The organism is Demequina maris, from assembly GCF_000971155.1.
Lineage (GTDB): Bacteria > Actinomycetota > Actinomycetes > Actinomycetales > Demequinaceae > Demequina > Demequina maris.
In genome coordinates this window covers 1-55688 of the sequence record NZ_BBLX01000005.1, presented here as the reverse complement: position 1 = coordinate 55688, position 55688 = coordinate 1, and the positions used below count along the sequence as shown (strand labels likewise).

General features: G+C 71.8%; 54 protein-coding genes and 4 tRNA genes (1 of these 58 running past the window's edge). 26 read left to right on the top strand and 32 right to left on the bottom strand.

Features of this window, described 5'->3' with window-relative positions:
• The 9 genes from rpoB to AOM02_RS07210 all read right to left on the bottom strand — a co-directional run.
• Nucleotides 1-1554, bottom strand: the beginning of a protein-coding gene (gene rpoB / locus AOM02_RS07250) for a DNA-directed RNA polymerase subunit beta (protein WP_062298264.1). Its footprint begins 1920 nt before the window's first position; the window shows 1554 of its 3474 coding nt (coding positions 1-1554); the start codon lies at nt 1552-1554; its stop codon lies off the left edge, out of view.
• A gap of 347 nt (nt 1555-1901) precedes the next feature.
• Nucleotides 1902-2288: a 50S ribosomal protein L7/L12 gene (gene rplL / locus AOM02_RS07245; protein ID WP_062298262.1), complete on the bottom strand. Its 387-nt coding sequence runs from the start codon at nt 2286-2288 to the stop codon at nt 1902-1904.
• Nucleotides 2289-2345: 57 nt separating this feature from the next.
• The gene (gene rplJ, locus AOM02_RS07240; RefSeq protein ID WP_062298260.1) at nt 2346-2867 is read right to left on the bottom strand and encodes a 50S ribosomal protein L10; all 522 of its coding nucleotides are present in this window, start codon (nt 2865-2867) and stop codon (nt 2346-2348) included.
• Nucleotides 2868-3341: 474 nt separating this feature from the next.
• Nucleotides 3342-4040, bottom strand: a complete 699-nt coding sequence (gene rplA / locus AOM02_RS07235) for a 50S ribosomal protein L1 (protein WP_062298257.1) — start codon at nt 4038-4040, stop codon at nt 3342-3344.
• Nucleotides 4041-4107: 67 nt separating this feature from the next.
• The gene (gene rplK, locus AOM02_RS07230) at nt 4108-4542 is read right to left on the bottom strand and encodes a 50S ribosomal protein L11 (protein WP_062298254.1); all 435 of its coding nucleotides are present in this window, start codon (nt 4540-4542) and stop codon (nt 4108-4110) included.
• Between the two features lie 60 nt (nt 4543-4602).
• Nucleotides 4603-5322 (bottom strand): transcription termination/antitermination protein NusG, encoded by a 720-nt coding sequence (gene nusG / locus AOM02_RS07225; protein WP_082099487.1) that lies wholly within the window; start codon nt 5320-5322, stop codon nt 4603-4605.
• 23 nt (nt 5323-5345) lie between these two features.
• A complete protein-coding gene (secE, locus tag AOM02_RS07220; protein ID WP_062298252.1) occupies nt 5346-5603 on the bottom strand; it encodes a preprotein translocase subunit SecE in 258 nt (85 codons plus the stop codon).
• Nucleotides 5604-5652: 49 nt separating this feature from the next.
• Nucleotides 5653-5725: transfer RNA gene (locus tag AOM02_RS07215), tRNA-Trp, on the bottom strand.
• Nucleotides 5726-6122: 397 nt separating this feature from the next.
• On the bottom strand, nt 6123-7013 hold the full coding sequence (locus AOM02_RS07210; protein ID WP_062298250.1) for a putative endonuclease domain-containing protein: 891 nt from the start codon (nt 7011-7013) through the stop codon (nt 6123-6125).
• 179 nt (nt 7014-7192) lie between these two features.
• Between AOM02_RS07210 and AOM02_RS07205 the strand changes: the two genes are divergently transcribed.
• The 12 genes from AOM02_RS07205 to AOM02_RS07150 all read left to right on the top strand — a co-directional run bounded on the left by AOM02_RS07205 (nt 7193) and on the right by AOM02_RS07150 (nt 18964).
• The gene (locus tag AOM02_RS07205) at nt 7193-7606 is read left to right on the top strand and encodes an SHOCT domain-containing protein (protein ID WP_062298248.1); all 414 of its coding nucleotides are present in this window, start codon (nt 7193-7195) and stop codon (nt 7604-7606) included.
• A 52-nt stretch (nt 7607-7658) separates the two neighbouring features.
• On the top strand, nt 7659-8861 hold the full coding sequence (locus AOM02_RS07200) for a pyridoxal phosphate-dependent aminotransferase (RefSeq protein WP_439645394.1): 1203 nt from the start codon (nt 7659-7661) through the stop codon (nt 8859-8861).
• Nucleotides 8862-8968: 107 nt separating this feature from the next.
• Nucleotides 8969-9844 carry an ABC transporter ATP-binding protein gene (locus AOM02_RS07195; protein ID WP_062298244.1) on the top strand — a complete coding sequence of 292 codons (876 nt, stop codon included), beginning with the start codon at nt 8969-8971 and terminating at the stop codon, nt 9842-9844.
• The gene (locus tag AOM02_RS07190; RefSeq protein WP_062298241.1) at nt 9841-10659 is read left to right on the top strand and encodes an ABC transporter permease; all 819 of its coding nucleotides are present in this window, start codon (nt 9841-9843) and stop codon (nt 10657-10659) included. Before AOM02_RS07195 ends, AOM02_RS07190 begins: the two co-directional genes overlap by 4 nt.
• 59 nt (nt 10660-10718) lie before the next feature.
• Complete coding sequence (locus AOM02_RS07185) at nt 10719-10973, top strand: hypothetical protein (RefSeq protein ID WP_062298238.1); 255 nt, start codon at nt 10719-10721, stop codon at nt 10971-10973.
• A 35-nt stretch (nt 10974-11008) separates the two neighbouring features.
• Nucleotides 11009-11539 (top strand): hypothetical protein, encoded by a 531-nt coding sequence (locus AOM02_RS07180; RefSeq protein ID WP_062298236.1) that lies wholly within the window; start codon nt 11009-11011, stop codon nt 11537-11539.
• A 29-nt stretch (nt 11540-11568) separates the two neighbouring features.
• Nucleotides 11569-12972, top strand: coding sequence for a sensor histidine kinase (locus AOM02_RS07175; RefSeq protein WP_062298234.1), 1404 nt, complete (start codon nt 11569-11571; stop codon nt 12970-12972).
• A complete protein-coding gene (locus tag AOM02_RS07170) occupies nt 12972-13625 on the top strand; it encodes a response regulator transcription factor (RefSeq protein ID WP_369344502.1) in 654 nt (217 codons plus the stop codon). Before AOM02_RS07175 ends, AOM02_RS07170 begins: the two co-directional genes overlap by 1 nt.
• A 56-nt stretch (nt 13626-13681) precedes the next feature.
• Nucleotides 13682-14917: a sensor histidine kinase gene (locus AOM02_RS07165; RefSeq protein ID WP_156156137.1), complete on the top strand. Its 1236-nt coding sequence runs from the start codon at nt 13682-13684 to the stop codon at nt 14915-14917.
• Complete coding sequence (locus tag AOM02_RS07160) at nt 14914-15582, top strand: response regulator transcription factor (protein WP_062298228.1); 669 nt, start codon at nt 14914-14916, stop codon at nt 15580-15582. The genes AOM02_RS07165 and AOM02_RS07160 overlap by 4 nt, the downstream gene beginning before the upstream one ends.
• Before the next feature lie 104 nt (nt 15583-15686).
• Nucleotides 15687-16430 carry an ABC transporter ATP-binding protein gene (locus AOM02_RS07155; protein ID WP_172655905.1) on the top strand — a complete coding sequence of 248 codons (744 nt, stop codon included), beginning with the start codon at nt 15687-15689 and terminating at the stop codon, nt 16428-16430.
• Nucleotides 16430-18964, top strand: coding sequence for an ABC transporter permease (locus AOM02_RS07150; protein ID WP_062298226.1), 2535 nt, complete (start codon nt 16430-16432; stop codon nt 18962-18964). Before AOM02_RS07155 ends, AOM02_RS07150 begins: the two co-directional genes overlap by 1 nt.
• Nucleotides 18965-19152: 188 nt before the next feature.
• Here the strand turns inward: AOM02_RS07150 and AOM02_RS07145 are convergent, their stop codons facing one another.
• The 3 genes from AOM02_RS07145 to AOM02_RS07135 form a co-directional block, all read right to left on the bottom strand.
• Nucleotides 19153-20199, bottom strand: coding sequence for a UDP-N-acetylmuramate dehydrogenase (locus AOM02_RS07145; protein ID WP_062298224.1), 1047 nt, complete (start codon nt 20197-20199; stop codon nt 19153-19155).
• A complete protein-coding gene (locus AOM02_RS07140) occupies nt 20196-21443 on the bottom strand; it encodes an MFS transporter (RefSeq protein WP_062298221.1) in 1248 nt (415 codons plus the stop codon). Before AOM02_RS07140 ends, AOM02_RS07145 begins: the two co-directional genes overlap by 4 nt.
• A 73-nt stretch (nt 21444-21516) precedes the next feature.
• Nucleotides 21517-22866, bottom strand: a complete 1350-nt coding sequence (locus AOM02_RS07135) for an MFS transporter (RefSeq protein WP_062298219.1) — start codon at nt 22864-22866, stop codon at nt 21517-21519.
• 96 nt (nt 22867-22962) lie between these two features.
• Here AOM02_RS07135 and AOM02_RS07130 point away from each other — a divergent pair, with 96 nt between their 5' ends.
• The gene (locus AOM02_RS07130; RefSeq protein WP_228372720.1) at nt 22963-24027 is read left to right on the top strand and encodes a LacI family DNA-binding transcriptional regulator; all 1065 of its coding nucleotides are present in this window, start codon (nt 22963-22965) and stop codon (nt 24025-24027) included.
• Between the two features lie 190 nt (nt 24028-24217).
• Here the strand turns inward: AOM02_RS07130 and AOM02_RS07125 are convergent, their stop codons facing one another.
• The 6 genes from AOM02_RS07125 to AOM02_RS07100 all read right to left on the bottom strand — a co-directional run bounded on the left by AOM02_RS07125 (nt 24218) and on the right by AOM02_RS07100 (nt 29799).
• Nucleotides 24218-25681 (bottom strand): NCS2 family permease, encoded by a 1464-nt coding sequence (locus tag AOM02_RS07125; protein WP_062298214.1) that lies wholly within the window; start codon nt 25679-25681, stop codon nt 24218-24220.
• A gap of 178 nt (nt 25682-25859) precedes the next feature.
• Nucleotides 25860-26291, bottom strand: coding sequence for a MaoC/PaaZ C-terminal domain-containing protein (locus tag AOM02_RS07120; RefSeq protein WP_062298212.1), 432 nt, complete (start codon nt 26289-26291; stop codon nt 25860-25862).
• A complete protein-coding gene (locus AOM02_RS07115) occupies nt 26291-26737 on the bottom strand; it encodes an FAS1-like dehydratase domain-containing protein (RefSeq protein ID WP_062298210.1) in 447 nt (148 codons plus the stop codon). The genes AOM02_RS07120 and AOM02_RS07115 overlap by 1 nt, the downstream gene beginning before the upstream one ends.
• A gap of 43 nt (nt 26738-26780) precedes the next feature.
• A complete protein-coding gene (locus tag AOM02_RS07110; protein ID WP_062298208.1) occupies nt 26781-27815 on the bottom strand; it encodes an endonuclease/exonuclease/phosphatase family protein in 1035 nt (344 codons plus the stop codon).
• Between the two features lie 41 nt (nt 27816-27856).
• Nucleotides 27857-28828, bottom strand: a complete 972-nt coding sequence (locus AOM02_RS07105; RefSeq protein WP_156156136.1) for an endonuclease/exonuclease/phosphatase family protein — start codon at nt 28826-28828, stop codon at nt 27857-27859.
• Between the two features lie 107 nt (nt 28829-28935).
• On the bottom strand, nt 28936-29799 hold the full coding sequence (locus AOM02_RS07100; protein ID WP_062298203.1) for an alpha/beta hydrolase: 864 nt from the start codon (nt 29797-29799) through the stop codon (nt 28936-28938).
• A gap of 145 nt (nt 29800-29944) precedes the next feature.
• Here AOM02_RS07100 and AOM02_RS07095 point away from each other — a divergent pair, with 145 nt between their 5' ends.
• The gene (locus tag AOM02_RS07095; RefSeq protein WP_062298670.1) at nt 29945-30511 is read left to right on the top strand and encodes a TetR/AcrR family transcriptional regulator; all 567 of its coding nucleotides are present in this window, start codon (nt 29945-29947) and stop codon (nt 30509-30511) included.
• 102 nt (nt 30512-30613) lie between these two features.
• Here AOM02_RS07095 and rpmG read toward each other — a convergent pair whose 3' ends face one another.
• From rpmG to AOM02_RS07080, 3 genes are all read right to left on the bottom strand, one after another.
• On the bottom strand, nt 30614-30778 hold the full coding sequence (rpmG, locus tag AOM02_RS07090) for a 50S ribosomal protein L33 (protein ID WP_042213233.1): 165 nt from the start codon (nt 30776-30778) through the stop codon (nt 30614-30616).
• A gap of 67 nt (nt 30779-30845) precedes the next feature.
• A tRNA-Met gene (locus AOM02_RS07085) sits at nt 30846-30919 on the bottom strand.
• A gap of 45 nt (nt 30920-30964) precedes the next feature.
• Nucleotides 30965-31040 (bottom strand) — tRNA-Thr (locus AOM02_RS07080).
• 105 nt (nt 31041-31145) lie between these two features.
• Here AOM02_RS07080 and AOM02_RS07075 point away from each other — a divergent pair.
• Both AOM02_RS07075 and AOM02_RS07070 read left to right on the top strand, forming a co-directional pair.
• A complete protein-coding gene (locus tag AOM02_RS07075) occupies nt 31146-32405 on the top strand; it encodes a winged helix-turn-helix domain-containing protein (protein ID WP_062298201.1) in 1260 nt (419 codons plus the stop codon).
• Nucleotides 32406-32523: 118 nt separating this feature from the next.
• Entirely contained in the window at nt 32524-33906 is a 1383-nt protein-coding gene (locus AOM02_RS07070) for an aspartate aminotransferase family protein (protein WP_062298198.1), read from the top strand.
• A 189-nt stretch (nt 33907-34095) separates the two neighbouring features.
• On the opposite strand, the gene AOM02_RS07065 is transcribed toward AOM02_RS07070, so the two are convergent.
• The 4 genes from AOM02_RS07065 to AOM02_RS07050 are packed head-to-tail and all read right to left on the bottom strand — an operon-like array spanning nt 34096 to nt 38101.
• The gene (locus tag AOM02_RS07065; protein ID WP_228372719.1) at nt 34096-34920 is read right to left on the bottom strand and encodes an ABC transporter permease; all 825 of its coding nucleotides are present in this window, start codon (nt 34918-34920) and stop codon (nt 34096-34098) included.
• Complete coding sequence (locus tag AOM02_RS14285) at nt 34917-35780, bottom strand: ABC transporter permease (protein ID WP_062298196.1); 864 nt, start codon at nt 35778-35780, stop codon at nt 34917-34919. The genes AOM02_RS07065 and AOM02_RS14285 overlap by 4 nt, the downstream gene beginning before the upstream one ends.
• 1 nt (nt 35781) lies before the next feature.
• Nucleotides 35782-36930, bottom strand: coding sequence for an ABC transporter ATP-binding protein (locus tag AOM02_RS07055; RefSeq protein ID WP_062298194.1), 1149 nt, complete (start codon nt 36928-36930; stop codon nt 35782-35784).
• Nucleotides 36917-38101, bottom strand: coding sequence for a polyamine ABC transporter substrate-binding protein (locus AOM02_RS07050; protein ID WP_228373796.1), 1185 nt, complete (start codon nt 38099-38101; stop codon nt 36917-36919). The genes AOM02_RS07055 and AOM02_RS07050 overlap by 14 nt, the downstream gene beginning before the upstream one ends.
• Before the next feature lie 210 nt (nt 38102-38311).
• Here AOM02_RS07050 and AOM02_RS07045 point away from each other — a divergent pair, with 210 nt between their 5' ends.
• The 5 genes from AOM02_RS07045 to AOM02_RS07030 all read left to right on the top strand — a co-directional run bounded on the left by AOM02_RS07045 (nt 38312) and on the right by AOM02_RS07030 (nt 42934).
• Nucleotides 38312-39766, top strand: a complete 1455-nt coding sequence (locus AOM02_RS07045; protein ID WP_082104943.1) for an NAD(P)/FAD-dependent oxidoreductase — start codon at nt 38312-38314, stop codon at nt 39764-39766.
• 173 nt (nt 39767-39939) lie between these two features.
• Nucleotides 39940-41394 (top strand): sugar porter family MFS transporter, encoded by a 1455-nt coding sequence (locus AOM02_RS07040; protein WP_062298667.1) that lies wholly within the window; start codon nt 39940-39942, stop codon nt 41392-41394.
• 125 nt (nt 41395-41519) lie between these two features.
• Complete coding sequence (locus tag AOM02_RS07035) at nt 41520-41879, top strand: hypothetical protein (protein ID WP_156156135.1); 360 nt, start codon at nt 41520-41522, stop codon at nt 41877-41879.
• Nucleotides 41876-42022, top strand: coding sequence for a hypothetical protein (locus AOM02_RS14280; protein WP_156156134.1), 147 nt, complete (start codon nt 41876-41878; stop codon nt 42020-42022). The genes AOM02_RS07035 and AOM02_RS14280 overlap by 4 nt, the downstream gene beginning before the upstream one ends.
• Before the next feature lie 30 nt (nt 42023-42052).
• Nucleotides 42053-42934, top strand: coding sequence for a hyaluronate lyase N-terminal domain-containing protein (locus tag AOM02_RS07030; protein WP_062298187.1), 882 nt, complete (start codon nt 42053-42055; stop codon nt 42932-42934).
• A gap of 59 nt (nt 42935-42993) precedes the next feature.
• On the opposite strand, the gene AOM02_RS07025 is transcribed toward AOM02_RS07030, so the two are convergent.
• A tRNA-Tyr gene (locus AOM02_RS07025) sits at nt 42994-43075 on the bottom strand.
• A 122-nt stretch (nt 43076-43197) separates the two neighbouring features.
• Between AOM02_RS07025 and AOM02_RS07020 the strand changes: the two genes are divergently transcribed.
• Nucleotides 43198-43689, top strand: coding sequence for a YajQ family cyclic di-GMP-binding protein (locus AOM02_RS07020; protein WP_062298185.1), 492 nt, complete (start codon nt 43198-43200; stop codon nt 43687-43689).
• Here the strand turns inward: AOM02_RS07020 and AOM02_RS07015 are convergent.
• Nucleotides 43686-44045, bottom strand: coding sequence for a DUF4440 domain-containing protein (locus tag AOM02_RS07015; RefSeq protein ID WP_062298182.1), 360 nt, complete (start codon nt 44043-44045; stop codon nt 43686-43688). The genes AOM02_RS07020 and AOM02_RS07015 overlap by 4 nt on opposite strands.
• A gap of 108 nt (nt 44046-44153) precedes the next feature.
• On the opposite strand from AOM02_RS07015, the gene AOM02_RS07010 reads away from it, so the two are divergent.
• Nucleotides 44154-44798, top strand: a complete 645-nt coding sequence (locus tag AOM02_RS07010; protein ID WP_062298179.1) for a dihydrofolate reductase family protein — start codon at nt 44154-44156, stop codon at nt 44796-44798.
• Nucleotides 44799-44805: 7 nt separating this feature from the next.
• Here AOM02_RS07010 and AOM02_RS07005 read toward each other — a convergent pair whose 3' ends face one another.
• The 5 genes from AOM02_RS07005 to AOM02_RS06985 all read right to left on the bottom strand — a co-directional run bounded on the left by AOM02_RS07005 (nt 44806) and on the right by AOM02_RS06985 (nt 50656).
• Nucleotides 44806-45360, bottom strand: coding sequence for an isochorismatase family protein (locus AOM02_RS07005; protein WP_062298177.1), 555 nt, complete (start codon nt 45358-45360; stop codon nt 44806-44808).
• Between the two features lie 50 nt (nt 45361-45410).
• On the bottom strand, nt 45411-46289 hold the full coding sequence (gene htpX, locus AOM02_RS07000) for a zinc metalloprotease HtpX (RefSeq protein WP_062298175.1): 879 nt from the start codon (nt 46287-46289) through the stop codon (nt 45411-45413).
• Between the two features lie 230 nt (nt 46290-46519).
• Nucleotides 46520-47914 (bottom strand): FAD-dependent oxidoreductase, encoded by a 1395-nt coding sequence (locus AOM02_RS06995; protein ID WP_062298172.1) that lies wholly within the window; start codon nt 47912-47914, stop codon nt 46520-46522.
• A 202-nt stretch (nt 47915-48116) separates the two neighbouring features.
• Complete coding sequence (locus AOM02_RS06990; protein WP_176564454.1) at nt 48117-48764, bottom strand: DUF4125 family protein; 648 nt, start codon at nt 48762-48764, stop codon at nt 48117-48119.
• Complete coding sequence (locus tag AOM02_RS06985) at nt 48746-50656, bottom strand: DUF4037 domain-containing protein (RefSeq protein WP_062298167.1); 1911 nt, start codon at nt 50654-50656, stop codon at nt 48746-48748. Before AOM02_RS06985 ends, AOM02_RS06990 begins: the two co-directional genes overlap by 19 nt.
• Nucleotides 50657-51047: 391 nt before the next feature.
• Here AOM02_RS06985 and AOM02_RS06980 point away from each other — a divergent pair, with 391 nt between their 5' ends.
• The 3 genes from AOM02_RS06980 to AOM02_RS06970 form a co-directional block, all read left to right on the top strand.
• Nucleotides 51048-52835 (top strand): nitrite/sulfite reductase, encoded by a 1788-nt coding sequence (locus AOM02_RS06980; protein WP_304524065.1) that lies wholly within the window; start codon nt 51048-51050, stop codon nt 52833-52835.
• The gene (locus AOM02_RS06975) at nt 52832-53560 is read left to right on the top strand and encodes a phosphoadenylyl-sulfate reductase (protein WP_082104942.1); all 729 of its coding nucleotides are present in this window, start codon (nt 52832-52834) and stop codon (nt 53558-53560) included. The genes AOM02_RS06980 and AOM02_RS06975 overlap by 4 nt, the downstream gene beginning before the upstream one ends.
• A gap of 211 nt (nt 53561-53771) precedes the next feature.
• Nucleotides 53772-55688, top strand: a 1917-nt coding sequence (locus AOM02_RS06970; protein ID WP_156156133.1) for a glycosyltransferase family 2 protein, incomplete at its 3' end; no start/stop codon positions are given.

The window sequence follows — 55688 nt, the reverse complement described above, 5'->3', positions numbered from 1 at the left end:
CTCGTCGTCGGCGGTCAGGTAGTCGACCTGGTCCGTCACGACACCCTTGACGACCTTGCGGTACGGGGTCTCGACGAAGCCCAGCGGGTTGATGCGGCCGAACGACGCGAGCGAGCCGATGAGGCCGATGTTCGGACCCTCAGGGGTCTCGATCGGGCACATGCGGCCGTAGTGCGAGGCGTGGACGTCGCGGACCTCCATGCCGGCGCGGTCGCGCGAGAGGCCGCCCGGGCCGAGCGCCGACAGGCGGCGCTTGTGGGTCAGGCCCGCGAGCGGGTTGTTCTGGTCCATGAACTGCGACAGCTGCGACGTGCCGAAGAACTCGCGGATCGCGGCGACGACCGGACGCGTGTTGATGAGCGTCTGGGGCGTGATCGCCTCGACGTCCTGCGTGGTCATGCGCTCGCGGACCACGCGCTCCATGCGCGACAGGCCGGTGCGGATCTGGTTCTGGATGAGCTCGCCCACGGCGCGGATACGACGGTTGCCGAAGTGGTCGATGTCGTCGGTCTCGACGCGCACATCGCCCTCGGCGCCCGGGATCGTCGCCATGCCGGCGTGCGCGGCGGCGATGTACTTGATGGTCGCGACGATGTCGTCGAGACCCAGCACCGAGTCGCCGAGCTGCTTGGTGAGGCCGAGCTTCTTGTCGAGCTTGAAGCGGCCCACCTTGGCGAGGTCGTAGCGCTTGGGGTTGAAGTAGAAGTTGTCGAGCAGGTTCTGGCCCGCCTCGACGGTCGGCGGCTCGCCCGGACGCAGCTTGCGGTAGAGGTCGACGAGCGCCTCCTCGTGGCCGTGGACGGTGTCCTTGGCGAGGGTCTCGAGGACGGCCGGGAAGTCGGCGAACTCCTCGGCGATCTGCTCCTCGGACATGCCGAGGGCCTTGAGGAAGAGCGTGACGGGCTGCTTGCGCTTGCGGTCGACGCGCACGCCGACGGCGTCGCGCTTGTCGATCTCGAACTCGAGCCACGCGCCGCGCGACGGGATCACCTTGGCGGTGAAGATGTCCTTGTCGGACGTCTTGTCGGGGGTGCGCTCGAAGTAGACGCCGGGAGAGCGGACGAGCTGCGACACGACGACGCGCTCGGTGCCGTTGACGATGAAGGTGCCCTGGCTGCTCATGAGCGGGAAGTCACCCATGAAGACGGTCTGGGACTTGATCTCACCGGTGGTGTTGTTCATGAACTCCGCGGTGACGAAGAGCTGCGCGGAGTAGGTGAAGTCCTTCTCCTTGCACTCCTCCGGCGTGTACCGGGGCTCCTCGAAGTAGGGGTCCGAGAAGGACAGGGACATGGTCTGTCCGAAGTCCTCGATCGGAGAGATCTCCTCGAAGATCTCCTGGAGGCCTGCCACCTCCGGGACGTCGTTCCGGCCGTTCTCCTTCGCGGCGGCCACACGGGCCTGCCACGCGGTGTTGCCCAGGAGCCAGTCGAAGCTCTCGGTCTGGAGACCGATCAGGTTCGGGACCTCGATGGGGTCCTGGATCTGGGCGAAGGAGATACGGCGCGATGCGGAACGGTTGGAGATGGCGGAATCGGTGCGCGAGGCAGCCAAGGGTGGTTCCTTCCCTTTATGATCGTGCGTGACCACGATGCCTAGCCGCGGCTCCACCGGATCCTGGGGCGAAACCCGCTACAAGCGGACGCACGCCAGGTAGGCATATGAGGGCAGGGCGATAGACAGCGCAAGTCGTCAGACTACAGGCGGGCGCAAGGTTTGTCCAGTCCGCTGCGCCCTGCGCCAGCCGACACGCCGCACGTTCCCGAATTGCGACCCGGGACGATGCGCGGGCGCGCGAGGGGCCCCTCGCCGACGCATCGTCCCCCGCCGAGTACGGCAGAACGGGGCCGGGCCCTTGCGGACCCGACCCCGTTCAGAAGTGCGGCTATGCCGAAGCGAGCTTACTTGAGCTCGACGGTGGCGCCGGCGGCCTCGAGCTGAGCCTTGGCCTTCTCGGCGTCGTCCTTCTTCGCGCCCTCGAGGATGGCCTTGGGGGCCTCGTCCACGAGCGCCTTGGCCTCACCGAGGCCGAGCGACGTGAGCGCGCGCACCTCCTTGATGACCTGGATCTTCTTGTCGCCGACCGCGGCGAGGATGACGTCGAACTCGTCCTTCTCCTCGACCTCGGCAGCGGCCTCGCCGCCGGCGGCGGGGGCAGCGGCAACGGCGACCGGAGCGGCGGCGGTGACCTCGAAGGTCTCCTCGAACGCCTTCACGAACTCCGAGAGCTCGATGAGCGAGAGCTCCTTGAACTGCTCGATGAGCTCCTCGGTGGTGAGCTTAGCCATGATGACTTCCTTCTCTCTTGCCTGCGTGAAGCAGATGTGTGTAGTGGGGTGCGGCCCTTAGGCCGCGTCTTCCTGCTTCGCACGCAGGGCGTCGACGGCGCGCGCTGCCTGAGCAAGCGGTGCCTGGAACAGGTATGCAGCACCAAAGAGCGACGCCTTCATGGCGCCGGCAGCCTTGGCGAGCAGAACCTCGCGGGACTCGAGGTCCGCCAGCTTCTTGACCTCATCAGCAGAGATCACCTTGCCCTCGAGAACGCCGCCCTTGATGACGAGCTTGTCGTTCTCCTTGGCAAAAGCCTTGAGACCCTTCGCAGCCTCGACCGGGTCACCGGTCACGAATGCGATGGCCGTGGGGCCGGTCAGAAGGTCGTCGAGACCCTCGATGCCGGCGTCCTTGGCCGCGAGCGCCGTCAGAGTGTTCTTCGCGACCTTGTAGGTCGCGGCGCCGCGGATCTCACCGCGCAGCTTCGCGAGCTGCGGGACGGAGAGGCCGCGGTACTCGGTGATCAGCACCGCCGAGGAGGCACGGAACTGGTCCGCGATCTCCGCAACAGCGTTCACCTTGTCTGGCGTCGCCATGTTTGTCCTTCCTTCGGATGACCGCCCGTCCCATCCCCCACATGAGAAAGGCCCCGCGCAGGCGGGGCCGGGGGCCTGGTCCGCAAACAGAAAGGGCGGCCCGTGGGCCGCCCAGACGTTCGCGCACTCGGCGCTGTCAGCTTCACCTGCGCTGGACCCCGCATGAGCGGGACTTCGGCCGAACCCGGAAGAACCGGGCCCGACGACCGGCGGTCTTGGGCTCGTCCATAGTACGCGACCCGCGCATCGTCCGCAAATCGTTCCGGCGGGACGATGCGGGGAGGCCTCGAGGCGGGCCGTCGCCCGCGCAGCGTCCCCCCGGGAAAGCGAGAGGGCCCGGCTCCCCTTGAGGGGAGCCGGGCCGGTGGGCCGCGCTTGGGACGCTGTGGCGTCGCGTGGGCGGCCCTTCTCCGCGGCCCGACCGGGATCGCCGGTCGGGCTGCCAGAGAGTCTGTTGCCAGCTGGGGCGGGGTGTTACGCCTCGGCCTTCGCGAGCGCGTCGACCGGGATGCCCGGGCCCTGCGTCGCGGAGATGGCGGCCTTGATGATGTAACGACCCTTCGAGGCCGACGGCTTGGCGCGGAGCACCTCGTCGATGACGGCCTGGTAGTTCTCGAGCAGCTTCGCGTCGCCGAACGACGCCTTGCCCAGCACGGTGTGCAGGTTGGCGTGCTTGTCGACGCGGAACTCGATCTTTCCGCCCTTGATGTCGGACACGGCCTTGGCCACGTCCATCGTCACGGTGCCCGTCTTGGGGTTCGGCATGAGGCCGCGGGGGCCGAGCACGCGGCCCAGGCGACCCACCTTGCCCATGAGGTCGGGGGTGGCGACGACGGCGTCGAAGTCCGCGCGACCCTCCGCGACCTCGGTGATGAGCTCGTCACCACCGACGATGTCGGCGCCCGCCTCGCGGGCGGCCTCTGCCTTGTCACCGTTGGCGAAGACCAGGACCCTGGCGGTCTTGCCGGTGCCGTTCGGCAGGATGACGGTGGAACGGACCATCTGGTCCGCGTGACGGGGGTCGACGCCGAGCTTGAACACGACGTCGATGGTCGAGTCGGTGTTCTTCGAGGACGTCTTCTGCGCGAGGCGGAGGGCCTCGAGCGGCGTGTACAGCTGGCTGCGGTCGACGAGCTGGGCTGCGTCGCGGTAAGCCTTGGAGCGCTTGGTCATCTGCGATCTTCCTTTGCAGTTCGTGGTTGCGGGCCAGCGCGGCCCTCCCACTGGGGTGGTGTGGTCCTTAGGAGACCGTGATGCCCATGGAGCGGGCGGTGCCGGCGATGATCTTCGCGGCGGCGTCGATGTCGTTGGCGTTGAGGTCGGCCATCTTGGCCTCGGCGATCTCACGCACCTGGGCCTCGGTCAGGTTGCCGACCTTGGCGGTGTGCGGGGTGCCCGAGCCCTTGGCGACGCCGGCAGCCTTCTTGATGAGCTCGGCGGCCGGAGGGGTCTTGAGCACGAACGTGAACGAGCGGTCCTCGTACACCGTGATCTCGACGGGCACGACGTTGCCACGCTGCGACTCGGTCGCGGCGTTGTACGCCTTGCAGAACTCCATGATGTTGACGCCGTGCTGACCGAGCGCCGGACCGACCGGCGGGGCAGGGTTGGCGGCGCCGGCCTGGATCTGAAGCTTGATCAGCCCAGTGACCTTCTTCTTCTTCGCGGGTGCCATGTTGAGGGTCCTTATCTTGTTGCCTGTGCGGCTTGGCGGCCGCAGGTTCGCTGTCGCGAACTAGATCTTGGTGACCTGCGTGAACGACAGCTCGACCGGGGTCTCCCGGCCGAAGATGGAGACGAGCACGTGGAGCTTCTGGGACTCAGCCGAGATCTCCGAGATCGTGCCCGGGAGGGTCGCGAACGGGCCGTCGATGACGGTGACCGACTCGCCGACCTCGAACTCGACCTCGACGGGCGCCTGCTGCGTGGCGGTCTCCTCGGCGGCGGCCGCCTCGGCCACCTCCTTGGGCGCCAGCATCGAGTACACCTCGTCGATGGTGAGCGGGACGGGGTTGTGGGCGTGGCCGACGAAGCCGGTGACGCCCGGGGTGTTGCGCACGGCGCCCCAGGACTCGTCCGTGAGGTACATGCGCACCAGGACGTATCCGGGCATCCGGACGCGGGTGACGAGCTTGCGCTGGCCGCCCTTGATCTCGGCGACCTCCTCCATCGTCACCTCGACCTGGAAGATGTAGTCCTCCATGTGGAGGCTCTCGATGCGGTGCTCGATCGCCTGCTTCACGCGCTTCTCGTGGCCCGAGTAGCTGTGGACGACGTACCAGTCACCCTCGAGGGTGCGCAGCTTCGCCTTGAACTCGGCGACCGGGTCGGCCGGCGGCGCGTCGATGGGGGTCTCGTCGACGGGCGCCTCGGCGGGCGCGTCGACATCCACCGTCTCCTCGGCGAGGGTCGCCTCGTCCACGGACACGGTCTCGTCAGTCTTGTCGTCGCTCATCACTCACTCCCCTAGTAGCGGCCTCAGCCGCCGAACACCTTCGCCGAGATCCAGCCGAACACGAGGTCCAGCGCGAACACCAGGATCATCATGACGGCCACGAAGCCGAGAACGATCCAGATGTAGCGGATCAGCTCCTGGCGCGTGGGGGTGACCACACGTCGCAGCTCGGAGATGACCTGGCGCACGAACAGCGCGATGCGTCCGAAGATGTTGAGACCCTCGCGCGACTCGTGCCGCGGGTCCTTCTCTCCGGAATCCGTCACGGCAGATTCGCTCACCGAAAAGTCCTTCTCTCTGGATTGCGCTCACGGGAGATCCCCGCGTACGCAGGGCAGGAGGGACTCGAACCCACAACCGCCGGTTTTGGAGACCGGTGCGCTACCAATTGCGCCACTGCCCTTCGGGGGTCTTCACCCCCGCGGCGCTCGATCCCGTCCGGTGATCCCCGCCTCGAGGGCGCGGACCAGCCTGACGAACGTCAATCGCCGACGTCACATGTTACGCGGTTCGAGCCGGGAAGTCGAACCCGTGCCCGTGGGCCGGCCTCGTCGCCGCCCGCCATGTGCGCTCGGACAGCCTAGCGCCCCTCAGGATGCGCCCCGACCACCGGTCGCTCCAACCCGGATCGCGGGCCGATGCGCGATCCACCCGCAAACCGGGTCACGGCGACCCGAAACGCGGGTCGATCAGCGATCGACCCGCGTTCGAGGACCTGCGGCTCTCCCGATCCCATGCGTGGCGCCGCGCCCACCACGACCTGGATCGCGGGTCGATGCGCGATCCACCCGCAAACCGCGTCACAGCGACCCGAAACGCGGGCGAGGTGGCGATCCGCCCGCTTTCCGAGCCGCCTGCACCCGCTGGCCAAGCGCACCGAGGATGCCTCGTACCTCGCGCGCCAGCTCGCCTCGACGCGCGCGCTCGATCTCAGCCGCGGTGAACCGCGCTGTCGGCACCCCGCCCCTGAGCATCGTGCGGTCGCGCCGGCGATCGCGTGTGAACGCGTCATCTCCGTCGTGATAGCCGCGCCCGTCGATCTCCAACGCGAGCACGCCCTCCACCATCAGGTCCACCCGGCCGACACCATCCACGTACACCTGCGGGACCGCACGCAGCCCACCCTCGACCAGGTCGATCCGCGCCAGCGTCTCCTGAGCCGATTCGGCGCGCGGATCGCAGTGCTCGAGCAGCCAGGAGCGCCGCCGACCGCCGGTGGCCGTCCAGCTCGCAAGATCGCCGCCCTTGACCAGGCCCGCCCGCAGTGCGGCGTCGAGCATGACGAGATGGGCGCGTTCGCCCACGCAACGACCCGCGTGGTCGAGCGCCGCCGCGACCGGCATGGGAGCGAGCGAGCGCCCGACCTCGCTCGCGAAGTGGACCCGCAGCGCCCCGCGCGCCCGGGGCCCGTGACCGCGCGTCGAGGTGGCGACGTGGGTCAGGCGGGGACGTCCCATCACGGGAAGCCCCGCCTGCGCGACCGCGGACACGCACGTCAGCCGGGCTCGTGCGGACGCTGCCGCGAGCGCGGCCGGCGTCAAGGCGGGCAACGCCAGGACGCCATGTGCGGGCGCGATGAGCTCGCCGCCCGCGAGCGCACGATCGATCGCATGGCGGCTCACTCCGGCAGCGACCGCGTCAGCCCGTCTCATCACGTCGCCGTTGACCGTCACGAGGCTGACCGGATCCATGAGGCGAGCGTGCGCGCGGACCAGACTGGGGTCGCAGAACTCCCTCGCAGATGGGGAGAATCAGGGCGCCTCGCGACCCCGTGGACATCATCCGGGGCATCTCGCGCATCCGGACGCGTCCGGGCATAGCGTGAGAATCGACCGGGCGGCATGGCGCCGCCGGCGAGAGGGGCATCGTCATGGACTTCTTCGCGAACTTCCTCAACATCCTCTGGTGGTCGCTGTGGCTCACCATCTGGATCCTGTTCATCTTCCTGATCATCAAGTTCGTCATCGACGCGTGGCGCGACGAGGAGCTCGGCGTCGGCGGCAAGATCCTGTGGACGCTGCTCCTGATCCTGCTGCCGATGCTCGGGGCGCTCATCTACCTCCTTGCGCGGGGTCGGGGCATGGCGGAGCGCGACATGGCCGCGGCGCGGGACTACCGCGCGGAGGAGGTCGACTACACACGCAGCCTCATGTACGACGACGCCGACATCGAGACGCTCACCCGCCAGCCGTCCACCGAGATCGCGCGCGCGAAGGAGCTGCTGGACTCCGGAGCGATCACCCCGGAGGAATTCGAGAGGCTGAAGGCGCGCGCCCTCGCCTAGGCGGGACGCGGGCGGGCCGCCGCGCGCCACGCGAGGTGGAACAATGACCCCCATGAAGCCCGCCCGCCGCGTCTCTGCCCGCCTCGGCGCCATCGCGCCGTCCGCCACCCTCGCCGTCGACTCGAAGGCGAAGGCGCTGAAGGCCGCCGGCCGCCCCGTCATCGGGTTCGGCGCCGGCGAGCCCGACTTCCCGACACCGGAGTTCATCGTGGACGCCGCCGCGGCGGCCGTGCACGACCCCAAGAACCACCGCTACACGCCCGCGACGGGCCTGCCCGAGCTCAAGAAGGCCATCGCCGCGAAGACGCTGCGCGACTCCGGCTACGAGGTCGACCCCGCCAACGTCGTGGTGACCAACGGCGGCAAGCAGGCCGTGTTCCAGGCCTTCGCCAGCATCGTCGACCCGGGCGACGAGGTCCTCCTCCCCGCGCCGTACTGGACCACCTACCCCGAGGCGATCTCGCTCGCCGGCGGCACCCCGGTCGAGGTCTTCGCCGGCGCCGACCAGGGCTACCTCGTCACGGTCGAGCAGCTCGAGGCCGCCCGCACCGACAAGACCAAGGCGCTGCTGTTCTGCAGCCCCTCGAACCCGACCGGCGCGGTCTACTCCCCCGAGCAGACCAAGGCGATCGGCGAGTGGGCCGTCGAGCACGGCATCTGGGTGATCACCGACGAGATCTACGAGCACCTCCTCTACGACGACGCGGTCTTCACCCCGATCGTCCGCGCGGTGCCCGAGCTCGCCGACCAGTGCATCGTCGTCAACGGCGTCGCCAAGACCTACGCCATGACCGGCTGGCGCGTGGGATGGATGATCGCGCCCGCCGACGTCACCAAGGCGGCCTCCAACTTCCAGAGCCACCTCACGAGCAACGTCGCGAACGTCAGCCAGCGTGCCGCGATCGCGGCCCTCGAGGGCGGCCTCGAGGAGGTCCACGAGATGCGCGAGGCCTTCGACCGCCGCCGCCGCACGATGGTCGACATGCTCCGCGCGATCGACGGCGTCGTGTGCCCCACCCCGAAGGGCGCGTTCTACGCGTACCCGTCGGTCGAGGGCCTCATCGGCCGCACCGTCGGCGGCGTCGAGATCACGTCGTCCGCGGACCTCGCCACCGTGATCCTCGAGCAGGCCGAGGTGGCCGTGGTGCCCGGCGAGGCCTTCGGCCCGTCCGGCTTCCTGCGCCTCAGCTACGCGCTCGGCGACGACGACCTCGTCGAGGGCGTCACCCGCATCCAGAGGCTGCTCGCGCAATAGGCGCACCCGAGAAGCGACCGGAAGGCCCGCATCGTCCCCGCGGACGATGCGGGCCTTCCGTCGTCCGGACGAGGCACCAGCGACGATGCGTGGCTAGGCTCGACGGCATGACCGAACCGGCCATCTCCATCGCGGGGCTGCACAAGCACTACGGCGACCTGCACGCCGTCGACGGCATCGACCTCGAGATCCCGACGGGCGAGGTGTTCGCGCTGCTGGGCCCGAACGGCGCGGGCAAGTCCACCACCGTCGAGATCCTCGAGGGCTTCCGCAAGCGCACGGCGGGCGACGTCACCGTGCTCGGCGCGGACCCGCAGCACGCGCCCCGGCACTGGCGCACCCGCGTGGGCGTGATGCTCCAGGGCACGTCCGAGCACGGCGCCCTCACGGCCGCCGAATCGCTGCGCTACGCCGCGAGCCTCTACCCCGACCCCCGCGACGTCGACGAGACGCTCGACGCCGTGGGCCTCACCGAGAAGGCCGGCGCCAAGCCCGCGACCCTGTCGGGCGGCCAGCGCCGCCGCCTCGACGTCGCGCTCGCGGTGATCGGCCGGCCCGAGCTGGTGTTCCTCGACGAGCCCACCACGGGATTCGACCCCGAGGCGCGCCGCCAGTTCTGGACCCTCATCGACGGGCTGCGGGGCGACGGCACCACGATCCTGCTCACCACGCACTACCTCGACGAGGCCGACCACCTGGCCGACCGCATCGGCATCATCGCCGCGGGCCGCATGGTCGCGCTCGACACCCCCGCCGGCCTCCGCTCGCGCGCGTCCGCCGCGCGCGTGACCTGGACCGAGGGAGGCACGCGGCGCGTGGAGGAGACCGCGACGCCCACCGCGCTGCTGCGCGACCTGCTCGCGCGCCACGACGGCGAGATCGCGGGGCTCGAGGTGGTCCATCCGTCCCTCGAGGACGTCTACCTCCAGCTCATCGACGACGCCGCGAGCGCCGCCCGCGAGACCGAGGAGGCCCAGGCATGACCGCCGTCACCGCATCGTCCGCGCCCACGTGGACCTCGATGACCCGCAGCCGGCTCGTGGTCGAGCTCAAGGAGTTCCTGCGCAGCCGCGAGCAGATGGTCTTCATCTTCTTCTTCCCGATGATGCTGCTGGTGCTGTTCGGCTCGGTGTTCGGCGGGCAGGAGATCGCCCCCGGCGTGACCTTCGCGGCGTACTTCCTGCCCGGCATGGTCGCCTCCGGCATCCTCAACACCGGCTTCCAGTCGCTCGCGATGTCGATCGCGATCGATCGCGACGAGGACGTGCTCAAGCGCGTCCACGGCACGCCGCTGCCGCCCACCGCGTTCTTCGCGGCGAAGGTCGCGCAGGTGCTCATCGTCTCGGTGGTCCAGGTCGCCGCGCTCGTCGCGATCGGCGTCGTGATGTACGACGCGACGCTGCCGTCCGGCTCCGGCTGGTGGACGTTCACGTGGGTGTTCCTGCTCGGCACCGCCGCGTCCACGACCCTCGGCATCGCGATGTCCTCGCTGCTGCGCAACGCGAAGGCGGGCTCGGCGATCATCACGCCGATCGTGCTGTTCCTGCAGTTCACGTCGGGCGTCTTCCTCGTCTACACGCAGATCCCCACGTTCCTCCAGCACGTCGCGGCGATCTTCCCGCTCAAGTGGCTCGCGCAGGGCATGCGCTCGGTGTTCCTCCCGGAGAGCTTCGAGTCCGCCGAGGTCAACGGCTCGTGGCAGCACCCCGCGACCGCGATCGTGCTGACGATCTGGGTGATCGTGGGGCTCGTGCTCGCGGTGCGCACGTTCCGCTGGACGCGCCACGACGACAACTGACAGCCGCCCCTGAGCGGGCTCTCGGCGGGCTCCCAGGGTCCGGGACGCATGCTGACGTCATGAAGCACACCGCCACCCGCCTCGCCGTGACGTTCCTCGCCGCCGGCTCGCTCCTCGTGGGCGCCGCGTCCGCCGCGGGGGCGACCCCGCGCGCCTCCCTCGGCGCGGAGGACGATGCGCCGGCCAGCACGCCCGCCGACCGCGACGATCCGCCGCACTCGCTGCGCCCGCCCGTCGACCTGCCCGCGGTGATGCCCACGCAGGACGTCACGGTGCGCAAGGGCCGCGACGACGAGGACGAGCCGGCCGTCTGAGAGGACTCTCAGAGGCCGCGGACGATCCTGGGGTCATGAACACCTCAGCAGCACGATTCGCGGCCACCATCGCGGCCTCGTCCGCGATCCTCATCGGCGTGGGCGTCGGCGCCACCGCCATCGCCCGCTCCTCCTCCGACGCGGACCCCGACCCCACCGTGGGCGACGCGGTCGTCGTCGAGAGCAGCTCCTCCTCCACCCCCGAGACGTCCTCGTCCTCGTCCTCCTCCCCCGACTCGCGCGACGACTCGGGCGGCTCGAGCGGATCCGGCAGGTCGTCGGACGACGTCCTCGCGACGGTGCCCCACAGCCCGTCGGTCGACGACCTCGACGACGACCACGACGACGATCACGAGGGCGGCGTGGACGACGACGACGTCGCGCTGCCGCCGGGCGACACCCGCCTCGGCACCGCGCCCCGCTCGGGCGACGACGACTCCTCGGACGACGCGGAGCACGCCGAGCGCTCCGACGACCGCTCCTCGACCGACGACGGCTCTGACGACGCGCACGACGACTCGGACGACGACTCCGGGACGCACGAGACCGAGCACGACGACGACTGATCCCGGTAGCGTGGCGCCGGAAGGTGACGATGAACTCACGGTCCCGGCAGTCGCGCGGCCGCGCGGGCTCCGTGCGCGCCCGCGTGGTGATCTACCTGGTCTCCCTCAGCGCCGTCTCGCTCGCGGTCGCCGGCACCACCGCCTTCCTGATCGAGCGCGACGTGGTCGAGCGCACCGTCACCGACGAGCTGGCGGCGCAGGCCGACGACTACCTCCGGTGGATCGCGGAGAACGACCCCACCGGGATCGACACGCTCATGCGCGACGCCGTCGCCCGCTTCACCGGCACCACCGACGAGGGCGCCGTGGCCATCGTCGACGGGCGGGCCCGCTACGCCCCCGCAAGCGACACCCGGCTGCGGCTCGAGGACGATGCGGCGCTGCTCGACGCCCTCTGGACCGACACCACGACCGCGGTCGAGGTCCGGCGGATCGACACCCCCGTCACGTCGTACGCCACCGCCGCGATCCCGTTCCTCGACTCGACCGGCGCGCGCGTCGCGGTCTTCGCCGTCGCGATCGACGAGGGCGCCCGCCTGGGCGACCTGCGCGCGACCTTCACGGTGTACGCGATCGTCGCGGTGCTCGCCGTCGCCGCGGTCGGGATCGTCGGCTTCCTCACGGTCGGTCGCCTCATGGAGCCCATCCGCCTGCTCGACCGCACCGCACGCCGCATCGGCGAGTCCGACCTCACCGACCGCGTGCCGATCGTCGGGGACGACGACCTCGCACGCCTGTCGCAGACCGTCAACGCCATGCTCGACCGCCTCGAGGGCGCCTTCGCCGACCAGCGGCGCCTGCTGGACGATGCGTCGCACGAGCTCCGCACCCCGCTCACGGTGATCCGGGCGCGCCTCGAGCTGCTCGAGCCGCGCGACCCCGAGCAGGTCGAGGCCACCCGGGACGAGCTCCTCGACGTGGCCGCCGACATGTCGCGGCTCGTCGAGGACCTCGTGACCCTCGCGAAGGCCGACCGCCCGGAGTTCCTCCGGCTCGGTTCCGCCGACATCGGCGACCTCACCGACGCCGCCGCGACGCGGATGGCGGCGCTCGGCGACCGCGGGTGGCGCGTCGAGGCGCGTGCCGAGGGGACGGCTGTGGTCGACGCCCAGCGCCTCACCCAGGCATGGCTCCAGCTGGCGGCGAACGCGGTGAAGTTCTCCGCGGACGGGTCCGAGGTCCGCCTCGCGAGCGTGCACGACGGCGCCGACCTCGTGCTGCGCGTCTCCGACGAGGGACGCGGCATCCCGCCCGAGCACGTGGCCCGCATCCGCGAGCGCTTCGTGCGCCTCGACCCCGATGCGGAGGGGCTCGGGCTCGGTCTGCCCATCGTCGGCGCGATCGCCCAGGCGCACGGCGGCACCCTCGAGGTCGAGTCGATGCCCGGGCGCGGCTCGACGTTCGCGATCCGCGTGCCGTGGACGGAGGCCTGATGCGCGTGCTGCTGGTGGAGGACGAGCAGCGCCTCGTGGCGACGCTGCGCGACGGGCTGCGCACCGCCGGCATCGACATGGACCACGCCCGCACCGGCCGCGAGGGTCTCGCCGCCGCGCTCGACGGCGACCACGACCTCATGATCCTCGACATCGGGCTGCCCGACCAGGAGGGCTTCACGGTGCTGCGACGCCTCCGCGCGGCGGGCTCGGACCTGCCGGTCATCATCCTCACCGCGCGCACCTCCGCCGAGGACACCGTCCGCGGGCTCGAGCGGGGCGCGGACGACTACATGCCCAAGCCGTTCTCGTTCGACGAGCTCCTCGCCCGGATCCGGCTGCGCGCCCGTGCCCGCGAGGCCGCGCCCGAGGACCCGACCGTGCGGGTGGGCCGGTGCGCGCTCGACCCCGTCGCCCGGAGCCTCACCTGCGACGGGGAGCCCGTAGCGCTGAGCCCGCGCGAGCTCCAGCTCGCGCAGCTGCTGATGGAGCACGCGGACCGGGTCGTCACCCGCGCCGAGGCGCTCGACGCGGTGTGGGGATCCGCGTCGCGGGACAACGTCCTCGACGTGTACGTGCGCTACCTGCGCACCCGCCTCGGCGCGGACGCGATCGAGACCGTGCGCGGCGTCGGCTACCGCTTCCACGGGTGACGGCGGTCGTCCTCGCGGACGATGCCGCGGCCGCCCTCGCGCCCTACGCTGGCCGGATGGACGTCAAACCGCCTCGTTGGGGCGATGTCGCGATCGCGGTGTCGCTCCTGGTGCTCGGCCTCATCGGCGTCGGCATCAGCGCGGACTACGGGATCGGCGCGCGCGAGCCCGACACGTGGGGCTACGCGCTGCTCGTGCTCCAGGTGGCGCCGCTCGCGTGGCGCCAGCGCTACCCGCGCATCGTCGTGTGGGCCGTGCTCGTCCCCTGGATCGCGAGCGTGGGGCTCGGCTATCCCGACACCGCCGCGTCGCTCGCGATCTACCTCGCGCTCTACGGCATCGCCGCCTACACGCCGCGCCGCCAGGCGCTCGCCCACGGCGGCGCGGTGCTCGCCCTCATGCTCGTGTGGACCACGACCGGCCTGGTGGTCACCGACTACGTGGACTGGACCTCGCTCGTCGCCGTGAGCCTCGCGGTCGTGGTGCCGATGATGGTCGGCTTCGTCGACTACCGCCGCCGCGAGCGCCTCACCGAGCTCGAGCTCGCGCAGGACCGCCGCGAGCAGGCGCAGCGGGTGATCGCCGCGGATGCCGTGCGCGCCGAGCGGGCCCGCATCGCGCGCGAGCTGCACGACGTCGTCGCCCACGAGATCACGGTGATGACGCTCCAGGCGGAGGGCGCGCGGCGCCTCGCCCGCGACGCCGACCCGCGCGTGACGCAGGCGCTCGAGACGATCGCCACCTCGGGCCGGACGGGGCTGACCGAGATGCAGCGCATGATCGGCGTCCTCCGCGCGACCGAGCAGGACGCCGTCGACACCGCGGACCGCGACCGTGCCGCCGCGGAGCTCGAGCCCATGCCGTCGCTCGCCGCGATCCCCGGGCTCGCGCAGCAGGTCGAGGACGCGGGCCTGCCCGTGGAGCTCAGCATCTCCGGCACCGCTCACGTGCCCGCGGGCGTCGAGCTGAGCGCCTACCGGGTGGTCCAGGAGTCGCTGACCAACGCGATGAAGCACGCGGGCCCCGGCGCGCGAGCGCTCGTCAGCGTCGAGCGGCAGGCCAGCGAGGTCACCGTGCTGGTCGAGGACGACGGTCGCGGCGTGATCTCCGACGCGGCCCGCCAGAGCGGCGGCCACGGCCTGCGCGGCATGGCCGAGCGGGTCCACGCGCTCGGCGGCACCCTCGAGTACGGTCCTCGATCAGGAGGCGGCTTCCGCGTGCGCGCGGTGCTGCCGTCCGGCGACGACCAGGTGGGCAACCGGCCCGCGAGCGCGACGAAGGGCGGACGATGATCCGGGTGGCCCTGGTGGACGACCAGGCGATGGTCCGCGTGGGCCTGCGCATGATCCTCGAGTCCGAGGACGACATCACGGTGGTCGCCGAGGCGACGTCGGGCGTCGAGGCGGCGCGCATCGTCGCCGAGCACTCCCCCGACGTGGTCCTCATGGACGTCCGCATGCCCGGCATGGACGGCCTCACCGCGACCCGCGAGGTCCTCGCCGCGCACCCCGGCACGCGCATCGTCATCCTCACGACCTTCGACGACGACGAGTACGTCTACGAGGCCCTCCGCGCGGGCGCCTCGGGATTCCTCCTCAAGAGCGTCGACGGCGACGCCCTCGTCGCCGCGGTCAGGGTGGTCGCGGCCGGCGAGGCGCTGCTCGCGCCCGAGGTGACGCGGCGCGTGATCGAGCAGTTCGCCCGCACCTCGCCGGGCACCGTCGAGGACGCCGACCCGCCCGCGGACGCGGTCGGCGACCTGTCCGACCGGGAGGTCGAGGTCCTCCGGCTCATGGCACGCGGCCTGTCGAACCAGGAGATCGCCGCCGAGCTGTTCGTGTCCGCCACCACCGTCAAGACGCACGTCAGCCACATCCTCACCAAGCTCGGGGTGCGCGACCGCGTGCAGGCCGTGGTCGAGGCGTACGACTCCGGCATCGTCCTGCCCCGGCCCTAGCAGGGTCATCCCTGAGACGGACCCCGACAAACCGTCCTCGAGGACGATGCCGTGGGCGCGCCCGCCGCGCCAGACTGACCGAGGCATCGACTTCGGGAGGAACCATGACCACCACCAGCACCGTGACGATCGCCGCGTCCATGCGCGGCGGCACCAAGGACTACGGCTCGGGCGACGCGGCGGTCCGCGCCCTCGACGGGCTCGACGTCGACATCGCGCAGTCCGAGTTCACCGCGATCATGGGGCCGTCCGGCTCCGGCAAGTCCACCCTGCTCCACACCCTCGCGGGTCTCGACCGGCTCACCGCGGGCGAGTCGTGGATCGGCGAGCAGCAGATCACCGGCCTGTCCGAGGACAAGATCACGCAGGTCCGCCGCGACAAGATCGGCTTCGTCTTCCAGGCCTTCAACCTCATCCCGTCGCTCAGCGCGCGCGAGAACATCACCCTGCCGCTCGATATCGCGGGCCGCGACGTCGACCCGCAGTGGTTCGAGGAGATCATCGCGATCCTCGGCCTCGGCGACCGCCTCACGCACCTGCCCGCCGAGCTCTCGGGCGGCCAGCAGCAGCGCGTCGCGGTGGCCCGCGCGCTCGTCGCCCGTCCCGAGCTGATCTTCGCGGACGAGCCGTCCGGCAACCTCGACTCGCGCTCGGGCGCGGAGCTGCTCGGCTTCATGCGCCGCGCGGTCAAGGAGTTCGGCCAGACCATCGTGATGGTCACGCACGACCCGACCGCCGCGTCCTACTCGGACCGCGTGCTGTTCCTCGCGGACGGCCGCATCGTGGACGAGATGCGCGAGCCCACCGCGGACCGCGTGCTCGACCGCATGAAGCAGATGGGGCACTGATGTTCCGGCTCGCAGTCAAGTCCGTCAAGCACAACCCCAAGAGGCTGGTGCTCACGGCGGTCGCGGTCGCGCTCGGCGTGGCGCTCGCGGCCACCACGTTCACCCTCACGAACGCGCTCTCGAGCGGCTTCACCAAGCTGTTCGAGGAGATCTACGCGGGCACCGACGTGATCGTCGAGGCCGACCCCGACGCCGACCCGGCCGACGAGGACCCGTTCGCCGCGACCGAGTCGCTGTTCTCCCACGCCGACGTCGAGGACGTCGCCGCGGTCGACGGCGTCGCCTCCGCGTGGGGCGGCCGCCAGGTCATGGGCAGCGTCCTCGCCGCCGACTTCGAGCCCACCAACGACGTGATGGCCGGCGGCGGCCCGCCGAGCCAGCTGTTCAACTGGGCCGGCGACCCGCGCGTCGATCAGGCGACCCTGGTCGAGGGCGACGGTCCCACCGCGGACGACGAGATCGTGCTCGACCTCGACGCGGCACCACGCCTGGGCTACGCCATCGGCGACACGGTGTCCGTCGCGACCGAGGCCGGCGTCGAGGAGTTCACCCTCGTGGGCCTCGTGCGCTTCGGCGAGTCCAACTCGCTCCAGGGGGCGACGCTCGGCTACATGACCGACGCGCGTTCCGCGGCGATCAACGGCGACGACGGCTACGAGCAGGTCAGCGTGATCGTCGAGGACGGCGCCGACCAGGACGCCGTCGCCGAGGCGATCGGCGCGATCCTGCCGCCCGACACCCGCGCGATCACCGGCGAGGCGAAGGCGGCCGAGCAGACCGAGCAGTTCGACGAGCTGCTCCAGTACATCGACATCTTCGCGATCGCGTTCGCGCTCATCGCGCTGTTCGTCGGCGCGTACATCATCGTCAACACGTTCCGCATCATCGTCACGCAGCGCACCCGCGAGTTCGGGCTGCTGCGCGCGATCGGCGTCTCCGGTCGCCAGCTCCGCACGATGATCCTGCTCGAGGCGCTCGTCGTCGCGGTCGTCTCGTCGACCATCGGCATCGCGCTCGGCTACCTCGGCGCGCTGGGCCTGTCCACGCTCGTCGAGGCCTTCTCGGGCGACATCTTCGGCACGGTCACGTTGCCGATCGACGCGGTCCTGTGGGGCTACGGCCTCGGCGCGCTCGTGACGATCATCGCCGCGATCATGCCCGCGATCCACGCCTCGACCATCTCCCCGATGGAGGCGCTGCGCGAGTCCGCGACGGAGTCCAAGAAGCCGCTGCGCCTGCGCAACGTCGTCGGCGGCGCCCTCACCCTGCTGGGCGTGCTCGCGATCGTCGCGGGCCTCTACCTGGGCATCGAGAAGCCGTACATCCCGGTGGGCGCCGGCGCGATGATCCTCATCATCGGCGTGACGCTGCTCGCGGCGCAGGTGCTCGTGCCGCTCGCGTACGGCCTCAAGGCGACGCTCACCCGGGTGTTCCGGGTGGACGGCAAGCTCGCGGCGAACAACATCCACCGTGAGCCGCGCCGCAGCGCCAACACCGCGGCGGCGCTGATGATCGGCGTGATGCTGCTCGCGCTCGTCGCGACCTTCACGGAGTCGATGAAGTCGCTCGTCACCGAGCAGTTCAAGGGCAACAGCGCGGACTTCTTCGTGTTCACGTCGCAGGGCGCGATCCCCGAGGGCGCGATCGAGGTCATCGAGGGCGAGGACGGCGTCGCGTACGTCACCTCCACCGGCCTCGGCACGGTCCTCGTCGACGGCGCCACCACGAACGTCGGCGTGATCGACCCCGAGACCGCGGACCTCGCGTTCGACTACAACAACGAGCCCGACTTCGACCAGATGGACGGCGGCGCCTTCATCGACCCGTCGATGGTCGAGGCCGGCTTCGAGGTCGGCGACGACATCACGGTCGAGGGCCCCGAGGGCTCGGCGACCCTCACCATCACGGGCAAGTACCTCAACGAGGGCGACGCGCAGGTGTGGGTGGACGAGGACACCGGCCACGAGCTGCTCGGCGACTACCCCATCGCGCAGTCCATGGTCGTGCTCGACGAGGGCGTGGACGCCACCGCGGCGCAGGACCAGATCCTGGAGGCGCTCGCCGTCGACTACCCGCTCGTGGTGCTCCAGTCGCCCGGGGAGTTCGAGCAGCTCGCGAACCAGTTCATCGACCTGCTGCTCGGGATCATCTCCGCGATGCTCGGCGCGGCGCTCATCATCGCGCTGCTCGGCGTGGCCAACACGCTGCTGCTGTCGGTGACGGAGCGCACCCGCGAGATCGGGCTGCTGCGGGCGGTCGGCGTGCGACGCCGGTCGATCCGCCGCATGATCCGCATCGAGTCCATGGTGATGGCCGTGTTCGGCACGGTCCTCGGCATGATCCTCGGCGTGGGCCTCGGCGCGGCGCTCGTGCGGGCGCTCGAGGACTTCGGCTTCACCACCATCACGATCCCGTGGGTGTGGCTGCTGATCTACACGATCGCCGCCGCGCTGGCCGGCGTGCTGGCCGCCGTGTGGCCCGCGCGACGGGCGGCGAAGCTCGACATCCTGCAGGCCATCGCGTTCGACGGCTGAGCGCGGAGGGACGATGCGACGGGCCCCGGGGACCAGCTCCCCGGGGCCCGTCCGCGTCCCCGCCCCCTCCCGACAGTGCCAACGGAATCCATCGCGACACGCCGGTCGACCGGCCTCGCATCCGCGCGACACGCGGGCGGACCGGGGCCGGCTCCGTTCGGAGTGTCGGGGACGGGCGGGTGGGAGCGCTAGATCTCGAGGCCGACCGCGACCGGCTCCGGCACCAGGGAGATCCCGAAGCGCTCCCGCACCCCGTCGCGCACCGCGCGGGCGAGCGCGACGATGTCCGCGGCGGTCGCGTCGCCGCGGTTGGTGAGCGCGAGCGTGTGCTTGGTCGATAGCGACGCTGGCGCGTCGGGCGCGACCGCGAAGCCCTTGGAGAAGCCGGCGTGCTCGATGAGCCACGCGGCCGACGTCTTCACCAGGCCGTCCGCGGCCGGGTAGCGCGGCGCCCCCGCGGGGACCGCATCGTCCGGCACGATCGGGTTGGTGAAGAAGGACCCGGCGCTCCACGTGTCGTGGTCGGCGGGGTCCAGCACCATGCCCTTCGCGGACCGCAGCGCCAGCACGGCCTCGCGCACCTCGGTGATGGGCACGCGCGCGCCGAGCTCGACGTCGAGCGCCGTCGCGAGCTGCTGGTAGCGCACCGGCGCGGACAGGCTCGCCATCCGGGTGTGGAACGTGACGTCGAGGACCACGTAGCGCGGGGTGGGGCCCCACGGGCCGTGCGTCATGCTGCGCTTGAGCATGGAGTCGCGGTAGCCGAACTCCGCCTTGACGAGCGGCAGCGTCCTCACGGAGCCCGCCTCACGGTCCCACGTGCGGATCACCGCGACGAGGTCCTTGACCTCGGCCCCGTACGCGCCCACGTTCTGCATCGGCGTGGCGCCCGTCGAGCCCGGGATGCCCGACAGCGCCTCGAAGCCGCTCCACTCCGACTCGACGGCCTGCGCGACCAGCCGGTCCCAGCGCGTGCCCGCGGTCGCGGTGATCGACAGCCCGCCGCACGCGCCGTCGTTCACGAGCGACACGTCCTCCCGCGCATCGCGCACCACGACACCGTCGAAGCCCTCGTCCGCGACGAGCAGGTTCGAACCGCCTCCGACCACGAGCAGCGGGGTCCCGTCGGCGTCCGCGGCGCGCACCGCGTCGATGAGGGCCGCCTCGCTGTCCGCCTCGATGAGCTCGCGCGCCGGGCCGCCGACGCGCAGGGTCGTGAGGGAGGCGAGATTCATGGCCCCAGGGTATCCGCGCCGGCGTCCTCCTCCCGCAGGGCCTCGGGGGCGGCCTCGAGGGGGCGCGCCGCGGGCGCGAGCACGATCATCGCGACCGCCGCGACCACCGCGACGAGCAGCGCCTTGCGCAGCTCGATGTGCTCCGCGATGAGGCCGGTCACCTGCGGCATGGTGAGGCCCGCGATCGTGCCGAAGGCCGCGACGGCGGCGACGCGGGCGGTCGCGTGGGTGCGGTCGTCGGCGGCGGCGGAGATCGCGAGCGGGTAGCCCATGGACACGCCGGCGCCCCACACGAGCATGGCAAGGGGCACGCCCCAGAAGGCCGGCGTGAACGCGAAGATGAGGGAGCCGACGGCGACCAGCACCCCGCACGTGCGCAGCACGGCGACGCGGCCGAGGCGGTCGACGACGCTCGTGCCCATGATGCGGACGCTGCTCTGCGCCACCACGAGGAACGCGTAGAAGCCCGCCGCGAGCGCCTCGGTGCGGCCGAAGTCGTCGACGATCGCCAGCGGCACCCAGTTGGCCGCGCCCATCTCGACGGTGAACGCGCAGAACAGGATGAACCCCAGCGCCAGCGTGCGCCGCTCGCGCGCCGCGACCTTGAGGGTCACGAACATCCCGTCCCTGCTCTCGACGGTCTCGGGCGCGGGCGGGCGGCCGTCGAGGATCGCGGTGCCGGCGAGCGCGAGGTACACGGCACCCACGACCGTGACGTTGACCGCGTAGTGGACGCCGACCGCGACCCCCGCGTGCGAGTACAGCGCGCCGAGCCCCACGCCGGCGAGGACCGCGAGCGAGAACGCGGCGTGGAACTGGGACAGGATGGAGCGCCCGACGTGGCGCTCGATCGTCGCGGCCTCCGCGTTGGAGAGCGCGTTGACGGTCTCGAACGCGCCCAGCGCGAAGAACAGCGCGACGGCGAAGCCGAGCGGCGTCCCCAGGTGCGCCGCGAGCCCCATCGCGCAGAACGAGAGCATGGTCGCGACCGAGGCGACGCGGATCAGCGCGAGCGAGCCGATCCGGGCGACGAGCCCGCCGAGGACGGAGAACGCGACGAGCCCGCCGACGGAGCCGACGATGAACAGCGCCGCGAGCCCGGCCGGCGTGACGCCGAGCGCATCGCGCACGCTCGGCACGCGCGACACGTACGTGCCGAGCATGAGGCCCATGCCCACGAAGAACACGAGGACGGCGATCCTCGCGGCGCGCACACGGCGCGCGTCGACCTGCGGTGGCTCCATGCGGCTCCCCCTCCGCATCGTCCCCCAGCGTCCGGGACCTACACGACGCTAGCAGGCATGTCGCCTGGAGTCATCAGGAGCGGGGCGGCTCCGGAGCGGTGGGCGCACCCTCCTCGGGAAGCGCCTGGACCGGCTCGACGCCGTCGGCGAGGATCGCGGCGGCCGCGTCGCGCTCGACCTCGGCCTCCATCGCGGCGGCCCGCTCGCGGCGCTCGAGGGCGCGACGGGAGCGGAACAGCGGCCCGGCCGCGCGCACCGCGCGTGCCAGGGCGAAGGACAGGACGGCCGCCGCGACCACGACGAGCAGCGCGACGCGCAGCTCCACGACGTCGCCGAGGTGGCCGATGACCTGCGGCATGACGAGGCCGGCGATCGTGGAGAACGAGGACACGGCGGCGACGCGGGCGGCGGCGCGGCGAGGGTCGTCGGACGCGGCCGAGAAGCCGATGGGGACCCCCAGGGCGGCGCCGAGGCCCCACAGCAACATCGCGGCGGGCACGAGCCACAGCGCGGGCGCGAAGGCGAACATCGTGACGCCGGCCGCGACGAGCACCGCGGACACCCGCAGCGACACCACGCGCCCGAGCCTCCCGATGATGGGGGCGCCCCACCAGCGCACCGTCACCATGGCGACGACGAACAGCCAGTACAGGAGGTCGCCCACGGCCTCCGGCTGGTCGAAGGCCTCGACGACGGCGAGCGAGGCCCACTGCGACGCGGCGCCCTCGACCGTCGCGGCGGAGAAGACGATGAGCCCGATGAGCACGACGCGGCGGTCACGGTACTCGTCGCGCGCGGCGGCGAACGGGCCGCCCAGGCCGGGCCGCGCCTCGTCCGGACGCGGGGAGCCGTCGAGGACGGCGGCCGGCAGCACCGCGAGCCGCGCGACGGTGAGCGCGAGCCCGACGCCGACGAAGTGCCACACCGGCGAGATGCCGAGGTGCGAGATCCAGGCGCCGAGCGCGAGCCCCATCGCGAGGCCGACCGAGAACGAGGCGTGGAACTGGGGCATGACCGCCCGCCCCATGGCACGCTCGACCTCCGCCGCCTCGGCGTTCATGCTCACGTTGGTGAAGGCGAAGCCGAACGAGACCAGGAAGTACGCGGCCGCGAACAGCGGCTGCGACCCCCATGCGGTCGCCGCGCCGAGCAGCGAGAAGGCGAGCAGGTGGCCCCACGCCCACCACGCGAGGAGCGCGCGCGTGCCGAAGCGGGCGACGGACCAGCCCGTGACGAGCAGCGCGCACAGGGCGCCGAGCGCGCCGAACAGCAGCAGCCGCGCGAGCTCGCCCGTGGAGACGTCGAGCAGCCGCGTGATGGTCGGGTAGCGCGACACGAGGGTCGCCATGAAGACGCCCATGATCCAGAAGATCGCGAGCACGCCTCGGCGGGCGGAGGCGATCCGGGCGGCGTCGTGGGTCATGGCTCCCTCGGGTGGGCGTCGGGGTGGACGTGCGGGTGCGCCCGGCGCGGGCGCGCGGCGCTACCCTGGGGTCTGACCGAGCCGAGGGGGAGCCGCGTGACGCGCACACGCCGACCGACGATGGCCGACGTCGCCGCGAGGGCGGGCGTATCGCTGTCCACTGTATCCCTGACGTACTCGGGCGCCGGACCGCTGTCCGCGGAGACCCGGGCGAAGGTCGAGCGCGCGGCCGAGGAGCTCGGCTACGCGGGCCCGGCGCCGCACGCGCGGGCGCTGCGGTCGGGGCGCACCGGCGTGGTGGGGCTCGTCATCCATGAGCGTCTCCAGCTGTCCTTCCGCGACCCGCTGATGCTGCGCATCATGGACGGCCTCGTGGGCGACCTCGGCCAGATGGGCCTGGGCGTGCTGCTCATCCCCACCCCCACCGGGGAGCCGGGCGAGCGCAGCCTGCTCGAGACCGCCGCTATGGACGCCGCCGTGCTGCTGCGCGTGCGCGACCACGACGACGAGCCCGCGATCGATATCCTCCGCCGCCGCGGGCTGCCGATGGTGGTGATGGAGGGCGAGGCGCCTGCCGGGGCGGGCGTGCTCGAGATCGACGACCGGGCCGCGACCGCGGCCCTCATCCGCCACCTGGTCGAGCTGGGCCACGAGCGCATCGGCACCATCACGCTGCCCGCCGGCCTCGACGGCGAGACGCGCGTGATCGGGCTCGACGAGGCGCTGTCCAAGACCGCCTGGACGCCCGTGCACCGCCGCCTCGAGGCCTTCGCCGACGCCGGCGTCGAGCCGTGCGTCGTGGTCGAGGCGCGCGCATCGATCGTCGCGGAGGGCATCGCGGCCGCGCACCTCGCGCTGGCCGCCGAGCCGCGCCCGACCGCGCTCGTGTGCCAGTCCGACCTGCTCGCCGGCGGGGCGATCCTCGCGGCGCGCGAGCTCGAGATCGCGGTGCCGCAGCAGCTGTCCGTCACCGGCTTCGACGGGCTCGAGCTGCCCTGGATCGCGCCGCACGAGCTCACGACGCAGGTGCAGGACGCGGAGGCCAAGGGCCACGCGCTCGCGGCCGAGGTCAAGGCCCTCCTCGCGGGCCAGTCGCCCGAGCCGGTGGTCATGCCGCTCGAGCTGCGCATCGGCTCGACCACCGCGCCCGCGCCGCGCTGAGCGGCTCGTGCTCCGGGCCCACGCGCCCGCCATCGCCGCACCCCGAGGTCGCACCGATCCGCGCAACGTCCTGCCGGCGTGCGCGAAAGCACCCCGATGTCGGTCCGATCCGCGATCGATGCGACGTCCGGACGCCGCACGGCCCCGGCCCTCGCGAGGAGGACCGGGGCCGCGACGGACGATGCGGGGGTCAGCCCAGCAGGTTGAGGATGGGGCCCATCGCGAAGTAGATCGCGAAGGCCGCCGCGGTGCCCCACATCAGCGGGTGCACCTTGCGCGCCGCGCCGGTCGCGACCTGGAGCACCACGAACGAGATGAAGCCCGCGCCGATGCCGACCGAGATCGAGTAGCCGAACGGCATGAGGATGAACGTGAGGAACGCGGGGATGGCGATCCGGTAGTCCTTCCAGTCGATGCCGGCGACCTGCGACACCATGAGGAAGCCGACGACCACGAGGACCGGCGTCGCCGCCTCGAACGGCACCATGGCGTACAGCGGCGTGAGGAACGTCGACAGCAGGAACGCGATACCCGTCACCACCGAGGCGAGGCCCGTGCGGGCACCGTCACCCACGCCGGACGCGGACTCGATGTAGGACGTGTTCGAGGAGACCGAGCCGAAGCCGCCCGCGGCCGCGCCGATCGAGTCGACGAGCAGGATCTGCTGCGAGCGCTCCGGGTTGCCCTCCTCGTCGTTGAGGCCCGCCTCCGCACCCACGGCGGTCATGGTGCCCATGGTGTCGAAGAAGTCCGCCATCAGCAGCGAGAACACGAGGAGCAGCGCGGTGAGCACGGGCAGCGTGGTGAAGCCGCCGAAGAGGTCGACCTGGCCCACGAGCGAGAAGTCCGGCACGGAGGCGATCGATGCGGGGATCTCGGGGACGACGAGCGCCCAGTCGTTCGCGACGGCCGGGTCGGCGCCGAGCTTGACGACGCCCTGGATCAGCATCGCGAGCGCGGTCGCGACGGCGATCGAGATGAGGAGCGCGCCGCGCACCTTGCGCACCATGAGGATGACCGCGGTGAGCAGGCCGACGACGAAGACGAGCATCGGCCACGACGCGATGTAGCCGCCGATGCCGAACTCCGTGGGCGTGGCGCCGCTCGCGGGGATGCGCACCATGCCGGCATCGAACAGGCCGATGAACGCGAGGAAGAGGCCGATGCCGACCGCGATGGCCTGCTTGAGGAAGGCCGGGACGGCCGCGAACACGGCCTTCCGGAAGCCGCTCAGCACGAGCAGCGTGATGACGAGGCCCTCGATGACCACGAAGCCCATGGCCTCGGGCCAGCTCATGCCCTCGCGCGCCGCGATGCCGTACGCGACGAACGCGTTGAGGCCCAGGCCCGCGGCGAGCGCGAGCGGGAAGCGCGCCCACACGCCCATGGCGATGGACAGCAGGCCGGCGACGAGCGCGGTGGCCGCTGCGACCAGGGCGAGGTTCGGCTCGCTTCCGCCGCCCAGGTAGGTGCCGGTGCCGTCCGCGACGGTGCCGATGATGATGGGGTTCAGCACGACGATGTACGCCATCGTGAAGAACGTGGTGAGACCGCCGCGGATCTCCTGGCCGATGGTCGAGCCACGCTTGGTGATCTCGAAGTAGAAGTCGATGCGACCGACGGGACCGGTCCGCTCCTGGGTGGTGGCGCTCATGCGTCCTCTTTCACGCAGGGGAGAGCGCGCGTCATCGACGCTCTCCCGGGGATGGTGCGATCCCGGGGGAGCGACGCTAAAGCCGCATGCGCCATGGACGCGCGACCGGATCTCGCGCGGTCACCCTACCGGGTCGCGGACCCCCTCGATGACACCTCGTGTCACGCGGTGACGCGGTTCACGTGCAGGAGACGACCGCCTGCGCCTTCCCGAGCACCTTCTGGCCGTCGTGCTCGACGGTGACGTCGATGCGGGCAGTGCGCGTCTCGGCGTCCAGGGCGCCCACCTTCGCGGTGAACGACACGGCGGCCTCGCCGATCGCGGGCACCGGGACGGGGCGCGTGAAGCGCGTCTGCAGGTCGACGACGTTGCCCGGGCCGGCCCACTCCTCGACCACCGAGGCGGCGGTGCCCATGGTGAGCATGCCGTGCGCGATGACGCCGGGCAGCCCGACGGACTCCGCGACCACCTCGTTGTAGTGGATCGGGTTGAAGTCGCCCGAGGCGCCCGCGTAGCGCACGAGGCTGTCGCGCGTGAGCTCGACGGCGCGCTCGGCGACCACCTCGCCCACCTCGAGCGCGTCGAACGCGGGTCCGTTCTCGCTGCTCATCAGGCCTCCTCGCGCACCGCGAGGGTGCTCGTCACGGTGGACACGGGCGCGCCGTCCTCGTCGGACAGCTCGGTGCGCGTCGTCACCATCGAGATGCCGCCGCGCTGCTTGATGTCGTCGATGTGCACGGTCGCGGAGATGAGGTCCCCGGCGATGATCGGCCGGTGGTGCGTGAAGCGCTCGTCGGCGTGCACCACGCGCGAGAAGTCGACGCCCACCTCGGGGTCGACGACCACGTGGAACTCGGCCTGCTGCGCGATGACGACGGCGAACGTGGTGGGCGCGACCACGTCGGGGTAGCCCTCGGCGCGCGCGGCCTCCTCGCTGCGGTGCGCGAAGGAGCGGGCGTCCACCGCGTCGGCGAACTCGCGGATCTTGATCCGCGTGACCTCGTAGGGCTCGTGAGGGCCGTACGCGCGACCCACGGCGTCGATGTTCACTGGCACGATGCCACCCTACCCAGGAAGAGCGCGGGGCCGCGCGGCCGGGTCAGGGCTCCCGGTACACCGCGACGAGCGCACGATGGTCCGACCACGGCATCTCGACCGCCTCCACCTCGGCGGCGACGATGCCCGCGTCCTTGACCAGGATGTGGTCGATCGCGACGAGCGGCTCCGCGAGCAGCTCCGGCCCGGGCACGTGGTGCCGGGCGAAGCTGTCGCTCGGGTAGGTCGCGACGAAGCCGGCGCCCGCATCGTCCACCGCGTCGACGTAGCCGAAGCCCTCGATCTGCCGGAAGCCGCGGTGGTCGCGCGTGGTGTTGAGGTCCCCGGCCACCAGCACGGGGCCCTCCTCGACCGCGAGCACGTCCTTGAGCGCGACGAGGTCCGCGTCCCAGTCCGAGTGGTCGAATACCCCGGGCGACTCTGGGTGCGCGACGATGACCGTGAGCCGGTCATCGCCGAGCGTCGTCTCCGCGCGGATCGCCTGGGCGGTGAAGCCGGGCAGGGATTCGGCGTCCTCCAGCGGGCGTCGCGACCATACGCCGGTGCCGTACTTGAGCTCGTCGGGGTACTCGACGGAGTACGGCAGCAGCTCGTCGAGCCCCGCCGCCTCGAGCCGCGCCTGCGCCTCCGGCGTGAGCTCGGTGAGGGCGAGCAAATCGAGGTCGTTCTCGCGCACGAGGTCGACCACCGCCCCGGCGTCGGCCTGCCCGTTGGCGAGGCTGAACGTCACCACCCGCAGCGCGACCGGGCCGGAGGCGGTGGACGCGACGAAGATCGGCGCGATCCACCACAGGCACAGCGCCGCCACGGCGACGCACACGGTCAGGAGGATCCAGTCGCGCGCGAGGAGCGAAAGCACGACCGGCACGAGGCACGCGAGGGTCACCCACGGCATGAGCGAGACGATCACCGCGAGCGGGCCGCCCTCCCAGCCGGCGAAGCGCGCAGCCACCGGGATGAGCACCGCGACCAGGGCCATGATCGCGAAGGTGCGCGCGAGCACGGTGAGCCCGCGCCCCAGCGCGGACAGCACCGAGGCGACCCTCCCGTCGCGCTGCTCGACCCCCGGCTCCCCCATGACGGGAGTCTGTCACGCCGGGGACGAAAGGGACAGAGCGGTCACGGCGCCGAGTAGCCCACCACCAGCGCGCGGTGGTCGGAGCCCGGCACCACGACCGTCGTGAGCGACGTCGCGACCAGGTCGAGGTCACGCGTCACCACGTGGTCGATCGCGACCAGCGGAGGCGGCGTGCGGTCCTGCGGGAAGGTGGGGACGAGGCCGGCGCCCGCCTCGTCCGCGGCGTCGACGAAGCCCCGCGACTCGAGGTCACGGAACACCGCGTGGTCCCGCGACGTGTTGAGGTCGCCGGCGGCGATCACCGGGCCGTCGATGCCGTCGAGGACGTCGACGAGCGCCGCCGTCTCCGCGCTCCAGGCCCGGTGGACGAGCAGCTGCGGCGCCGCCGGATGCACCGCGAGCACGGTGACCGACCCGGACGGCAGCTCGACGGTCGCCCGCACCTGCCGGAACGTGTAGCCGTCGAGGCCCTCCCACCCCGTGATGGGGTGCGCGGACCACAGCCCGGTCCCGGCCCAGATCGCGTCCGCCAGCACCGCGGAGTACGGCAGCAGCTTGCCGAGCCCCGCCTCGTCGAGCGCGGCGACGGCCTCGGGCGTGAGCTCCTGCACCGACAGCAGATCCGCGCCGCTCTCCCGGACCAGGCGGACGACCGCCTCGGGATCGCCCGCCCCCGCGCGCAGGTTCACGCTGGCGACGGTGAGCTCCACGTCCCCCGAGGCGGGCGTCGCGACGAAGAGCGGCGCCACCCATGCGGCGCACAGCGCCGCGGTCGCGATGGAGGCGCCCAGCAGCACCCACGCCCGCCCGAGCAGCGCCAGCACGGCGGGCACGAGCGCGCCGAGCACGACCCACGGGACGAGCGGCACGACGTACGCGAGCGGACCGCGCTCCCAGCCCGTCAGCCGCAGCGCCACGGGCACCAGCAGCGCGGCGAGCGCGAGCCAGCCCAGCACTACCGCGACCCCGCGCCACGTCACCCGCCGCACCCCGCGCGACCCCGCATCGTCCACGTGCGCGAGCCTCCCACACGGGAACCGGACGTCCTCGCAGGCCCGCCGCGACGCGACGGGCGCCGCCCCCGAGGATCGGGGGCGGCGCCCGTGGGGTCGTGTCGCGGTCAGAGCGCGGAGCGGACCTCGAGGTGTCGCGCGGCGAAGGCGAGCGCGGCGTCGGCCACCTCGTCCCAGCCGCTGTCGATCACGAGCGAGTGGCCGCGCCCGGGGATCTCCAGGAACTCGGTGGCGGAGTCGTTGCGCGACTGGAGGCGGTACGCGGCGTGCGCGACGGCGCGGGGCACGATGGTGTCCTTCTCGCCGGAGATCACCAGCAGCGGTCCGCGCGCCGGGTTGCGCGTGTCGAGCCGGGTGGCAGTGCCGGCGGTGAGGTTCGCCGTGGCGGCCTGGAAGAGCGGCCGGCCCGGGGCGGCGACGTGGTGCTGCGCGTAGAGCGCCCGGGCCTCATCCTCGGGCACCGCGTTGGCGAAGCCGTAGCGGAACTGGTCGAAGGTGAGCGTCACGGTGCGCGTGCGGTTCGCGGGGTTGCCGAGCACCGGGAACGCGGCCTTGAGGGTCGATGCGGGCAGCGGCAGCACGCCCTTGAACGGGGCGGGGTCGATCGCGACGGTCGCGGCGGCGAGACCCAGGTCGGCGATCCGCTGGGCGAGCAGGCCGCCGAACGAGTGGCCGATCACGAGCGGACGCCGGTCCAGCGCGCGGGCGATCCGCGCCACGTGGTCGGTCACCTCCTGGACGCCGACGCCGGCGAGGGCCTCGAGGCGGTCGCGCGCGTCCTCGACGTCCTGCGGCTCCTCGGGCCAACGGGCGACCACGACGGCGTAGCCGGCGCCCTCGAGCCTCTCCTGCCAGGCGTCCCAGCTGCTCGCGAGCAGCCAGAGCCCGTGGATGAGAAGCGCCGTGGGGCGGCCGGACGCGTTGGCGGCGTCGATCTGGCGGACTTCCTGGGCGGTGAGCGTGGTGGTCATGGTGGTCTCCTTGTCGGGTCTCGCCGGATCCCTCGACCCGGACGTGTGAGAGAACGATCGTTCTAGTCGCATTCATTCCCGGACGAGCGGAAATTCTTTGCGGGCATGTTCCAAGGGGAACGAGCGTTCCACTAGGGTGACCGAGATGACGACCCCTGCAGCCCCCGCCCAGGACGCCCGCGAGCGCCTCGCGGCGACCGCCTCCGACCTCTTCTACCGCGAGGGGATCCACTCGGTGGGCGTCGACCGGATCCTGTCTGAGGCGGGCATGTCGCGCGCGACCATGTACCGCCACTTCGGGGGCAAGGAGGACCTGGTGGTCGCGTACCTCGAACGCGAGGACCGCGGTATCCGCGCGCAGGTGGCGGCCGCCGGCGGGAGCCCCGATCCGCTGCGGGCCGCGGTGCACGGCATCGCCGAGGACGTCGCGCGGCGCCACACGCGCGGCTGCCCCTTCATCAACGCGGCGGCGGAGTACCCCGACGAGGCGAGCGCCGTGCGCCGCCTCATCGCGACGCACCGGGCATGGTTCCGCGGGGTGCTCACGCAGGCCGCCGCGGGCGCGGGTGCGTCCGACCCCGAGAGGGTGGCCGCGGCGCTCGTGATGCTGAGGGACGCCGCGCTCGTGGGCGGCTACCTGGACGGTGCCGAGAACATCCGCGAGGCGTTCCTCGACTCGGCGTCGGCCGTCGCCGGGGTCGACCTCGCCTGACGCGCGCGCCGCGCGTGGGCGGGCGATGCGCCGGTCCCCCGGGAACGACGAAGGCCCGCCGCCCCCCGGGAGGGGCGACGGGCCTGCGATCGAAGCTGCTGCTTAGCGCGTCTCGCGGTGCGCGGTGTGCTTGCCGCACTTCCGGCAGAACTTGGAGAGCTCCACACGGTCAGGGTTGTTGCGGCGGTTCTTGCGCGTGATGTAGTTGCGGTCCTTGCACTCGGTGCACGCGAGCGTGATCTTCGGACGAACGTCGTTCTTGGCCATGGTTCTCTCCCAGCCTTGTAGGGACGCGCCTCGCGAAGGCGCATGATCAGGCGTCTGCCTGAATCCGTAGCGAGGGCGGGGCTCGAACCCGCGACCTCACGATTATGAGTCGTGCGCTCTAACCAGCTGAGCTACCCCGCCGCGAGCCGCCTTGCGGCGGCGATCCATCGTACATGACGACAGACTTGGAGCCCCGACAGGGAATCGAACCCTGGACCTTTTCCTTACCATGGAAACGCTCTGCCGACTGAGCTATCGGGGCTGGCCGGAATAGGTTACACGCACTCCGGGCCAAAAGTGAAATCGGCTCCTCGGGCGGGGAGAACGCCCAGGGAGAGTGTCGGATGGGCCTTCTAGAGTGGCCTGCGTGACCGAGTCCCTCAGCGCCGCGGAGGCCCGCCGCATCCACCTCGCGGCCCAGTCCCTCGCCCGCCGCCGGCTCGCGGGCCGGCCCGGCCCGGCGCGCTTCCGCGCGTACCTGGAGCGCCAGGGGGTGCTGCAGCTCGACTCCGTGAACGTGCTCGCCCGCGCCCACCACCTGCCGCTGTACTCGCGCTTCGGCCCCTACGACCGCGACCGCTTCGACGCGTGGCTGTGGGGCTCGGCGGAGAACTTCGAGCACTGGGGGCACGAGGCCTCGGTGATGCCCCGCGACCTGCTGCCCGCGCTGCACCACCGCATGCGCCGCTCGAGCTCGTGGAAGGCGCGCGCGCTCGGCAGTCTCGAGGCCGAGCGGCCGGGCCTGCTGGACCAGGTGCGCGAGGCCGTGGCCGCCCACGGCCCCGTCACCGCGGCCGACCTCGAGCACCTGGCCCCGCGCGAGGGCCGCCGCGGCCCGTGGTGGGACGAGAGCCACGTCAAGACGGCGCTCGAGTACCTGTTCATGACCGGCGAGGTGGCCGCCAGCCGCGCGGACCACTTCCGCCGCACGTACGACGCGCCCGAGCGCGCCTGGGGCCACGTCGGCGCGCACGACGGCGACGCGTGGGCGCTGCCGCCCGAGGACGCGCAGCAGGCGCTGTTCGACCGCGCCCTCGCGGCCACCGGGATCGGCACCGTGCGCGACCTCGCCGACCACTTCCGCCTCACCTCCCCCGCGACCTCGGGCACGGGCCCGCGCGGCGCCGCATGGGCGGAGTCCGCCGTCGAGCGCGGCCTCGCCTCGTGGGTCGATGTCGAGGGCTGGCGCGACCCCGCGCTGCTCGCGTCCGACGCAGCCGACCCCGGCCGCGCCACCGCATCGTCCCTGCTCAGCCCGTTCGACCCGGTGTGCTGGTACCGCCCACGGCTGCTGCGGATGTTCGGCGTGGACTATCGGATCGAGATCTACACGCCGGCCGCCAAGCGCGAGTTCGGCTACTACTGCCTGCTGTTCCTCCACGGCGACCGCTTCGAGGCGCGCGTGGACCTCAAGGCCCGGCGCAAGGAGGGGGTGCTGTCGGCGGAGGCGACCTGGCGGGAGCCCGGCCGGGCGCCCGGCGGACGGCGGCGGGACGATGCGGAGGTCGCCGTCGCGCTGGCGGCCGAGCTGCGTCTCATGGCCGGCTGGCTCGGCCTCGACACGATCGAGGTCGCGCCCCGCGGCGACCTCGCCGCCGCCCTCGCCGACGCGCTCGAGGCCGCGTAGGAGGCGTCGGCGGAGGGACGGCGCGTCTCCCCCGCGCCAGACGTTCCGTCGCGACCTGCCCGAACGCCCGCCATCCCGTCGGTTGCGCGGGGCGCGCCCGGCCCGGAAGCATAGGTGGATGGATCACGCACATCTCCAGCAGGCGGCCAAGGACCACCTCTGGATGCACTTCACGCAGCACTCCCGCTACGCGACCGAGGACGTCCCCGTCATCGTGCGCGGCGAGGGCGCCTACATCTACGACGCGCAGGGCCGGCGCTACCTCGACGGCCTGGGCGGCCTCTTCGTCAACCAGCTCGGCCACGGGCGCGAGGACATCGCCGAGGCGGCCGCCGCGCAGGCGCGCCAGCTCGCCTTCCACCCGCTGTGGTCGTACGCGCACCCGACCGCGATCGAGCTCGCCGAGCGCCTCGCGCACCTCGCGCCCGGCGACCTCAACCGCGTGTTCTTCACCAGCGGCGGCGGCGAGGCCGTCGAGTCCGCGTGGAAGCTCGCGAAGAACTACTTCAAGCTCGTCGGCAAGCCGATGAAGCACAAGGTCATCAGCCGCAACGTCGCGTACCACGGCACGCCGCACGGCGCCCTGTCGATCACCGGGCTGCCCGGCCTCAAGGCGCAGTTCGAGCCGCTCGTGCCGTCGACCTTCCGCGTGCCCAACACGAACATCTACCGCGCCGACGAGATCACCCACGGCCTCCACGACGGCTCGGACCCGGAGGCCTTCGGCCGCTGGGCCGCGGACCAGATCGAGGTCGCGATCCTCAACGAGGGCGCCGACACCGTCGCCGCGGTCTTCCTCGAGCCCGTGCAGAACGCCGGCGGATGCTTCCCGCCGCCGCCCGGCTACTGGCAGCGGGTGCGCGAGATCTGCGACCGCCACGACGTGCTGCTCGTGTCCGACGAGGTCATCTGCGCGTACGGCCGCCTGGGCGAGATGTTCGGCGCGACGCGCTTCGACTACCTCCCGGACATCATCACGTCCGCCAAGGGCCTCACGTCCGGCTACGCGCCCATGGGCGCGATGATAGCCACCGACCGGCTCATGGCGCCGTTCCTCGAGAAGGGCGAGATGTTCGCGCACGGCTACACGTTCGCCGGCCACCCGGTGGCCGCGGCGGTCGCGCTCAAGAACCTCGAGATCTTCGAGACCGAGGGCGTGCTCGAGCACGTGCGCGAGACGGCACCCGCCTTCCGCGCGACTCTCGAGCGCCTGCTCGACCTGCCGATGGTCGGCGACGTGCGCGGCGACGGCTTCTTCTACGGCATCGAGCTCGTCAAGGACAAGGCGACCAAGGAGTCGCTGTCCGACGAGGAGTGCGAGCGCGTGCTCCACGGCTTCCTGTCCAAGGAGCTCTACGCCGCCGGCCTGTACTGCCGTGCCGACGACCGCGGCGACCCGGTGATCCAGCTGTCGCCGCCGCTCGTCATCGGCCAGGCCGAGTTCGACGAGATCGAGCGGATCCTGCGCGACGTCATCACGCGCGCGTACGCGCTGCTGTAGCGCCCGCGCCGACCCGTCCGAGGGCCGGCTCGCACGTCGGAGCGTTCCGCGCATCGTCCGACCTGCGGGCCGGTTCCGGCACGCCCGTCGGACCGATGCGCGCACGACCCGGCACCCGGGCCGGCCGCAGGACGCGAGAAGGGCCCCGATCCTCACGGATCGGGGCCCTTCGTCGTCAGCGGTGGCGGCTCAGAGCGCCGCGGCCTTGCCCTTGGCGCGTCGCCGCGCCGCGACCTCTCCACCGATCACGATGGCGAGCGCGAGGATGAACATCAACGTGCCGATGACGTTGACCTGCATCGGGACGCCGCGCTGCGCGGCACCCCACACGAACATCGGGAAGGTCACCGTGGTGCCCGAGTTGAGGTTCGTGATGATGAAGTCGTCGAACGACAGCGAGAACGCCAGCAGGGCGGCGGACAGGATGCCCGGGAACACCAGCGGGAACGTGATGCGCCAGAACGTCTGCCACTCGTTCGCGTAGAGGTCCATCGCGGCCTTCTCGAGGTTCGAGTCGAGGCCGGCCAGGCGCGAACGGACCGTCACCACCACGAACGAGATGCAGAACATGATGTGCGCGATGAGGATGGTCCAGAAGCCGAGCTGGCCGCCGAAGCCCGCCGCGACGAACAGCGCCAGCAGCGACGAGCCCATGACGATCTCCGGCGTGGCCATCGGCAGGAAGATCATCAGGTTGGCGGTGGAGCGCCCCTCGAAGCGGTGCCGCACGAGGGCGAAGGCCGCGAGGGTGCCGATGGCCGTCGCGACGAGCGTCGCGAGCAGGCCGATGCTGATGCTGACGCGCAGCGACTCGCACATGCCCTGCGGCTCGCACGGGTTCAGCCAGTTGTCCCAGGTGAAGGACTGGAACTGGTAGAGGTTGCGCGACTGCGACGAGTCGTTGAACGACATCAGCGCGACGATCATGTTCGGGATGTACATGTAGACCAGCACCAGGATGCCGAGCGTCAGCATGAGGTGCTTGCCGATCCAGCGGCCCAGACGGGTGATCACAGCAGCTCCTCCGTTCCGGCACGGCGCACGTAGACGAGCACCATGCCGACGATGATCGCCATCAGCAGCACCGACAGCGCCGCCGCGTGCGGATAGTCGTTCGCCGTCGTGAACAGCTGCTGGATCTTGTTGCCGACCATCTGCGTGTTCGGACTGCCGAGCAGCGAGGCGTTGATGTAGTCGCCGGTCGCCGGGATGAACGTGAGCAGCGTGCCGCCGACCACGCCGGGCAGCGACAGCGGCCAGACGATCTTGGTGAAGCGCTGGAACGGGCTCGCGTACAGGTCCGCGGCCGCCTCGTTGAGCTTCGGATCGATCTTCTCGAGGCTCGTGTACAGCGGCAGGATCGTGAACGGCAGGAAGTTGTACGTGAGGCCCATGATCACCGCGAACGGCGTGGCGAGCAGGCGCCCGTCCTCGCCGAGGATGTGCAGCGTCTGGAGCGTGTTCACGATGAAGCCGTTGTCCGCGAGGATGAGCTTCCACGACAGCGTGCGCACCAGGAACGACGTGAAGAACGGCGCGATGACGAGCACGAGCATGACGGTCTTCCAGCGGCCCGCCTTGAACGCGATCGCGTACGCGAGCACGTAGCCGAGGACGAGGCACAGGAGGGTCGCGATGCCGGCGTACAGCAGCGACCGCATCATGTACGGCCAGTAGTCGCCCAGCACCTCGATGTAGTTCTGGACGCGCCAGGTGAGCGTGTACCCGGTGATGGGCGAGCCCGCCGGGTCGGACAGCGACGTCGTCAGGAGCGACAGCATCGGGAACGCGAAGAAGACCGCGAGCCACAGCGCTGCCGGCCCGATGAGCCAGTAGGCGGCGTTCTTGCCGAACACCCGCTGAAGGGAGTCCACGTCAGTCCTCCTCGAGGCCCGCCTCGACGTCCTGCGACGAGTCGAGCAGGAACGCGAACTCGGGACGCCAGGACACGTCGACCTTGGTGCCGACGGGGATGAGCCCGCCGCGCCGGCCGGTGTTCTGCTCGAAGCAGGTGATCTCCTGGCCCCACGGCATGCGCAGCGTGTAGTCGGTCGAGACGCCGATGTAGCTGGCGTCGACCACGACGGCGCCCGACAGGGCGGCGCCCGGCGCGTCGATCGCCTGGCCCTCGGGCTGGATGAGGACCTTCTCGGGGCGGATGCCCACCCAGCCCTGGTCGGAGTCCGTGTGGACCTTGCTGGCCTTGATCGTCGCGATCGTGCCGTGCATGTCGACCTTGACCACCGCATCGGCCCCGGTGCCCTCGCGCCCGAGGACCTTCGCCTTGATGAGGTTCGAGCGGCCGAGGAAGTTGGCCACGAACGTGGTCTGGGGGTTCGTGTACAGGTCGTACGGCGCCCCCATCTGCTCGATGCGGCCCTTGTTCATGACGGCGACCGTGTCGGCCATCGTCATGGCCTCCTCCTGGTCGTGCGTGACGTGCACGAAGGTGAGGCCCACCTCCTCCTGGATGCGCTTGAGCTCGATCTGCATCGCGCGACGCAGCTTGAGGTCCAGCGCGCCGAGCGGCTCGTCGAGCAGCAGGACGTCCGGGCGGTTGATGATCGCGCGGGCCAGGGCCACGCGCTGCTGCTGTCCTCCGGACAGCTGCGCGGGCTTCTTCGCGGCCTGCTCGGTCAGCTCGGTGAGCGCCAGGATCTCCTTGACCTCCTTCGCGGGGTCCTTCGCGCCGCGGCGCGTGGGGCCGAACGCGACGTTCTCCGCGATGGTGAGGTGCGGGAAGAGGGCGTAGTTCTGGAACACCGTGTTGACAGGCCGCTTGTACGGCCGCGCGTAGGTGATGTCCTGGTCGCCGATGTGGATGGTGCCCTTGGTGGCCTCCTCGAGACCGGCGACCATGCGCAGCGTCGTGGTCTTGCCGCAGCCCGAGGGGCCGAGCAGCGCGAAGAACGAGCCCTGGGGGATCACCAGGTCGAGCGACTCGACCGCGACGAACCCGTTGGGGTACCGCTTGTGGAGACCGGTGAGCTTGAGGTCCCCACGGGCCTGGTCAGCCAGAGACATTCGCGAAGTCCTTCTCGTACTGAGAGGCCTTCGCCTCGTCCAGCGCCATGAAGCCGTGCGTCTGGGCGAGGTACTCGGCGGTCGGGAAGATGAGGGGGTTGTCGACGAGCGACGGGTCGATCTTCTCCATCTCGGCCTGCGCGCCCTCGACGGGGCAGACGTACCAGACGTAGGCCGCGAGCTTGGCGGCGACGTCGGGACGGTAGTAGTAGTCGATGAGCTTCTCGGCGTTGGCCTTGTGGGTGCCCTGGACCGGGACGATCATGTTGTCCGACCAGATCATCATGCCCTCCTCCGGGGGCAGGAAGACCAGGTTCTCGTCCTCGGCGGCGGCGACGTCGCCCGACCACGCGACGCAGGCCGCGATGTTGCCGTTGGCGAGGTCGTTGATGTACTCGTTGCCGGTGAACGCACGGATCTGACCGTCCGCGCGCGCCTTCGAGATCTTGTCGAGCGCGTTGCCCCACTCGTCGTCGCTGAAGTTGGCCGGGTCGGCACCGTCCGCGAGCAGCATCAGGCCCATGGTGTCGCGCATCTCGGTGAGCATCGTCACCTTGCCGCGCAGGTCGGTGCGCGTGAGGAGGTCGTTCATGTTGGTGACCTCGCCGACGAGCGACTTGTTGTAGGCGATGCCGGTGAAGCCCGACTGCCACGGCGCGGAGTAGTCGCGGTTCGGGTCCCAGCCCACGCCCTGCAGCGACGAGATGAGGTTCTTGTCGAGGTTGGGGACGTTCGCCTTGTCGAGCTGCTGGATCCAGCCCGCGTCGATCATGCGCGCGGCCATCCAGTCGGTGAGGACGAACATGTCGCGGCCGGTCGGCTGGCAGGCGCCGAGCTGGTTGCGGACCTTCGCGAAGAACTCGACGTTGTCGTTGACGTCGGGCGTGTACGTGACGTCGATGCCCGACTCCTCCTGGAAGGCCGTCAGCGTCGACACGTAGTCGCCGTCGTCCTCGTCGATGTACTCGGGCCAGTTCGACATGTTGAGCACGGACTCGGTGTCCGACAGATCCGTCGTGACACAGCCCGCCGCGGCGTCGTCGCCACCGCCCCCGCGTCCCATCAGGTAGACCGCACCGAGACCGGCGACACCGGCGGCGCCCCCGATCATCAGTCCGCGGCGCGAGACGCCCTTCTTCTTGCCATCCTCCGGCGGCGTGACCTCGGACACGTCGACCTCCTTCGCTCCGGGCATGAACCCGTTCGGACTTCATCGAGTGGGGAGATAGTGGCATGCCCCCTGGGGCTCAACAAGAGGTGAACAACGCGTTGACACGGGTTATCGGCCGATTTGGCCGGAGAATTTACGCGCGCGAAACGACTTGTCCGGGCGCGGAGGTTGCAGGCATGTTTCAGACATGAGAATCGCCACACTGAGGCCATGAACACGCACGACGATGCGGCACGTTCCGCGCGGCCCGGCCGCCGCCCCGCGCCGGACGATCCGTCCGACCGCGCCCGCGCCTATGCCTCGGTCTCGCTCTGGCTGGCCACGTCGGGCGACGACCTCGTCGCGGCGGACCCCCTCGCGGGCGACCGCGAGGTGGACGTCGCGATCGTCGGCGCCGGCTTCACCGGGCTGTGGACCGCGTACTACCTCGCCGAGGCGCGGCCCGACCTGCGCATCGCGATCGTCGAGCGGGAGATCGCCGGATTCGGCGCGTCGGGGCGCAACGGCGGGTGGGCGTCCGCGCTGTTCCCGAGCTCGCTCGCCACCCTCGCCCGCGACGCCGACCGCGACGGGGCGCTGCGGCAGCACGCCGCGATGCGCGCCTCCGTCGACGAGGTGATCCGCGCGGCGGCGGACGCCGGCATCGATGCGCGTCTGGCCAAGGGCGGCACCGTGACGCTCGCGCGCACGTCAACGCAGCTCGAGCGCGCGCGCCTCGAGGTCCGGGAGGCACGCGCCTGGGGCCGCGGCGAGGACGACCTCGTGCTGCTCGACGCCGAGGCCGCACGCGCGCACATCGACGCCGCGGGCGTCCTCGGCGGCACCTACACGCCGGACTGCGCGGCGGTCCACCCGGGCCGCCTGGTGCGGGGCCTGGTGCGGGCCGTCCGCGAGCGCGGCGTGCGGGTCCACGAGCTCACGCCCGCGACGCGCATCGTGCCGCACCGCGTCGAGACGCCGCGCGGCGCCCTGACCGCCGCGCACGTCATCCGCGCGACCGAGGGCTACACCCCCGGGCTGCCGGGGCACGGCCGCGACGTGGTGCCCGTGCACTCGCTCATCATCGCCACCGCTCCGCTGCCGGCAGGCATGTGGGACGAGATCGGCCTCGCGCGCCGCGAGACGTTCACCGACGGCCGCCACCTCATCATCTACGGGCAGCGCACCGCCGACGACCGCATCGTCTTCGGCGGGCGCGGCGCCCCGTACCGCCTCGGATCGTCGACCCGGCTCGACCCGCGCGCGGCCGCCCGCGTGCACGCGAAGCTGCATCGCACGCTCGTCGACCTGCTCCCCGTCCTGCGGGACGTCGAGATCACCCACGCGTGGGGAGGCGCGCTCGGGATCGCGCGCGACTGGCACGCCTCGGTGGGCCTGGACCCGGACACCGGGATGGGCTGGGCGGGCGGCTACGTCGGGGACGGCGTCACCACGACGAACCTCGCGGGGCGCACTCTGCGCGACCTCGTCCTCGGCGAGGACACGGGCCTCACGACGCTGCCCTGGGTCGGCCACCGGTCGCCGCGATGGGAGCCCGAGCCGGTCCGCTGGCTCGGCGTCAACGCCGGGCTGCGCGCGATGTCCGCCGCGGACGCCGAGGAGCGCGCGACCGGGCGCGACAGCCTCGCCGCGCGGGCGATGGCGCCGTTCATGGGCGGGCACTGACCGCACGCCTCCCGTGGCATCGTCACCATCGCCGACACGCGCCCCTGAGCGGGGGCTTCGGCGGGCGATCCGCCCCGGTTGGCGATAGTTTCGGCGTTATGGGTCGCGCCGCCGAGGCGCGGCGATGGAGAGGTCGGGACCGCGTCGTCGGGGTCCCGTGATTGGAGCCCGCCGTGACACAGCAGCCTTCCCCGACGGCGGCACCCCGCCTCCATGGACGGGTCGTCGCGATCAGCATCGGCGCCGCGCTCGGCGGCTTCCTGTTCGGCTTCGACTCGTCGGTGATCAACGGCGCGGTCGACTCCATCCAGGGCGAGTTCGACCTCGGCGACACGTTCACCGGCTTCGCGGTCGCGTCCGCGCTGCTCGGCTGCGCCGTCGGCGCGTGGTTCGCGGGCGGCCTCGCGAACCGGTACGGCCGCATCCGCGTCATGGTGATCTCGGCGATCATGTTCTTCCTGTCGGCCCTCGGCTCGGGCTTCGCGTTCGGGGTGTGGGACCTCATCGGCTGGCGCATCCTCGGCGGCCTCGCGATCGGCGCCGCCTCCGTGATCGCGCCCGCCTACATCGCCGAGGTCGCGCCCGCGACCTTCCGTGGACGGCTCGGCTCGCTCCAGCAGATGGCGATCGTGCTCGGCATCTTCGCCGCGCTGCTGAGCGACGAGATGCTCGCGTCGAGCGCGGGCGGCGCCTCCGAGGACCTGTGGGCAGGCCTCGAGGCGTGGCGCTGGATGTTCCTCGCGGCCGCGATCCCGGCGATCATCTACGGCGTCGCGGCGCTACGGCTGCCCGAGTCGCCCCGGTACCTCGTCGCGAAGCACCGCGACGACGAGGCGGCGCGGATCCTCGCCGACTACACCGGCGAGACCGACCCGCAGCACAAGATCTCCCAGATCCGCTTCTCGCTCGGCAGCGACGAGAAGCGCTCGATGCGCGACCTCCGGGGCCACGCGTGGGGCCTGCACCCGATCGTGTGGACCGGCATCCTGCTGTCGATGTTCCAGCAGCTCGTGGGCATCAACGTGATCTTCTACTACTCGACCACGCTGTGGCAGTCGGTCGGCTTCGACGAGTCCGACGCCTTCACCACGTCGACCATCACGTCGCTCACGAACATCGTCGCGACGATCATCGCGATCTCGCTGGTCGACCGCATCGGCCGTCGCCTCCTCCTGCTCATCGGCTCCGCGGGCATGTTCGTCTCGCTCGCGACCATGGCGATCGCGTTCGCGAACGCGACCACGAACGCCGCCGGGGACACCGCGCTCGAGGGCGGCTGGGCCACGGCCGCGCTCATCGCCGCCAACGCGTTCGTCGTCTTCTTCGCGGCCTCGTGGGGCCCGGTCGTGTGGGTGCTGCTCGGCGAGATGTTCCCCAACCACATGCGCGCCACGGCCCTCGCGGTCGCCGCCGCCGCCCAGTGGGCCGCGAACTTCCTCATCACCGTGTCCTTCCCGGGCCTCGCGGACCTGTCCCTCGTGCTCGCCTACGGCTTCTACGCCGCGATGGCGCTGCTGTCCTTCTTCTTCGTGATGGCGCGCGTGCCCGAGACCCGCGGCGTCGAGCTCGAGGACATGCGGGACGATGCGGACGCCCACACCGTGGAGAACGCCGCCGCAGGCGTCTGAACCGGCCCTCGACAGCCCTGAGGGCCGCCCCGGCGGCCCTCGCGATGTGAAGGTGCACATCCGCGCGCGGATTCGGCCCATCCGCCCCTAGCGCGCATGCCGATATGCGCGGTATGTTCCGTTTCATGCGGAGAACCTGGGGGGTTGTCGCGCTCGGTGCGGCAATGGCCGTCGGCCTCGTCGGCGGCGGCGCGCTCGCCGCGAGCGCGGGCACGACGACCACGTCCGTGTACGCATGCGTCGACGTGGTCAACAACAAGATCGTCACACCCAAGGCCTCCGGCCGCTGCCCCACGGGGACCAAGCGCAAGAGCCTCAACCAGCGCGGCCCGCGCGGCTACCGCGGTTACGCCGGCACCGACGGCCTGTCCGCCTACGAGGTGGCCGTCGAGCAGGGCTTCGACGGCACCGTCGACGACTGGCTCGACAGCCTGCAGGGCACCGGGGGCGCGACGGCCTCGGTCATCGATGGAGGGACGCCATGATCGCCCGTCGGCTCGTGCTCACGGCCCTGCTCGTCGGCGGAGGCGCGGCCGTCACGGCCGCCCCCGCCGCCGCATCGTCCACGCCCGCGCCCGCGGCGCCGGACGATGCGCCGGGCGACGAGATCGACGGCGGCTGCCCCTGACCGGGGCCGGACGATGCGCGGGGACGGCACATGACGACGATCAAGCTGAGGCGCGGCACCTGGTCGCAGTGGCAGACGGCCAACCCGGTGCTCGCGGCGGGCGAGCCCGGGTACGAGACGGACACCGGCCGTTACCGCATCGGCGACGGCAGCACGACCTTCGTGCTGCTGCCGGCCTTCGTCAACGACGAGGCCCTGACCGAGTCGTACGTGTCGCGCCGGGGCGCCGCCGACATCCTGCGCGCCGCGCTGTCCACCTGGGAGTCCGCTCCCGTGGCGCTCGTCTTCGCCGGCTCGTCGACCACGGCGAACTCGGCGGCCACCGGCTGGGTCGCGCGCTTCGTCACGCGGCTGCGCGCGCAGTACTCGACGTCGGGCGGCGAGACGGCGATCCAGGCCTCCACGTCCGCCTCGTTCACGCAGCGCACCGCCGCCGGCGTGCACGCCTACAACTGCGGGATCACCAACACCCAGGCCAACACCTACCTGACCAACGCGATGTGCACCGCGATCGCGGACCTCGGGCCCGCGGTGATGTTCCACATGGTCGGGTCCAACGACTTCGCCGCGCAGAAGTCGCCGACGACCTATCAGAGCGAGCTCACGACGCGGCTGGCCTACCTCGACGCGCGGCTCCCGGCGCCGTTCGTGCACGTCCTCGTGCACGCATACCAGCGCCTCGACGTGTCCTCGCCCACGGCGTACGGCTGGTCGAGCTACGGGGACGCGCTGCGGCGGGTCGCCAACCTCAAGCCCGCGTCGCGGCTCTTCCTCGACATCTCGAGCGCGTACGCGGCCACCGGGGTGCCGGGGGCGGATCCGCTCAACCTGGTGTCGTCCGACGACATCCATCAGACCAACGCGGGCAACGCGCTCATGGCGACGCTGATCTACCGCGAGCTGGAGGTCTGAGCGGCACCGCCCGGGAACGCGGAAGCGCCCCTCCCGGAGGAGGGGCGCTTCGCCTTGGGTGGCAGGTGAGGGATTCGAACCCCCGAAGTCGATGACGGCTGATTTACAGTCAGCTCCCTTTGGCCGCTCGGGCAACCTGCCGATGCGCCGCAAGCGGCGCGCATGGAAGGATAGCAAGGATCGAGCCCCCGACGCGAATCGCGCCCGGGACAGGCTCCCGAGACGTGGCGGCGCCGCTCCGACGGCGCCCGGAAGGAGATGAGATGGCAGGCGACAGCAGCTTCGACGTGGTGTCCAAGGTGGACCGCCAGGAGGTCGACAACGCCCTCAACCAGGCGGCCAAGGAGATCGCGCAGCGCTACGACTTCAAGGGGGTCGGCGCCTCGATCGAGTTCTCGGGCGAGGACATCCTCATGAAGGCGAACAGCCCGGAGCGCGTCAAGGCGGTGCTCGACGTGTTCATCGGCAAGCTCGCCAAGCGCCAGATCGAGATGAAGGCCCTCGAGTGGGGCGAGCCGGTGCCGTCCGGCAAGGAGTACCGCCTCGCGGCGAAGGTCAAGGAGGGCATCGCTCAGGACGTCGCGAAGAAGCTCACCAAGCTGGTCCGCGACGAGGGCCCCAAGTCCGTCAAGGCCCTGATCCAGGGCGACGAGCTGCGGGTGACCTCGAAGTCGCGCGACGACCTGCAGGCGACCATCGCCCTGCTCAAGGGCGCGGACGTCGACGCCGCGCTGCAGTTCGTCAACTTCCGCTAGGACGGGTGCGAGGCGGCGGTCTGCTGGTGCACCAGCAGCCGCCACTCGCGGTCCAGCCGCACATAGGTGCTCGACACGTGGGTGACGTGCTGCATGTCCCAGCGGATCGCCCGCGCACGGTAGACCACGACTGCGACGTCCTCGGACGGCGCGAGGACGCGCATGTCCTCCAGCGTGTGGACGTCCCACGGCTGGGTCGTCGCCATCGAGTCGATGGACTCGTCCCGCTCCAGCAGACCCACGTCGGGCAGCAGCATGACCGCGTCGGACGCGAGGACGCGCCCGAAGAACGCGCGCGGATCGCCGCCGGAGAGCTCCTCCCACGCCTGACGTTCGAGCCTCTCGACCTCGTGCATCGTCGCACCGCCTTCCGCCGCGGTGACGCCGGTCGCCGCCGCACCCCTCCAGCCTGCCCCGTCGCGGCCCGGTCCGCGCGGCGAGCGTGCCGGTGGCACACTGCAGGCATGTCCCTGGTCCGGGTGCACAACCTCGCCGTGTCGCTCGACGGCTTCGCGACGGGCGAAGGTCAGAGCCTCGACGCGCCGTTCGGCCACGCCGGCATGAGGCTCATGGAGTGGTTCAAGGCGACCGCGACGTTCCATGCCAACATCGGCGAGCCCGACGCGCCCGCCACGCCCGACGACGCCTTCGCCGCGCGCTGGGGCGAGGGCATCGGCGCGGAGATCATGGGGGCCGGCAAGTTCGGCCCGCCCGGCTGGCAGGACGATGCGGGGTGGCGAGGGTGGTGGGGCGAGGAGCCACCCTTCCATACCCCGGTCATCGTGCTCACGCACCGGCCGCGCGCCCCGTTGGCGATGGGCGACACGACGTTCCACTTCATGGACGCGCCGCCGGCGGAGGCGCTGGCCACGGCGCGCGAGCTCGCGGGCGGCCTCGATGTGCGCCTGGGCGGCGGCCCGACGACGGTGCGGGAGTTCCTCGCGGAGGACCTGGTCGACCTGCTTCACGTCGTGGTGGTGCCCGTGATCCTCGGGCGCGGCGCCAGCCTGTGGACCGGGCTCGAGGGCCTCGAGGAGCGCTTCGACGTCGCCTCCGCGACCACGCCGAGCGGCGTCACGCACCTCACGTTCACGCGCCACGCCCGCTGAGCCGGCCTCACCCGCCCGCCAGCACCACCTGGTCCGCCGCGACGACCTCGGCGACCCGGCCGGGCCCCGTCTGATAGCGCCAGTAGAGGTTGGTGTGGGCGATGACCTGTGCGGGCGGCGGCGCCCCGTACGAGGTGAGATCCGCGGTCGTATGGGCGTCCTCGACGAGCGTGACGTCGTACCCGCGCACGAACGCGCCGTGGAGGGTGGAGCGCACGCACGCATCGGTCTGCGCGCCGCACACGACGAGACGCCCGGCCGCGAGACCGGCGAGCACATCCTCGAGCTCCGTGCCCTCGAACGCGTCGCCGTGCTCCTTCGCCACGACCGCCTCGTCCTCGCCCGGCACGAGCGCGTCGACCAGCCGCCAACCGTCGCTCCCCTGCGCGCCGTCGAGGGTGTCCTGCACCCAGACCACCGGGACGCCGGCCGTGCGCGCGCGGGCCACCAGCCCGGCGATCCGCGCGATCACGCCGTCGCGGTCCACGGCCTGCGCGACCACGTCGCGCTGCATGTCGATCACCACGACCGCGGTGCCGGTGCGTCCCTCGAGCGTCGTCATGGGACCACGGTACGGCCGGGCGCCGACATCGGAGCCGGTGAGGGAGCGCGTTACCGCAGGTAGCCCCGGTTGCGTGCCATATCCTCGAGACGCGCGATGCGCTGGTCCATGGGCGGGTGCGTGGCGAACAGGTTCGCGAGACCCTCGCCGCGGAACGGGTTCGCGATCATCATGTGCGACACGTTCTCCAGCTGGGGCGTGTCCTTGAGCGGGCGCGCGCGCGTGCCCTGCTCGAGCTTGCGCAGCGCCGAGGCGAGGGCGAGCGGGTCCCCGGTGAGGGACGCCCCGTCCTCGTCGGCGTCGTACTCGCGGGTGCGCGAGATCGCGAGCCGGATGAGCGAGGCGGCGAGCGGCGCGAGGATGAGCATCGCGAGCAGGCCGATCGCGCCGAGCGGGTTCTCGCGGTTCGACTGGCCGCCGCCGAAGAAGAAGAGCATCTGCGCGACCGCGGTGATCATGCCCGCGAACGCCGCGGCGACCGAGCCGATGAGGATGTCGCGGTTGTAGACGTGCATGAGCTCGTGGCCGAGCACGCCGCGCAGCTCGCGCTCGTCGAGCAGCTCGAGGATGCCCTCGGTGCAGCAGACGGCGGAGTTCTGCGGGTTGCGGCCGGTCGCGAAGGCGTTCGGCGCGGCGGTGGGCGACACGTACAGCTGCGGCATCGGCTGGTTCGCCTCGCGGCTGAGGTCGCGCACGATGCGGTACATGGCGGGCTGCTCGACCTCGGTGACGGGCCGGGCGTGCATCGCGCGGATCGCCAGCGACGCGGAGTTCCAGTAGCCGAACGCGGTGCCGGCGACCGACAGGAGCGCGAAGAGCCAGAGGTACTGGCCGCCGCCGATGAACGTGCCCAGCGTGAGCATCACCGCCCACAGCAGCACGAACAGACCGGTGGTCTTGAGCCCGTTGAAGTACTTCCTGCCGCCCACGTGTCCTCCGTTTTCCCTCGGACGGAGAACGCGCGTCAGCCCGTGCCGGTTCCCCACGGGAGGAATGGTGCCAGAACTCGGCGGCACGGGGTGCCACCGCGCGGGCGGGAGGCCCCCGCGGACTCCCGATGGCGGAGGTGCCTCCTGAGACGGAACGGGGCCGATGCGACGGTCACGTCCGTCGCATCGGCCCCATGTCCCACTTCTCTCAGCGGGAGTCGCGTCGCGCGTCAGGGAGAGACGTTGTCCGCGATGCGGCTGAGCGCGATCTCGGTCATGCGCTCGCGCGGCACCACCTTGATGCGCTCGCGGCCGTGCGGCTCGCCGATAGCGCGCTCGTGCGCGTCGAGGATCTCCCAGTCCGCCCACTGCACGACCGGCACGCCGCGCGACTTGAGCAGGCGCAGCACGTTGTCGGGGCTGAGGCCCGCGGGCGTCGCCTTGGTCTCGGCGTAGAGGGCGGGGGCGTCCTCGACGAGGTTCGCGATCGTCTCGGAGGCGTCGGACTTGGTGTGGCCGATGAGGCCGACCGGCCCGCGCTTGATCCAGCCCGTCGCGTAGTAGCCCGGCAGGTGCTCGCCGGACTCGTCCACCACGCGGCCGCCCTCGTTGCGGATGGTGCCCTTGACGCCGTTGAACGGGATGCCCTCGATCTCGGTGCCCCAGTAGCCCACCGCGCGGTACACGGCCTGGACCGGGTAGTCGATGAACTCGCCCGTGCCCTTGACCGTGCCGTCGCCCTGCAGCGCGGTGCGCTCGACGCGCACGCCCACGACCTTGCCGTCCTCGCCGAGCACCTCGTGGGGGCTCTGGAGGAAGTGGAGGTGGATGCGTCGCGAGGCGGTGCCGGGCTCCTTGAGCGCGTAGTCGGTCAGGGTCTTGACCACCTGCTTCTGCTGCTTGTTGGTCTCGGCGAACTCCAGCGAGGCCTCGTCGAACTCGTAGTCCGTCTCCGGGTACACGACGATGTCGACGTCCGGCACATGGCCCAGCTCGCGCAGCTCGAGCGGCGAGAACTTCACCTGCGCGGGGCCGCGGCGGCCGAAGACGTGCACGTCGGTCACGGGCGAGGCCGAGAGGCCCTCGACCACGTTCGCGGGGATCTCGGTCGGCATGAGGTCCTTGACGTGCTTCGCGAGGATGCGTGCCACGTCGAGGGCGACGTTGCCGACGCCGAAGACGGCGACCTCCCTGGCGTCGAGCGGCCACGTCCGCGGCACGTCCGGGTGGCCGTCGTACCAGGACACGAAGTCGGCCGCGCCGAACGAGCCCTCCAGGTCGATACCAGGGATGTCGAGGTCGGCATCCTTGAAGGAGCCCGTCGCGAAGATGACGGCGTCGTAGTGCTCGCGGAGCTCCTCGAGGGAGATGTCCTCGCCCACGTTGACGTTGGCGAGCAGGCGGATGTCGCCGCGGCCGATCACGTTCGCGAGGGCGACGATGATCTGCTTGATGCGCGGGTGGTCGGGAGCGACGCCGTAGCGGACCAGGCCGAACGGCGCGGGCAGCCGCTCGATGATGTCGATCGACACGTTGAGGTCGGTCTTGGACAGGATGTCGGCGGCGTACGTGCCGGCGGGGCCGGCGCCGATGATGGCGACACGGAGCGGGCGCTCGGTGGTCACGGCGGTCTCCTCAGAGTTGCTGGGCGGGGATTCCGGGGAGGGGTGCGCTGCTCGCCACGCCCGCTCCGGGCGAACGCCACCAGAGTATAGACACGGCGACCGGGCCTCTCGTCAACCCCCGCGGGCGCACACCCCTGGGGGCATCACGGCTGGTAGATGCCCTCCAGGGTATAGGACGGACGGGGCCGCGACGGCGCCGCGATCAGCCGCGCTGCGCCTCCTCGGCGGCCTCGAGATCCGCGAATCCGGCGTAGCCGGCGGTGCGCGCGACGGCGCGTTCGGTGAGGTTCCCGCCGGCGGCGGCGACGCCGTCGACCAGCTCGGCGTAGAGCCGGAGGGTGCGCGTCGAGTAGGTCCCGAGCTCGCCGCGCAGGTACGTCTCGAGCGACGTCGCGTCCGCCGTGTCCTCGGAGGTCGTGAGCACCCGCATGCCCGCGCCCAGGCGCGGGTACCGCGTGCGGAAGTCGCGCGCCCACGCCACCTGGGTGGCGACAATGCGCTCCTGCAGGGCGACGCGCGTCGACGACAGCGGCGGCAGGTGCGGCGCGATGTCGCGCGCGTAGCGCTCGGGGGCGGTCGAGCGCATCATCCGCGCGTACTTCTCGGTCAGCAGGTTCCGGCCGGTCGCGTCGGCGACGTCGAGGTCGTCGGCGTAGCTGTCGAGCAGCCGGGGCGTCCACTCGAGGAACTGGCTGAGGCGCATCGCGCGGAACGTCGGCCAGTCGTCCTGGCAGTCGGCGCGGCCGTCCTCGCCGCGCACGTGCTGGAACTGGGCGAACTCGTGGCGCACCACCGCCTCGGCCTTGGCGAGCCGTGCCGCCTCGTCCCCGCTCACAGCGCCCTCAGCCACGGGTCGCGGATGCGGGACTGCACCTCGCCGCGGTGGTGCTCGAGGAAGGTCGCGTCCGAGCGCGACAGCCCCTGCGCGCGGAGCTCGGCGACGAAGCGCGCGGACATCCGCTCGATGGCGGCCTCGAGCCGCTCGCGCGCGGGACCCGCGCCGGCGCCGCCCTCGCCGAAGCCGGCGCCGCCGAGGCACGCGGCGGAGGCCAGGCGGAGGATCTCGGACAGGTCGCGATGCACCTCGGGCAGGCGCGAGGCCGGGCGCGCGGCGAGGCGGCGCAGCGCCGCGAAGCGCCACTTGTAGTACGGCAGGTACCCCGCCGCGTTGGGCCCGTTGAGCAGGAGCACGAGCGAGGCGGCGGCGCGCTCGAGCTCGCCCACCGCGAGCCATGCGGCCTCTCCGTCCCCACGGTCGAGCATCCGGGGCACGTTGTACTGGCCCGCCTGCGCGACCATCCCGACGCGCTGCGCGATCCGCGCGAGACGCACGTCCTCGGGCATCCGGCGGAAGCCGTTGCGGACGGCGCTGAACGCGCCGAGCGGGTCCGAGAGCACCACGCCGTTGGTGGCGGCCGCGAGCGTCGCCTCGTCGAGCATCATCCACTCGTGGGGGCTGGTCGCGGCCGGCGCCTCGGGCCGCCCCGCGACGGAGGTGAAGAACTCCCCGATCTCGAACACGCCGACGCGCCGCCCTGCCCCCTGGGCCCTCGCGGTCGCGACCCGCGGTCCGATGCCGTGGAGCACGGCGGGCAGCGCGTCGTAGTCCGCCTGCAGCGCGGCGCCGATCTCGGCGTGGTCCGCGGCGGTGAGCCACAGGCACAGGCCCGGGCCGAAGTCGTGGTCGCGGGAGAGGGCGTCGTCGAAGCCGTAGCACTCGGACCCGTGGCCGACGAGGCCGGCCGCGATGCGTCCGCGGTGCGCGGGGTAACGCTCGGCCAGCATCGGCCGCACGTGGTCCTCCCACAGCTCGCGGGCGAGGTCCATGCCCGTGAGGCCGGCGGGCACCGCCTCCGGCGGGGACGATGCGGCGGCGGGCGCAGCGTCCGCCGGCCCGCTCCCCGCGGGCCCCGTCGCGGCCAGGGCGCGGCGCGCGGCCGCGAGGTTGTCGGCGGTGATCGCGTGGGCGTCGGAGCCCTCGCCGTACGCGCGCGCCACGATCGCGAGCGCCTCGGCGTAGAGGTCGACGGCCTCGGCGGGGCGGCCCGCGAGCAGGCAGGCCTGCGCGTGGCTCGCGAGCATCGCGGCCGCATGAGGGTCCTCGCGGTGGCCGCCGGCGCGCACGATGGCCAGCGCGGCGCCGGTGTGGGCCCGTGCCTCGTCCTCGAGGCCGAGCGCCAGGCACTCGAGCGCGAGGTTGGAGCGTGTGGCGGCGATGTCGAGGTCCGTGCCGGGGTCCACCGACGCGGACTCGAGGATCGCGAGCGCCGCGGCCAGCTCGTCGCGCGCCCCCGCATGGTCGCCGCTCTCCCCCAGCGCGAGCGCGAGGTTGTTGCGCAGCGCTGCGAGCCGGCGGTCACCCGCAGGGTAGGCCCGCGCGGCGGCCGCGCGCGCGTCGCCGTAGAGCGCGAGCGCCTCCTCCTGCCGCCCGGCGGCACGATGCGCGGTCGCCGCGTTGACGAGGGTGGTCGCGTGGGCCTCGGTGCCCGCGAGCCCGAGCCGTTCGACGAGGGCGAGCGCCTCCGCCGCCTCGCGGAGCGCGTCGTCGTGCCGGCTCACGGCGCGATGGTGGCCCATCGCCTCGTTGAGGATCTGGAGCCGGGCCGCGGGGTCGTCGCCCGCCGTCGCGAGCGCGTCGCCCAGGTACCCCTCGATCGCGTCGGGGCCATAGCCGCCGGCGTGGAGCGCGTCGAGCCCGCGCAGGAAGGCGGCGGGGTCGAAGGCGGCCGCGGCTGAGTCCATCGTCGCTGGTCCTCGGGTTCCGGGAGACGTCAGAAGGGGTGCGACGCACACGGCGCCACCCTCGCGATGGTAGGTCGCGGCGGCACGCGCGGACCGGGCCGAAGGCCCCGCCCCTGCACACCCCCGGGGGCATATTGCCTGGTAGGCGCCCTCCCTGATAGCACACGGTTCGGACCCGGAGGGGTTCCCAAGGTCCCGGATGATGTGTCATCATCTCGGCCATGGCGATCTCGGCGAACCAGCGTGCACTCCAGTGCCGCGTTTGCTGTGCCATGTGTCTGTCGGCCTGAGACGCCCACGGATCGACCTCTCCATCCATCCAGGGCGCTCGGCCTGACGAGCGCAACCTCGTCACGCCGCAGCTCCCGCCCCGACACCCACAGGAGCAGCAGTGAGCACCACGACAGACCACACCGGTGCCGTCCCCCCTGCCCCGCAGGGCGCCACGGAGGCCGACGAGCGTCGCCGCCAGCGCGAGGAGGCCCGCCTCATCCGCACCCGCGAGGCGGCGGCCCGCAAGAACACCGCCTCGAAGGACGGCCAGTGGGCCGCGGGCGACCGCACCCCGCTCAACCCGAACGAGGAGTTCAAGGCGACCGCGGACCCGCTCGAGGTCCGCCACCGCATCGAGACCATGTACTCGAAGTGGGGCTTCTGGTCGATCCCGCCGACCGACCTGCGCGGCCGCTTCCGCTGGTGGGGGCTGTACACGCAGCGCCGGCCCGGGATCGACGGCGGCCGGACCGCGGTGCTCGAGCCGCACCAGCTGGACGACGAGTACTTCATGCTCCGGGTCCGCTCCGACGGCGGCCAGCTGTCGGTCGCCCAGGCCCGCGCGATCGCGGGGATCTCGCAGGAGTTCGGTCGGGACACCGCCGACGTGTCGGACCGCCAGAACATCCAGCTCCACTGGATCCGCATCGAGGACGTCCCCGAGATCTTCCGCCGCGTCGAGGAGGTGGGCCTGTTCACCACCGAGGCCTGCGGCGACAGCCCCCGCGTCATCCTCGGCTCGCCCGTCGCGGGCGTCGCCAAGGACGAGCTGCTCGACCCGACCCCGCAGATCCAGGCGATCATCGACCGCGGCATCGGCAACCCCGAGTTCTCGAACCTGCCGCGCAAGTTCAAGTCCGCGATCTCCGGCACCCGCATCCCGGACATCGTGCACGAGGTGCAGGACATCGCGTTCGTCGCGGTCGAGCACCCCGAGCTGGGGCTCGGCTACGACCTGTGGGTCGGCGGCGGCCTCAGCATCAACCCGCACCTGGGCCAGCGCCTCGGCGCCTTCGTCGAGCCCGCGAAGGTGCCGGACGTGTGGGCCGGCGTCATCGGGATCTTCCGCGACCACGGCTACCGTCGCCTCCGCACCCGGGCCCGCCTCAAGTTCCTCGTGAAGGCGTGGGGCGCGGAGAAGTTCCGCCAGGTGCTCGAGGACGACTACCTCGGCTGGAAGCTGCCCGACGGCCCGGGCCCCGAGGTCGCGAAGCCGGGCGACCGCGGCGACCACGTCGGCATCCACGAGCAGAAGGACGGCCGCTTCTACATCGGCGCCGCCCCCGTCGCGGGCCGCATCTCGGGCGTCAAGCTCGCCGCGATCGCCGACATCGCCGAGGCCGCGGGCTCCGACCGGATCCGGCTCACGCCGCTGCAGAAGATCCTCATCCTCGACGTGCCCAAGGACAAGGTCAACGACGTGGTCAACGGGCTGCGGGCTCTCGAGCTCGAGGCGCAGCCCGGCGAGTTCGCGCGCAACGTCATGGCCTGCACCGGGATCGAGTACTGCAAGCTCGCGATCGTCGAGACGAAGGCCACGGCCCGCGAGGTGGTGAAGACGCTCGACGCGGCCTTCCCCACGCTCGACTCCCCCATCACCGTCCACGTCAACGGCTGCCCCAACTCGTGCGCGCGCATCCAGGTCGCGGACATCGGCTTCAAGGGTCAGCTGGTCCTCGACGAGGAGTCGGGCGAGCAGGTGCCCGGCTTCCAGGTGCACCTCGGCGGCCGCCTCGGCCGTGGCGAGGACAACGACTTCGGTCGCAAGATCCGCGCGCACAAGGTCACGCAGCACGGCATGCCGGAGTACGTCGAGCGCGTGACCCGGAACTACCTCGCGACGCGCGAGGCCGGCGAGCAGTTCGCCGACTGGGCCTTCCGGGTGGATGAGGAGCTGATCCGATGAACCTGTCGGGAGCGGCGTCGCTGACGCTGCTCAACCCCGCCGAGTGGAACGCGGAGACGTGCGCCGACGTCAACGCGCGACTGCTCTCCGCCTCCGCCGAGCACGTCGCGGACTGGGCGGTCGCGACCTTCGGGCACGACCTCGCCGTCGCCGCCTCGATGCAGGACACGATCCTGCCCCACCTGTTCGGGACGCGCCTCGAGGGCGTCGACGTCCTGTTCCTCGAGACCGGCTACCACTTCCAGGAGACGCTCGCGACGCGGGACGCGGCCGCCGCATCGTTCCCCATCACGATCGTCGACGTGACCCCCGAGCGCACGGTCGCGGAGCAGGACGCCGAGCACGGCAAGGATCTCTTCGCGCGCGACCCGGGCCTGTGCTGCCAGCTGCGCAAGGTCGACCCGCTGCGCCGGGCGCTCGAGGGGTACACGGCGTGGGTCACGGGCGCGCGCCGCGTCGACGCGATCACCCGGTCCGAGCTGCCCGTCGTGTCGTGGGACGCGAAGCACGGGCTCGTCAAGATCAACCCGCTCGCGCTCTGGGACGATGCGGCGGTCGAGTCCTACGAGGACCGCAACGGCCTCCCCCGCAACCCGCTGGTCGCCCAGGGGTACCCCAGCATCGGCTGCTGGCCGTGCACGCGGCAGGTCGCCCCGGGCGAGGACCGCCGCGCCGGACGGTGGTCGGGGCAGGACAAGACGGAGTGCGGCATCCACGTCGCGTGACGCCCTGATCGTGCGCCGCGATCGGCGCGAACGATCGCAACTTCCGGAATCACTTGACCGATTCGTCCGTTTCGTGACTACAGTGGCTTCGCCAGCGAGACCATGAACGACCCGCAGGGTGCCCCGTCCCGGGTGCGCCATCGCCACAGTCGCCGATCCGAGCCCCCCGCCCGCCCGCGCGACCACTCGCGTGCGACCAGAGGAGCCGATCATGCGATCGCCCGACGCCGCCCCCACGCCCGCACCCGCGCCGATCGCCGCGCGCCACTCGGGGCCCTCCCCCGTGATGACGCTGCTGGTGATCCTCGCGACCATCGGGATCCTCGGATACTCGTTCTTCCTCCTCAACCCCGCCAACCGCGGCGACGTGATCCCGTGGCTGCTGGTGATCTCCGCCGAGTCGGTGCTGGTCTTCCACGCGCTGCTGTCGATGTGGACGATCCTCGCGGGGACCGTCGACCCGCGGGACTTCGCCTTCCATCAGGCGCGTGACTCCCTGCTCGGGCGCTCGACCACCGGCGACCCGACCGACTGGCCGATGCAGCTCGCGGGCAGGCGCATCACGGTCGACGTGTTCGTCACGGTGTACGGGGAACCGATCGACATCGTGCGCCGCACGGTCGCGGGTGCGCTCGCGATCGAGGGCCGCCACCGCACCTGGGTGCTCGACGACGGCCACAGCGACGAGGTGCGTGACCTCGCCGCCGAGCTGGGCGCCCGCTACGTGCGCCGGCTCACCAACGCCGGCGCGAAGGCGGGCAACATCAACCACGCGCTGACGCTCGCCAAGGGCGAGTTCTTCGCGGTCTTCGACGCGGACTTCGTGCCCGACCGGCGATTCCTCCTCGAGACGGTGCCGTTCTTCGCCGACGAGAAGGTCGCGTTCGTGCAGACGCCGCAGACCTACGGCAACCTCCACACGACGATCGCCAAGGGCGCGGGCTACATGCAGACCGTGTTCTACCGCTTCGTCCAGCCCGGCAGGAACCGCTTCAACGCGGCGTTCTGCGTGGGGACCAACGTGGTCTTCCGGCGCGCCGCGACCGACGACGTCGGCGGGATCTACACCGACTCGAAGTCCGAGGACGTGTGGACGTCCCTGCTGCTGCACGAGCGGGGCTGGCGCACCGTGTTCATCCCGGAGGTGCTCGCGATCGGCGACGCCCCCGACACGGTCGAGGCCTACGCGAAGCAGCAGCTGCGCTGGGCGACCGGCGGCTTCGAGATCATGCTCACCCACAACCCGCTGAGCCCGCGCCGCAACCTCACCGCGGACCAGCGCATCCAGTACTTCGTGACGGCGACGTTCTACCTCACGGGCATCACCCCGCTGCTGCTCCTGCTGGTGCCGCCGCTCGAGATCTATCTCGACCTGCGCCCCATGGCGCTGTCGATCTCCGTGACGACCTGGCTGGTGTTCTACGCGGGCTTCTACGTCATGCAGATCGGCCTCGCCTGGTTCACGCTGGGCACCTTCCGCTGGCAGACGCTCACGCTCGCGACCGTGTCGTTCCCCATCTACCTCAAGGCGCTCGTCAACGCCTTCACCAACCGTGACGTCGGTTGGGTCTCGACCGGCAGCACCAAGGCACGCTCGCCGTTCAACTTCATCGTCCCGCAGGTGCTGTTCTTCGTGTTCCTGTTCCTCACGTCGATCGTCGCGGGATGGCGCGACTGGAACAACGGCGTCTTCACGCTCGCGACCGCGTGGAACGTCACGAACACCGTCATCCTCGGCGCGTTCCTCCTCGCCGCGCGGCGCGAGGCGCGCGCGCTGCGCCGCGGACGGAGCGTGACGCCGGACCGCATCGTCCTTCCCGAGGCGCCGCCGGAGCCCGCGGTCGTCGTGGCACGGCCGGCCGAGGTGGCCGCCGCGATCGCGGCGCGCGCCCTGGAGCCGCTGCCGTCCTTCGCGCCCGTCCTCGCGTCGGTGCCGGCCGTCGCGCCGGAGCCGGCCCGCCCGGCGCGCCCCGTCCCCGTCCCGGCGGCCGCCCGAGCCGCCGAGCCGGTGCGCGTCGAGGCGCCGGCCGCGGCTCCGCGCTTCGCCCCGGTCACCGTGCCCGAGCCCGAGCGCGCATCCGTGCCCGCCGAGCCGCGCGTGCCGGTCGGCGTCGGCGCGGCCGCCGCC

What these genes read in the sequence shown, in the direction of transcription:
- rplL (WP_062298262.1), bottom strand. Translation starts at nt 2,288, where the DNA reads ATGGCTAAGCTCACCACCGAGGAGCTCATCGAGCAGTTCAAGGAGCTC.
- rplJ (WP_062298260.1), bottom strand. Translation starts at nt 2,867, where the DNA reads ATGGCGACGCCAGACAAGGTGAACGCTGTTGCGGAGATCGCGGACCAG.
- rplA (WP_062298257.1), bottom strand. Translation starts at nt 4,040, where the DNA reads ATGACCAAGCGCTCCAAGGCTTACCGCGACGCAGCCCAGCTCGTCGAC.
- rplK (WP_062298254.1), bottom strand. Translation starts at nt 4,542, where the DNA reads ATGGCACCCGCGAAGAAGAAGAAGGTCACTGGGCTGATCAAGCTTCAG.
- nusG (WP_082099487.1), bottom strand. Translation starts at nt 5,322, where the DNA reads ATGAGCGACGACAAGACTGACGAGACCGTGTCCGTGGACGAGGCGACC.
- AOM02_RS07210 (WP_062298250.1), bottom strand. Translation starts at nt 7,013, where the DNA reads ATGGATCCGGTCAGCCTCGTGACGGTCAACGGCGACGTGATGAGACGG.
- AOM02_RS07205 (WP_062298248.1), top strand. Translation starts at nt 7,193, where the DNA reads ATGGACTTCTTCGCGAACTTCCTCAACATCCTCTGGTGGTCGCTGTGG.
- AOM02_RS07200 (WP_439645394.1), top strand. Translation starts at nt 7,659, where the DNA reads ATGAAGCCCGCCCGCCGCGTCTCTGCCCGCCTCGGCGCCATCGCGCCG.
- AOM02_RS07195 (WP_062298244.1), top strand. Translation starts at nt 8,969, where the DNA reads ATGACCGAACCGGCCATCTCCATCGCGGGGCTGCACAAGCACTACGGC.
- AOM02_RS07190 (WP_062298241.1), top strand. Translation starts at nt 9,841, where the DNA reads ATGACCGCCGTCACCGCATCGTCCGCGCCCACGTGGACCTCGATGACC.
- AOM02_RS07185 (WP_062298238.1), top strand. Translation starts at nt 10,719, where the DNA reads ATGAAGCACACCGCCACCCGCCTCGCCGTGACGTTCCTCGCCGCCGGC.
- AOM02_RS07180 (WP_062298236.1), top strand. Translation starts at nt 11,009, where the DNA reads ATGAACACCTCAGCAGCACGATTCGCGGCCACCATCGCGGCCTCGTCC.
- AOM02_RS07175 (WP_062298234.1), top strand. Translation starts at nt 11,569, where the DNA reads ATGAACTCACGGTCCCGGCAGTCGCGCGGCCGCGCGGGCTCCGTGCGC.
- AOM02_RS07170 (WP_369344502.1), top strand. Translation starts at nt 12,972, where the DNA reads ATGCGCGTGCTGCTGGTGGAGGACGAGCAGCGCCTCGTGGCGACGCTG.
- AOM02_RS07165 (WP_156156137.1), top strand. Translation starts at nt 13,682, where the DNA reads ATGGACGTCAAACCGCCTCGTTGGGGCGATGTCGCGATCGCGGTGTCG.
- AOM02_RS07160 (WP_062298228.1), top strand. Translation starts at nt 14,914, where the DNA reads ATGATCCGGGTGGCCCTGGTGGACGACCAGGCGATGGTCCGCGTGGGC.
- AOM02_RS07155 (WP_172655905.1), top strand. Translation starts at nt 15,687, where the DNA reads ATGACCACCACCAGCACCGTGACGATCGCCGCGTCCATGCGCGGCGGC.
- AOM02_RS07150 (WP_062298226.1), top strand. Translation starts at nt 16,430, where the DNA reads ATGTTCCGGCTCGCAGTCAAGTCCGTCAAGCACAACCCCAAGAGGCTG.
- AOM02_RS07145 (WP_062298224.1), bottom strand. Translation starts at nt 20,199, where the DNA reads ATGAATCTCGCCTCCCTCACGACCCTGCGCGTCGGCGGCCCGGCGCGC.
- AOM02_RS07140 (WP_062298221.1), bottom strand. Translation starts at nt 21,443, where the DNA reads ATGGAGCCACCGCAGGTCGACGCGCGCCGTGTGCGCGCCGCGAGGATC.
- AOM02_RS07135 (WP_062298219.1), bottom strand. Translation starts at nt 22,866, where the DNA reads ATGACCCACGACGCCGCCCGGATCGCCTCCGCCCGCCGAGGCGTGCTC.
- AOM02_RS07125 (WP_062298214.1), bottom strand. Translation starts at nt 25,681, where the DNA reads ATGAGCGCCACCACCCAGGAGCGGACCGGTCCCGTCGGTCGCATCGAC.
- AOM02_RS07120 (WP_062298212.1), bottom strand. Translation starts at nt 26,291, where the DNA reads ATGAGCAGCGAGAACGGACCCGCGTTCGACGCGCTCGAGGTGGGCGAG.
- AOM02_RS07110 (WP_062298208.1), bottom strand. Translation starts at nt 27,815, where the DNA reads ATGGGGGAGCCGGGGGTCGAGCAGCGCGACGGGAGGGTCGCCTCGGTG.
- AOM02_RS07100 (WP_062298203.1), bottom strand. Translation starts at nt 29,799, where the DNA reads ATGACCACCACGCTCACCGCCCAGGAAGTCCGCCAGATCGACGCCGCC.
- AOM02_RS07095 (WP_062298670.1), top strand. Translation starts at nt 29,945, where the DNA reads ATGACGACCCCTGCAGCCCCCGCCCAGGACGCCCGCGAGCGCCTCGCG.
- rpmG (WP_042213233.1), bottom strand. Translation starts at nt 30,778, where the DNA reads ATGGCCAAGAACGACGTTCGTCCGAAGATCACGCTCGCGTGCACCGAG.
- AOM02_RS07070 (WP_062298198.1), top strand. Translation starts at nt 32,524, where the DNA reads ATGGATCACGCACATCTCCAGCAGGCGGCCAAGGACCACCTCTGGATG.
- AOM02_RS07055 (WP_062298194.1), bottom strand. Translation starts at nt 36,930, where the DNA reads ATGTCTCTGGCTGACCAGGCCCGTGGGGACCTCAAGCTCACCGGTCTC.
- AOM02_RS07045 (WP_082104943.1), top strand. Translation starts at nt 38,312, where the DNA reads ATGAACACGCACGACGATGCGGCACGTTCCGCGCGGCCCGGCCGCCGC.
- AOM02_RS07035 (WP_156156135.1), top strand. Translation starts at nt 41,520, where the DNA reads ATGCGGAGAACCTGGGGGGTTGTCGCGCTCGGTGCGGCAATGGCCGTC.
- AOM02_RS14280 (WP_156156134.1), top strand. Translation starts at nt 41,876, where the DNA reads ATGATCGCCCGTCGGCTCGTGCTCACGGCCCTGCTCGTCGGCGGAGGC.
- AOM02_RS07030 (WP_062298187.1), top strand. Translation starts at nt 42,053, where the DNA reads ATGACGACGATCAAGCTGAGGCGCGGCACCTGGTCGCAGTGGCAGACG.
- AOM02_RS07020 (WP_062298185.1), top strand. Translation starts at nt 43,198, where the DNA reads ATGGCAGGCGACAGCAGCTTCGACGTGGTGTCCAAGGTGGACCGCCAG.
- AOM02_RS07015 (WP_062298182.1), bottom strand. Translation starts at nt 44,045, where the DNA reads ATGCACGAGGTCGAGAGGCTCGAACGTCAGGCGTGGGAGGAGCTCTCC.
- AOM02_RS07010 (WP_062298179.1), top strand. Translation starts at nt 44,154, where the DNA reads ATGTCCCTGGTCCGGGTGCACAACCTCGCCGTGTCGCTCGACGGCTTC.
- AOM02_RS07005 (WP_062298177.1), bottom strand. Translation starts at nt 45,360, where the DNA reads ATGACGACGCTCGAGGGACGCACCGGCACCGCGGTCGTGGTGATCGAC.
- AOM02_RS06985 (WP_062298167.1), bottom strand. Translation starts at nt 50,656, where the DNA reads ATGGACTCAGCCGCGGCCGCCTTCGACCCCGCCGCCTTCCTGCGCGGG.
- AOM02_RS06975 (WP_082104942.1), top strand. Translation starts at nt 52,832, where the DNA reads ATGAACCTGTCGGGAGCGGCGTCGCTGACGCTGCTCAACCCCGCCGAG.